This is a genomic window from Methylobacterium sp. A49B, assembly GCF_053346215.1.
In genome coordinates this window covers 1-57,671 of the sequence record NZ_JBKFBO010000024.1, presented here as the reverse complement: position 1 = coordinate 57,671, position 57,671 = coordinate 1, and the positions used below count along the sequence as shown (strand labels likewise).

47 protein-coding genes and 1 pseudogene (1 of these 48 running past the window's edge) are annotated in these 57,671 nt (G+C 69.5%); 19 read left to right on the top strand and 29 right to left on the bottom strand.

The window, feature by feature from the left end; all coding sequences use genetic code 11:
• The 4 genes from ACLBX9_RS02675 to ACLBX9_RS02660 all read right to left on the bottom strand — a co-directional run.
• Positions 1-74: the 5' portion of an HpcH/HpaI aldolase family protein gene (locus ACLBX9_RS02675; RefSeq protein WP_447717801.1), read on the bottom strand. It extends 706 nt beyond the left edge of the window; only the first 74 of its 780 coding nucleotides appear in the window; it begins with the start codon at positions 72-74; its stop codon lies beyond the left edge, outside the window.
• The gene (locus ACLBX9_RS02670) at positions 61-201 is read right to left on the bottom strand and encodes a hypothetical protein (protein WP_158168896.1); all 141 of its coding nucleotides are present in this window, start codon (positions 199-201) and stop codon (positions 61-63) included. Before ACLBX9_RS02670 ends, ACLBX9_RS02675 begins: the two co-directional genes overlap by 14 nt.
• Before the next feature lie 155 nt (positions 202-356).
• A complete protein-coding gene (locus ACLBX9_RS02665; protein ID WP_447717800.1) occupies positions 357-1,295 on the bottom strand; it encodes a pirin family protein in 939 nt (312 codons plus the stop codon).
• Positions 1,296-2,086: 791 nt separating this feature from the next.
• Complete coding sequence (locus tag ACLBX9_RS02660; protein ID WP_447717799.1) at positions 2,087-3,082, bottom strand: helix-turn-helix domain-containing protein; 996 nt, start codon at positions 3,080-3,082, stop codon at positions 2,087-2,089.
• 519 nt (positions 3,083-3,601) lie between these two features.
• On the opposite strand from ACLBX9_RS02660, the gene ACLBX9_RS02655 reads away from it, so the two are divergent.
• Positions 3,602-3,772 carry a hypothetical protein gene (locus ACLBX9_RS02655; protein ID WP_010686686.1) on the top strand — a complete coding sequence of 57 codons (171 nt, stop codon included), beginning with the start codon at positions 3,602-3,604 and terminating at the stop codon, positions 3,770-3,772.
• A gap of 101 nt (positions 3,773-3,873) precedes the next feature.
• Entirely contained in the window at positions 3,874-4,296 is a 423-nt protein-coding gene (locus ACLBX9_RS02650) for a DUF2852 domain-containing protein (protein WP_447717798.1), read from the top strand.
• Between the two features lie 15 nt (positions 4,297-4,311).
• Here ACLBX9_RS02650 and ACLBX9_RS02645 read toward each other — a convergent pair whose 3' ends face one another.
• The 4 genes from ACLBX9_RS02645 to ACLBX9_RS02630 all read right to left on the bottom strand — a co-directional run bounded on the left by ACLBX9_RS02645 (position 4,312) and on the right by ACLBX9_RS02630 (position 11,399).
• Entirely contained in the window at positions 4,312-6,855 is a 2,544-nt protein-coding gene (locus tag ACLBX9_RS02645) for an HWE histidine kinase domain-containing protein (protein WP_447717797.1), read from the bottom strand.
• 184 nt (positions 6,856-7,039) lie between these two features.
• Entirely contained in the window at positions 7,040-7,243 is a 204-nt protein-coding gene (locus ACLBX9_RS02640; protein ID WP_010686683.1) for a CsbD family protein, read from the bottom strand.
• 48 nt (positions 7,244-7,291) lie between these two features.
• Positions 7,292-7,567, bottom strand: a complete 276-nt coding sequence (locus tag ACLBX9_RS02635; protein WP_447717796.1) for a DUF2934 domain-containing protein — start codon at positions 7,565-7,567, stop codon at positions 7,292-7,294.
• A 247-nt stretch (positions 7,568-7,814) separates the two neighbouring features.
• Positions 7,815-11,399, bottom strand: a complete 3,585-nt coding sequence (locus ACLBX9_RS02630; RefSeq protein ID WP_010686681.1) for a PAS domain S-box protein — start codon at positions 11,397-11,399, stop codon at positions 7,815-7,817.
• 796 nt (positions 11,400-12,195) lie between these two features.
• Between ACLBX9_RS02630 and ACLBX9_RS02625 the strand changes: the two genes are divergently transcribed.
• A complete protein-coding gene (locus ACLBX9_RS02625) occupies positions 12,196-13,206 on the top strand; it encodes an ABC transporter substrate-binding protein (protein ID WP_447717795.1) in 1,011 nt (336 codons plus the stop codon).
• Positions 13,207-13,706: 500 nt separating this feature from the next.
• On the top strand, positions 13,707-14,678 hold the full coding sequence (locus ACLBX9_RS02620; protein ID WP_447717794.1) for a bifunctional helix-turn-helix transcriptional regulator/GNAT family N-acetyltransferase: 972 nt from the start codon (positions 13,707-13,709) through the stop codon (positions 14,676-14,678).
• 63 nt (positions 14,679-14,741) lie between these two features.
• On the opposite strand, the gene ACLBX9_RS02615 is transcribed toward ACLBX9_RS02620, so the two are convergent.
• The 5 genes from ACLBX9_RS02615 to ACLBX9_RS02595 form a co-directional block, all read right to left on the bottom strand.
• Entirely contained in the window at positions 14,742-15,392 is a 651-nt protein-coding gene (locus ACLBX9_RS02615) for a 3-oxoacid CoA-transferase subunit B (RefSeq protein WP_447717793.1), read from the bottom strand.
• Positions 15,393-15,407: 15 nt separating this feature from the next.
• A complete protein-coding gene (locus ACLBX9_RS02610; RefSeq protein WP_447717792.1) occupies positions 15,408-16,067 on the bottom strand; it encodes a CoA transferase subunit A in 660 nt (219 codons plus the stop codon).
• A 59-nt stretch (positions 16,068-16,126) separates the two neighbouring features.
• Positions 16,127-16,915: an SDR family oxidoreductase gene (locus ACLBX9_RS02605; protein ID WP_447717791.1), complete on the bottom strand. Its 789-nt coding sequence runs from the start codon at positions 16,913-16,915 to the stop codon at positions 16,127-16,129.
• A 67-nt stretch (positions 16,916-16,982) separates the two neighbouring features.
• Entirely contained in the window at positions 16,983-18,272 is a 1,290-nt protein-coding gene (locus tag ACLBX9_RS02600; protein WP_447717790.1) for an MFS transporter, read from the bottom strand.
• 149 nt (positions 18,273-18,421) lie between these two features.
• Positions 18,422-19,360 carry a 3-keto-5-aminohexanoate cleavage protein gene (locus tag ACLBX9_RS02595; protein WP_447717789.1) on the bottom strand — a complete coding sequence of 313 codons (939 nt, stop codon included), beginning with the start codon at positions 19,358-19,360 and terminating at the stop codon, positions 18,422-18,424.
• A 373-nt stretch (positions 19,361-19,733) separates the two neighbouring features.
• Between ACLBX9_RS02595 and ACLBX9_RS02590 the strand changes: the two genes are divergently transcribed.
• The 9 genes from ACLBX9_RS02590 to ACLBX9_RS02550 all read left to right on the top strand — a co-directional run bounded on the left by ACLBX9_RS02590 (position 19,734) and on the right by ACLBX9_RS02550 (position 30,526).
• Positions 19,734-20,759 (top strand): AraC family transcriptional regulator, encoded by a 1,026-nt coding sequence (locus tag ACLBX9_RS02590; RefSeq protein ID WP_447717788.1) that lies wholly within the window; start codon positions 19,734-19,736, stop codon positions 20,757-20,759.
• 379 nt (positions 20,760-21,138) lie between these two features.
• Positions 21,139-22,140 (top strand): TRAP transporter substrate-binding protein, encoded by a 1,002-nt coding sequence (locus ACLBX9_RS02585; protein ID WP_010686672.1) that lies wholly within the window; start codon positions 21,139-21,141, stop codon positions 22,138-22,140.
• Between the two features lie 4 nt (positions 22,141-22,144).
• On the top strand, positions 22,145-24,073 hold the full coding sequence (locus ACLBX9_RS02580) for a TRAP transporter large permease (protein ID WP_447717787.1): 1,929 nt from the start codon (positions 22,145-22,147) through the stop codon (positions 24,071-24,073).
• 4 nt (positions 24,074-24,077) lie between these two features.
• Positions 24,078-24,941: an amidohydrolase family protein gene (locus tag ACLBX9_RS02575; protein ID WP_447717786.1), complete on the top strand. Its 864-nt coding sequence runs from the start codon at positions 24,078-24,080 to the stop codon at positions 24,939-24,941.
• 506 nt (positions 24,942-25,447) lie between these two features.
• The gene (locus tag ACLBX9_RS02570) at positions 25,448-26,416 is read left to right on the top strand and encodes a zinc-binding dehydrogenase (RefSeq protein ID WP_039894560.1); all 969 of its coding nucleotides are present in this window, start codon (positions 25,448-25,450) and stop codon (positions 26,414-26,416) included.
• 360 nt (positions 26,417-26,776) lie between these two features.
• Positions 26,777-28,279, top strand: a complete 1,503-nt coding sequence (locus ACLBX9_RS02565) for an ATPase domain-containing protein (protein WP_447717785.1) — start codon at positions 26,777-26,779, stop codon at positions 28,277-28,279.
• Positions 28,272-29,312 (top strand): sensor histidine kinase, encoded by a 1,041-nt coding sequence (locus ACLBX9_RS02560; RefSeq protein WP_447717784.1) that lies wholly within the window; start codon positions 28,272-28,274, stop codon positions 29,310-29,312. Before ACLBX9_RS02565 ends, ACLBX9_RS02560 begins: the two co-directional genes overlap by 8 nt.
• Positions 29,313-29,348: 36 nt before the next feature.
• Positions 29,349-30,212 carry a GAF domain-containing protein gene (locus ACLBX9_RS02555; protein ID WP_447717783.1) on the top strand — a complete coding sequence of 288 codons (864 nt, stop codon included), beginning with the start codon at positions 29,349-29,351 and terminating at the stop codon, positions 30,210-30,212.
• Positions 30,176-30,526, top strand: coding sequence for a response regulator (locus ACLBX9_RS02550; protein ID WP_447717782.1), 351 nt, complete (start codon positions 30,176-30,178; stop codon positions 30,524-30,526). The genes ACLBX9_RS02555 and ACLBX9_RS02550 overlap by 37 nt, the downstream gene beginning before the upstream one ends.
• A gap of 9 nt (positions 30,527-30,535) precedes the next feature.
• On the opposite strand, the gene uraH is transcribed toward ACLBX9_RS02550, so the two are convergent.
• The gene (uraH, locus tag ACLBX9_RS02545; RefSeq protein WP_447717781.1) at positions 30,536-30,895 is read right to left on the bottom strand and encodes a hydroxyisourate hydrolase; all 360 of its coding nucleotides are present in this window, start codon (positions 30,893-30,895) and stop codon (positions 30,536-30,538) included.
• Positions 30,896-31,172: 277 nt separating this feature from the next.
• Between uraH and ACLBX9_RS02540 the strand changes: the two genes are divergently transcribed.
• Positions 31,173-32,417: a urate hydroxylase PuuD gene (locus ACLBX9_RS02540; RefSeq protein ID WP_447717780.1), complete on the top strand. Its 1,245-nt coding sequence runs from the start codon at positions 31,173-31,175 to the stop codon at positions 32,415-32,417.
• 82 nt (positions 32,418-32,499) lie between these two features.
• The gene (gene uraD / locus ACLBX9_RS02535) at positions 32,500-33,009 is read left to right on the top strand and encodes a 2-oxo-4-hydroxy-4-carboxy-5-ureidoimidazoline decarboxylase (protein WP_447717779.1); all 510 of its coding nucleotides are present in this window, start codon (positions 32,500-32,502) and stop codon (positions 33,007-33,009) included.
• Between the two features lie 10 nt (positions 33,010-33,019).
• On the opposite strand, the gene ACLBX9_RS02530 is transcribed toward uraD, so the two are convergent.
• From ACLBX9_RS02530 to ACLBX9_RS02505, 6 genes are all read right to left on the bottom strand, one after another.
• Complete coding sequence (locus ACLBX9_RS02530) at positions 33,020-33,949, bottom strand: LysR family transcriptional regulator (RefSeq protein WP_010686661.1); 930 nt, start codon at positions 33,947-33,949, stop codon at positions 33,020-33,022.
• A gap of 100 nt (positions 33,950-34,049) precedes the next feature.
• On the bottom strand, positions 34,050-35,066 hold the full coding sequence (locus tag ACLBX9_RS02525; RefSeq protein WP_447717778.1) for a hypothetical protein: 1,017 nt from the start codon (positions 35,064-35,066) through the stop codon (positions 34,050-34,052).
• A gap of 25 nt (positions 35,067-35,091) precedes the next feature.
• Entirely contained in the window at positions 35,092-36,423 is a 1,332-nt protein-coding gene (locus tag ACLBX9_RS02520; protein ID WP_447717777.1) for a c-type cytochrome, read from the bottom strand.
• Between the two features lie 8 nt (positions 36,424-36,431).
• Positions 36,432-36,977 carry a (2Fe-2S)-binding protein gene (locus ACLBX9_RS02515; RefSeq protein WP_012329913.1) on the bottom strand — a complete coding sequence of 182 codons (546 nt, stop codon included), beginning with the start codon at positions 36,975-36,977 and terminating at the stop codon, positions 36,432-36,434.
• A complete protein-coding gene (locus ACLBX9_RS02510; RefSeq protein ID WP_447717776.1) occupies positions 36,974-39,811 on the bottom strand; it encodes a xanthine dehydrogenase family protein molybdopterin-binding subunit in 2,838 nt (945 codons plus the stop codon). The genes ACLBX9_RS02515 and ACLBX9_RS02510 overlap by 4 nt, the downstream gene beginning before the upstream one ends.
• Positions 39,812-39,822: 11 nt before the next feature.
• Positions 39,823-41,214: a nucleobase:cation symporter-2 family protein gene (locus ACLBX9_RS02505; RefSeq protein ID WP_091978566.1), complete on the bottom strand. Its 1,392-nt coding sequence runs from the start codon at positions 41,212-41,214 to the stop codon at positions 39,823-39,825.
• Positions 41,215-41,653: 439 nt separating this feature from the next.
• Between ACLBX9_RS02505 and ACLBX9_RS02500 the strand changes: the two genes are divergently transcribed.
• Entirely contained in the window at positions 41,654-43,012 is a 1,359-nt protein-coding gene (locus tag ACLBX9_RS02500) for an 8-oxoguanine deaminase (protein ID WP_447717775.1), read from the top strand.
• Positions 43,013-43,301: 289 nt separating this feature from the next.
• Here ACLBX9_RS02500 and bhcD read toward each other — a convergent pair whose 3' ends face one another.
• From bhcD to bhcA, 4 genes are all read right to left on the bottom strand, one after another.
• On the bottom strand, positions 43,302-44,267 hold the full coding sequence (gene bhcD, locus ACLBX9_RS02495; protein WP_447717774.1) for an iminosuccinate reductase BhcD: 966 nt from the start codon (positions 44,265-44,267) through the stop codon (positions 43,302-43,304).
• Between the two features lie 145 nt (positions 44,268-44,412).
• Complete coding sequence (bhcC, locus tag ACLBX9_RS02490; protein ID WP_432419912.1) at positions 44,413-45,570, bottom strand: 3-hydroxy-D-aspartate aldolase BhcC; 1,158 nt, start codon at positions 45,568-45,570, stop codon at positions 44,413-44,415.
• A 19-nt stretch (positions 45,571-45,589) separates the two neighbouring features.
• Positions 45,590-46,537, bottom strand: coding sequence for a beta-hydroxyaspartate dehydratase BhcB (gene bhcB, locus ACLBX9_RS02485; protein ID WP_447717823.1), 948 nt, complete (start codon positions 46,535-46,537; stop codon positions 45,590-45,592).
• Positions 46,538-46,560: 23 nt separating this feature from the next.
• Positions 46,561-47,751, bottom strand: coding sequence for an L-aspartate--glyoxylate aminotransferase BhcA (bhcA, locus tag ACLBX9_RS02480; RefSeq protein ID WP_447717773.1), 1,191 nt, complete (start codon positions 47,749-47,751; stop codon positions 46,561-46,563).
• Between the two features lie 188 nt (positions 47,752-47,939).
• On the opposite strand from bhcA, the gene bhcR reads away from it, so the two are divergent.
• Positions 47,940-48,779, top strand: a complete 840-nt coding sequence (bhcR, locus tag ACLBX9_RS02475) for an HTH-type transcriptional regulator BhcR (RefSeq protein WP_447717772.1) — start codon at positions 47,940-47,942, stop codon at positions 48,777-48,779.
• A gap of 152 nt (positions 48,780-48,931) precedes the next feature.
• Here bhcR and ACLBX9_RS02470 read toward each other — a convergent pair whose 3' ends face one another.
• From ACLBX9_RS02470 to ACLBX9_RS02455, 4 genes are all read right to left on the bottom strand, one after another.
• Positions 48,932-49,177, bottom strand: a complete 246-nt coding sequence (locus ACLBX9_RS02470; protein ID WP_447717771.1) for a hypothetical protein — start codon at positions 49,175-49,177, stop codon at positions 48,932-48,934.
• A 234-nt stretch (positions 49,178-49,411) separates the two neighbouring features.
• Positions 49,412-50,983 carry a PhnE/PtxC family ABC transporter permease gene (locus tag ACLBX9_RS02465; protein WP_447717770.1) on the bottom strand — a complete coding sequence of 524 codons (1,572 nt, stop codon included), beginning with the start codon at positions 50,981-50,983 and terminating at the stop codon, positions 49,412-49,414.
• On the bottom strand, positions 50,980-51,660 hold the full coding sequence (locus ACLBX9_RS02460; protein ID WP_010686647.1) for an ATP-binding cassette domain-containing protein: 681 nt from the start codon (positions 51,658-51,660) through the stop codon (positions 50,980-50,982). The genes ACLBX9_RS02465 and ACLBX9_RS02460 overlap by 4 nt, the downstream gene beginning before the upstream one ends.
• 13 nt (positions 51,661-51,673) lie before the next feature.
• Entirely contained in the window at positions 51,674-52,561 is an 888-nt protein-coding gene (locus ACLBX9_RS02455; protein ID WP_010686646.1) for a putative selenate ABC transporter substrate-binding protein, read from the bottom strand.
• A gap of 391 nt (positions 52,562-52,952) precedes the next feature.
• Between ACLBX9_RS02455 and selD the strand changes: the two genes are divergently transcribed.
• Both selD and ACLBX9_RS02445 read left to right on the top strand, forming a co-directional pair.
• Complete coding sequence (gene selD / locus ACLBX9_RS02450; protein WP_447717769.1) at positions 52,953-54,002, top strand: selenide, water dikinase SelD; 1,050 nt, start codon at positions 52,953-52,955, stop codon at positions 54,000-54,002.
• Positions 54,003-54,698: 696 nt separating this feature from the next.
• Positions 54,699-57,068 carry a caspase family protein gene (locus tag ACLBX9_RS02445; protein WP_447717768.1) on the top strand — a complete coding sequence of 790 codons (2,370 nt, stop codon included), beginning with the start codon at positions 54,699-54,701 and terminating at the stop codon, positions 57,066-57,068.
• Positions 57,069-57,583: 515 nt separating this feature from the next.
• On the opposite strand, the pseudogene ACLBX9_RS02440 reads toward ACLBX9_RS02445, so the two are convergent.
• A pseudogene (locus ACLBX9_RS02440) lies at positions 57,584-57,671 on the bottom strand (porin family protein); the annotation flags it as partial.

Here is a 57,671-nt window from a genome sequence, read left to right as displayed (position 1 = left end):
TTGCCGATCGACAGCCATGCCGAGACCGCGGGTTCTCCGGCCTCCCAGCATTGTCTCACCCTATTGGCGCGCATGTTGACGCTCCTTCAGCACTTCAGAACTAACCACGAGCTTCGGGTCGAGCGTTGCGCCGAGCCCGGGCAACGCGTTTCGCGCCACCATCACGCCCATCGCGACCAGGGGCTCGTCAATCAGCGCCACTCGCGCTCGACAGGTCCAGGGACTCGTACTCGAGCGTGTCAGGCTCTCCGAACGGGACATGTGGCCGCCGGGCAGGTGGCGATACGAGGCAGCCGGGAACGCGCGGAACCTGCGCGCAGGTCCGATCGTGGAACTGTGCCCCTACGGCCGCGCCTTCAGGGATAGCGGACCGGAGGCGGATCTTCGGGCAGCGGGATGAACTCGGCATCGTTCGGCACAGTATCGAACCGGCCCTGGCGCCAATCCTCCTTGGCCTGTGCGATCCGCTCGGGCCGCGAGGAGACGAAATTCCACCAGAGGTGGCGCGGCCCGTCCATCGGCTCGCCGCCGAGCACCATGAACCGGGCGGCCTCCGACGCGCGGATGCTGATGCGGTCGCCGGGGCGGAACACCAGCAATTGCCCAGGCCCGAAGCCGTCGCCGGCGATCTCGATGGCGCCAGAGACCGTGTAGATTGCCCGCTCGTCGTAGGTCGGATCGAGGGGGAGCACAGCGCCCGCCTCCAGCGCCACGTCGGCGTAGACCATCGGGCTTGAGGTCCGCACCGGCGAGCGCGCCCCGAAGGCCTCGCCCGCGATCAGCCGGACAGTCTTGCCCTCGCCGGTCAGGACCGGCAGCGACTGGGCGTCATAGTGCTCGAAGGCCGGCGCCGTCTCCTCGTCCTCGGAGCTCAGGGCAACCCAGCTCTGGATCCCGAATAGTCTCGAGCCGGTCTGCCGGAGGGTCGGCGCGGTGCGCTCGGAGTGGGTGATGCCGCGTCCGGCGGTCATCCAGTTGAGCTCGCCCGGCCGGATCGGCAGTTCGGTGCCGAGGCTGTCGCGGTGCATGATCTCGCCGTCGAACAGGTAGGTGACGGTCGAGAGACCGATATGCGGGTGGGGCCGCACGTCCATCCCGGTGCCAAGGAGGAACTCGGAGGGGCCCATCTGGTCGAAGAAGATGAACGGCCCGACCATGCGACACTCGGTCGAGGGCAGAGCGCGGCGCACCGCGAAGGAGCCGAGGTCCCGCGAGCGCGGGACGATCAGGGTCTGGATCGCGTCGCAGCTGAAATGGTCGCCCGGGACCGGATCATCCGCACTGTGCCAGCTCATCGCTCTTCCTCTTGTTCGACCGAGCCCAGCCGGGTTGAGACGGGGATGCCCGGCTGGCGCGTCACTGAGGGCAACCTGCCCGCTTACCAACCGCTTGAAAACGGAAACTACCGAAACGCAATGTTTCTACTTCCGAACCCAAACAAGCGAATCGAGGGGACCCGTAACCAAACCTCGACACTCTGGTATGTCGGATGCGTCTGGGAATCTGGTCAACGGGCATGATATCACAATTATATTAATATAGCTTATGACTTTATCGAAGAATTCATATGGATAGAGTTTAATTTATTGAAAATTGCGGTTCAATCTTGAAGGATGCGAGAGTGAATCTGTGCAGCGTTCGGATTTTTCGATCCGCTCAGCGGTTTTTGCTCATAATAAAACATTTTATCAAATAATGCTGCCGTCGCTTCGCAATATTTGCAGATCATCATATGCGTTCAGCGCGGAATTGACCGTTATCACTTCGCATCGATTGCCGATGCGGTCAACAATGCGCGGTAGCGGAGCTGAGATTGAACGCAAGGGATGAGGTAATTTCATGCGATGCTTGTTCGTTTCTTCTTCGCGAAGGTAGAGTCAGTCGATGTCCGCAGGATGTCGTCACGGGAGGGCGCTGCGTCGTGCGATGCGATGCGTGAGCCGCTTGGAATCGAACCAGCCATGAAACGCTCCGAGCAGTTGTCGAGGGGCGCCCGTCCACAGGACCGGATCTGGCTGGAAGCAGTTGGTCCGCTTCGGAGTAGGTCGGCCGGAAAAGCGGACGGTCCCCTATCGACCCACTTCGGTCACTCAGCTGAGCGGGATGACAGCCTGTAAGTGGACGCGACCGGCACGTCCCACCCGTTCGCCCGCCGGTACTCACGCGGGCTCGTGCCGTAGCGATCCTTGAAGCGGCGCGCGAAATGCGCTTGGCTCGTAAAGCCGCAGCCATAGGCCAGCATGCCGATCGTCAGGTGGGTGCAGGCCGGGTCGCTCAGGCGCCTGGCTGCCGCCTCCAGCCGGCGTTCCCAGATGTAATCGGAGATGTGCCGACCGCGCTCGTGGAACAGCTCCTGCAGTCGGCGAAGCGACACGCCCATCGCGGCGGCGAGCTGAGGTGGGTCCAAGTTCGGGTCTTCTAGATTGGCCTCGACATAAGCCTTGGCGCGCTGGACTGTGACGTTGCCGTGGATGGAACCCGGCATCTCCTGCGCCATCCGTTCGGCGAGGCTCGCTATGATCAGGTCTGTTCCGATCAACGCCATGCGCGCGGCCGCGTCGGGAGTGAGCTGATCGCCCACGCGCCCCAGCTCTTGGAAGAAGGTGTTTGCCAGGGCCGTGGAGGCGAGGTCCGCTCCGACCGTGAGTGCACAGAACAGCCGGGACGGGCCCAGCATGGCCTCGAAGCGCTCGCGCGGCAGATCGACGACGAGGGAGATACCCGTGTTTGCCTCGCAGACGGCCGGGCGTGCGTCGATGAGGACGAAGTCGCCCGTCCGGATCACAGCCTCCCGATCGCCTTGCTGGAGGGTGTCATGGCCGGAGAGCTTCATGGACGCGTAGAGGCGGTCGGGCTGCCCATGGCGCCGGATCGCGTCGGGGGTCGCCTCAGTCCGCATGGCTGTGTGGGCCATTCTGGAGATCGGCACGGGCCCGATGCTGGTGACGTCCAGCCTGCCTTGGAACGGAACCTCGTGGAGGGGTTGCTGGTCGATCGGGATCAAGCGCTCGCAGATCGTCTCCCGCCATCGCCGGAACGCGTTCTTGGGGTGAATTCCGTCTGTCGAGAAGAACGGTTGCATGCGTAGCCTCGGCACGCAGCTCGCCATCCCAAAGCGCAGACTGCGGATCTGAGGGCCTATTGTATATAATCTATCATTCCAATGTCACGGTGCCGGGTTCTTCGCGGAGGTAATGTCCGCTTCCCAAGCACTGCCGCCCGGACGCGGACCGGCGGAAATCCACCCATTTGAGACGCACATGTGGGCGCTGACCGGTGACTGGGATTGGCCGTTGGCGGCGCCGCTATGGACCATGTTCCGTTCCGTCCGGGGCGCCACGCAGCGGGAACCATGCCCTGCGGCGCATCGATCCTGCGCAGGCCGTCGGGCCCACCCGGATGGTTACGGCCCTGGAAGGGGTCGTGGCTGATCGCTCTGCCTCCAGCTGGTCGATGGTAGCCGTCCGCTCGGCGCAACGAACGGCGGTCTCATCGAGGCGGGACTGGGCACGGCGGAGATCCTCGACGACGGTCTTGCTCATCCCGGTTACGGTATGACCCGTGCGGACGGCCCGCCGGTTCGGGAGGGGGCAGGCGCGGGTTGGGCACACGCCTGATCACGAGCGGGGTCAGCCGTGAGCTCGGCGGAACGGTCAGCCTGGAACTCGCCCCCGGTGGCCTGCGCTGCAGCCTCGACGCGCCCCTCGACGGCCCAGACCCGTTCACCGCGTTCGTTGCCGCCACCCACGTGCGGCCGGTCGGCAGGGCCTGAAGGCTTAATCAGGCCTGAACCGACCGGTTCAGCCTGCAGCAGCGGCACGTCGGCATGCTCCGGTCCTCGTCAACGGCGCCGTCGGGCGCAGGAGCTTTGCCATGCCCATCATGCCCTGGATCCATGATGCCCTCTATGTCGGCGGTTTCGCCGGGCTCGTCCTCGTGGCGCGGCAGGCGCTCGCAGGGCGCGAACTCAAGCTATCCGGCCTGCCGGGCCTCGAACGCCTCCGCCGACCATTCGGACCCGGCGCCGTGTCCCGCGAACGGCCGTGGTTCCCATCGGCCCGGACCAGCGGCAACACCGCTTTCGACGCGTGGCGCGACGGCGAGATCAGCCGCATCGAGGCTGAGCGCCGCGCCCTCGAGACCCGTCTCCGGGAATTCCTGGGCTTCGTCGACAAGCTGAAGCGCGCCAGGGATCGCGAGACCTTCGAACGCTTCGTGGCCGAACATCCCCATGGAGCAGGGTCGGCCGTCGACATCGTCCCGACCGACGGTCGGGCCGATCACCGACCCGGTTAGCACCGGATACCGGGCTCAAGCCGGGAAGGCGCGCAGGAGGTCGTCGGCCTCGTACGGCTTCTTCACCAGCGGCACGTCGGCGAGGTCTTCCGGGATGCGGAAGCCGTCGCCGTAGCCGGTGGCGAAAGCATAGGGGATGCCGAGCTCGAACAGCTTGCGCGCGACCGCGATGCTGGTCTCGGAACCGAGGTTGACGTCGAGCAAGGCACGGGCCGGCGGCGCCGCGTCGATCAGGCGGAGCGCCTCTCGCGTCGACGAGGCCATGTCGACCGTCGTGGCGCCGAGCGACGTGAGCAGCTCCTCGGCTTCCAGGGCGATGATCATGTTGTCCTCGACGACGAGCACCGACCCCGTGAGCCTGCGCGAAGGCTCGGCGCTGGCCGCCGGGACTGCCTTCGGCGCGGCGGGCGGTGCGTCCCGGACGAACGCCGGGGGGATGGTGAAGCGCGCTTCGACGCCGGCCAACTCGTAGCGCACCTCCGCCTCGCCCTTGAGCTCGTAGGGTATCGACCGCTCGATGATGGTCGTGCCGAAACCCCTCCGGGTGGGCGCCCGCACCGCCGGTCCGCCGGTCTCGCGCCAGCGGATCACGAGATGGTCGAGGGCGTCGCGCTCCCAGCGGACGTCGACCCGGCCCAGGCTGTCGCAGAGTGCGCCGTACTTGGCCGAGTTCGTCATCATCTCGTGCACGACCAGGGCGACGGTCGAGAACGCTTGCGGCTCCAGCAGGACGTCGGCGCCGTCGAGGACAACCCGGCCGGCCTTAGTGCCGAGGTAGGCCCCGGCCTCCAGCGTGACGAGGTCCCGCAGCGACCCGGGCCCCCATTTGGTCAAGGTGATCTGGTCGTGGGCCCGGGCCAACGCCTGGATGCGGTCGCCGACCGTCGTCGCGAAGGCGCTGTCCGCACCGTCCGCAGGCCGGCTCTGCGTCACCACCCCGCGGATCAGGTTCAGGATATTGCGGACCCGGTGGTTGAGCTCGGCGATGAGGAGTTCCTGGCGCTCCTGGGCGACCTTGCGCTCCTTCTCGGCGGAATCGGTGAGGCGCAGGATCACCTCCAGCAAGGTGATGCGCAGGGCCTCGGCGGTCCGCATCTCGACGTCCGACCACGGCAGGGAGCGACCGTGCACGGTCTCGCGCCACGCCTCGAAACTCTTCCGCGGCGACAGGCGGATGCCGTTCCGCCCAAGGGTCGCGGGCTTCACCGGGTTGCCGGCCCAGGTCACGGACCGCGAAACTTCGCGCCGGAAGTAGACCAGGAAGTCACGGGGCGTGCGCGACACCGGGATGGCGAGCATGCCCGCCGCCCGCTCGGTGAAGTCCCGGCCGGGCTCGTGGACTCGCCCGATCTCGTCGGTCGCGTAGGCCTTGCTCGCGGCCGTGCGGTTGAGGAAACGCACCAAGCCGGCGAATTCCTCCGCGGTCGGGGTCGAGCCCTGCAGGGTGATCTCGCCGTTCACCCACAGTCCGATGCCGTCGCAGGGCAGGATGCCCGAGAGGTCGTCCAGAAAGTCGGATAGGCTTTCCAGGTTGGTGCCGCCGGAGGCCAGGGCGCCGAGCAGCCGGTTGTGCAGCTCGCGGGAGCGGACCTCGCGCTCCGCGCCGGCCTCGCGCTCCCGGGCCTCCAGCAGCCAGGAGAACATCTGCCCGAAGAGCTCGGCGCCGGTCCGGCGTTCGAGGGAGATATGGCGCGGCTCGGTGTGGTGGCAGGCGAACAGGCCCCACAGGCGGCCGTTGCGCAGGATGGACACGGACAGCGAGGCTGCCACTCCCATGTTGCGCAGGTATTCGAGGTGGATCGGCGAGACCGTCCGGAGGGTCGAAAGCGACAGGTCGAGGGGCCGGCCATCCGGATCCCGCGACGGCACCACGGCGGCTCCTGGGTCGTCGACGTCGGCGATGATGCGCAGCCAGTTGCGCTCGTAAAGCGCGCGGGCCTGCCTGGGAATGTCGGAGGCCGGGTAGTGCAGCCCGAGGTACGGGTCGAGGCCGGACCGAACCGCTTCGGCGACAACCTCGCCAGAATGGTCCTCGGCGAACCGGTAGACCATCACCCGGTCGAACCCGGTCAGCGCCCGCATCTGGCGCGCGGCCTCGCGGCATAGCGGGTCGAAACCCACGGTCTGCTGGAGGCGGGTGACCATGCTGCGCACGAGGTTGCCGGCGCTGAGGTGCTCGGTGGCGCTCGGCTCGGCTTCGATGACGATGGTGTCGCCGGATCGGTGGAGGGCCACGTCGAACGGTTCGCCGCCCGGCACCAGTCGGAGGCCGAAAACACGGTCGACCGCGTCCGGGCCGCGCAGGGTCTGAAGATGCCCGCGCAGGGTGTGAATGGCTTCGCGGTCGAGGACGGCGTCGAGCGGTAGGCCGAGAAGCGCATCGGCGCCCTGGCCCAGCCAGGCCGCCACGTTGTCCGAGGCGCGGGTGACGATCCAGTCCGGGGAGACGCCGAGGAGGAAGCCGAAGCCTTGAACCGCGCCCAGGATGTGGATGGGCTCGCGGTCACACGACGTGAGGTCGATCTCGGGCGTCGGTTGTGACGCGCTCAACTGGTCCATGGGCCCGCGATGCTGCTCGCAGTCAAGGGTCCGGCTGCGGTTCGGATGTTGTCGTCGCAGGTTAACTCGTCACGGCGCGCAGGCGTTGCAGGACCGGCTTGAGCCTGGGCCCACGATGCTTTCCTTCGACGTGCCACCGTATCCCCTGGATGCCCGGGGCGCGGAAATGCCCCGGGCGGCCGGATCAAACCTTGCCGGTGACCTTGTCGGCGACGTGCTTGGCGCCGTCCTTGACGTCGCCGGTGGTCTTCTGGGCGTCGCCCTTGAGTTCCTGGGTCTTGCCCTCGGCCTTGAGCTTGTCGTTGCCGGTCGCGTTGCCGATGCCCTGCTTCACGTTGCCGACGGCCTCGTTGGCGAGGCCCTTGATCTTGTCGGTGGTGCTGCTCATGGCGGTTCTCCTTCGCGACCAGGGCGGCCGCGGGGATCAGGAACGGCCCTATCCCGGGCCTCGTTCCGTATGTCCGGTCACGCTCTCGGGAGAGCCGTCCGTGATGATGCCTGCCTCTGGCCCGCACGCCGGGCTGGTCTCGGCTTGCTGCGCCGCCGCGCGCCCGGCCAGCAACTCGCGCCTGGCCAGGAGCCAGGATCTCAACCCGAAGCCCTCGGGACGATGATGCCTCTCCCAGATGTCGTAGGCCCGCTCGCGGATCTCCGCATCGGAGGCCGCGGGGGCGTCCGCACGATGGGAAGACGAGGTTTCCCGGTTCGTCATTCTTGTTCGCCGCGGTGTGGACGGGGTGCAGGTATGACCGGAGCCCGATCCCGCCCGTTCACCCCCGGACAGCCACGCTCTGACCCCGCCGCGAACAAGCTCGGCTTCCCTGACTTGGCCCTGGCCCGGACGCGCCGAGAGGTCGAGGCAGCGTGCTTGACGGGGGATCCTCGACCGTGACGGCACCGCCCATGGCCGCTCGCCGACCGGTCGCGTCCAAGGGTGCGCAGCCTACCGGCGGCGGAGTTCAAGCCTCGGCGATGAGGTCCTTGATGCGCGTGGCCAGCGTCTCCAGCACGAACGGTTTCGTCAGGACCTGCATGCCGGGGCGCAGATAGCCGTTCCCGAGCACCGCGTTCTCGGCATAGCCGGTGATGAACAATACCTTGAGGTCGGGGCGCCGCTCGCGGCCGGCATCGGCCATCTGGCGCCCGTTCATGCCCCCCGGCAGGCCGACGTCGGTGACCAGCAGGTCGATGCGCACGTCCGACTGCAGCACTTTCAGGCCGGCGACGCTGTCGGCGGCCTCGATGGCCGTGTAGCCGAGGTCTTCCAGCACCTCGGTGACCAGCATCCGCACCGAGGGCTCGTCGTCGACGATCAGGACCGTCTCGCCCTGGCCCGCCTGCTCGACCTCGGCGAGCTTTCGCGCGACTTCGTCCTCGTCGGCGTCGCCGTAGTGGCGCGGCAGGTAGAGGCAGACCATCGTGCCCTCGCCGACCTCGGAATAGATCCGCACCTGACCGCCGGATTGCCTGGCGAAGCCGTAGACCATGGACAGCCCGAGGCCGGTGCCCTCTCCGGTCGGCTTCGTCGTGAAGAAGGGCTCGAACACCTTCTCGATCAGGTCCGGGGCCATGCCGGTGCCGGTGTCGGACACGCAGACGCTGAGGTACTGGCCGGGGGCGAGATCATGCCGGCGGGCGCCGGCCTCATCGATCCACCTGTTGGCGGTCTCGATGGTGATGCGGCCGCCGTCCGGCATTGCGTCGCGGGCGTTGATGCACAGGTTGAGCAGCGCGTTCTCAAGCTGTCCCGGGTCGATCAGCGCCGGCCACAGGCCCGCGAGGCCGACGACCTCCAGCTGGACGGCGGGACCGACGGTGCGCCGGACCAACTCCTCCATGTCGTGCACGAGCCTGTTCACGTTGGTGGGCTTGGGGTCGAGGGTCTGGCGGCGGGAGAAGGCGAGCAGGCGGTGGGTCAGTGCGGCGGCACGCTTGGCCGCGCCCTGAGCGACCGTCATGTAGCGGTCGAGGTCGCCCATCCGCCCTTGGCTCATCCGGGTCTGCATCAGCTCCAGCGAGCCCGAGATGCCAGCGAGCAGGTTGTTGAAATCATGCGCGAGGCCGCCGGTGAGTTGCCCCACCGCCTCCATCTTCTGCGACTGCCGCAGGGCCTCCTCGGTCTTCGCGAGGGCCTCGGCCTGCTGCTTCGTCTCGGTCACGTCGCGCACGGACGAGTAGATCAGCCCGTCGCGCGGCACGGCGTTCCAGGACAGCCAGACGTAGCTGCCGTCCTTGCGGCGGTAGCGGTTCTCAAACGTGAGCTGGGCCTCCCCGCGCGACAGCCCACCCGCCGCCGCCATGGTCGACGTGACGTCGTCGGGGTGGACGAAATCGAGGAACGGCCGCGCCTTCATCTCGGCGTCGGTCCACCCGAGGGTTTGCGACCAGGCCGGGTTAAGACCGACGAAGTAGCCGTCGAGGTTGGCCACGCAGAGCAGGTCGGACGAGGCCTGCCAGATCTGGTCGCGCTCGGCGGTGCGGGCGGCGACTTGGCGGGCGAGGTCGGCCTCCGTCTGCACCCGGACGGTCACGTCCTGCACGAAGACGTGGAAGCCGTCGACCGCGCCGCCGTCGTCCCAGCGGGGCAGGTAGCGGATCTCGGCGACGCGGTGGCGCCCGTCGCGGTGCGGCCAGTCCGTCTCGAAGGTGACGGGCTCGCCTCCGAGCGCCCGGTCGATGAAGGGCCGCCGCACGGCATAGGCGGCCGGACCCAGGAGCTCGCGGACATCGCGTCCGACGACCTCGTCGGGTGGGGCGGAGAACCAGTCCCGGTAGGCATCGTTGGCGAAGCGGTAGACGTGGCCGGCGTCGATGAACGCGATCAGCACCGGCAGCGCGTCGGTGATGAGCCGGAGCTCGCGCGCGTTGGCCTCCGCCAGCAACTCGGCGTTCCTGCGTGCGGTGATGTCGCTGAAGAAGACCGCGACGCGGTGGTCGCGCGGGTCCCCGACCCGGTGCGCACGCACGTCGAACCAGCGCGCGAACACGGCGGCGTAGTTCTCGAAGTGGGCGGGTTCCCCCGTCAGGGCGACGTGGCCGTAGCTGTCGAACCAGTGTCGTTCGAGGTCGGGCGCGAACGTGCTGACCCACCGGCCGGCGACATCGGCGCCGGTCTGCTTGGCGAAGGCCGGATTGGCCTCCTCGATCAGGTAGTCGACGGCCCGCCCGTCCGCGTCGAACCGCATCCTGATGATGCAGAACCCGACCTCGACGGTCTCGAACAGCGTCCGGTAGCGGGTCTCGCTCTCCTGCAGCGCTTCCTCAACCAGCCGGCGGTCGTGGATGTCCTCGACGACCCCATACCAGGCGACGATGCCGCCATCCGCGTCGCGGCGGGGACGCGCCCTGGCCCGCATCCAGCGGTACGCGCCGGTCGCAGCGATGTTGATGCGGTAGTCCACGTCCACGGGATCGCCCGAGGCCAGGCACCGGGAGAATAGCGCGACTGTGTGCGGGACGTCGTCCGGATGCAGCGCCTTCATCCAACCCGCGCCATCGGGTTCGCCCGGTGCTTGGCCCGTCAGTTCCAGCCAGCGGTTGGAATACGAGGTGATGTTGCCGGCCGGGTCGCAGGTCCACGGCACCTGGGGGTTGAGTTCGACCGTATGCCGGAGATGGTCCTCGCTCTCGCGGAGCTGCGCCTCGTTCTCCCTCAGCGCTCTTCCGGCCTCGTGCTCGGCCGTGCGGTCGCGGACGATCCTGGTGAACCCGAAGTGCTCCCCGACCTCGTCGAACAGCGGCATCAGCTTGCCCGAAGCCCAGAACCGGTCGCCGTCCTTGCGGACGTGCCAGCGCTCGTCCGAGGCGCCCTCCGCGTCCCGTGCGAGCCGCATCTCGGCCTGCGGCCGTCCTTTCGCGCGGTCTTCCGGCGTAAAGAGCCGGTCGGCGGGTTGCCCGCGCATCTCCTCTGCCGTCCAGCCGAAGATCCGCTCGGCGCCGGAGTTCCAGTCGGTGACCAGGCCGTCGCAATCGGTGACGACGATGGCGAAGTCCACGGCGCTGTCGAAGACGGCCCGCTGGCGCCGTTCGTTCGCGGCGAGCCGCCGACGGGCGTCCCGGTATCCGGTGACGTCGACTTGGCTGCCGAAATGGAAGAGGACCCGCCCGTCCCGGTCCATGATCGGGCTGATGAACAGCTCGTTGAGGAAGGGCGTGCCGTCCCGCCTGTAGTTCAGGATGTCGACGGCGATGTCGCGCTTGGCCGCAATGGCGTCGCGGATGGCCTGGACGGAGGCCGGGTCGGTGTCCGGTCCCTGCAGGAAGCGGCAATTGCGGCCGACAAGTTGGTCAGCGCCGTAGCCCGACAATTCCTGAAAGGCCCGGTTGGCGAAGACGATGGGGTCGTCAGACAGGTTCGGGTCGGTCAGGATCATCGGCAGGCGGGTCTTCTCGACCGCGGCGAACAGCCCGTCCCAACCCGTGGGCGTCGAGCGCGCCTTTCGGCCGAACGCCTCGCCTTCCGCCTCCGGTAGCCGCGATCGCAGGCGTAAGACTTCCGCCTCAAGTTCCTCCCGCGACAACGCCTTGACGTCGAACTCGACCAAAACCCACTTCTCTCGCTTGAACGAGGACTCGCCTCGACCTCGTCTATCCCGGGGGCAAGCCACCGGGGGTCGGCCGGTTCCGCCCGTGCGCACTCACGTTCGCGCACTTCCAGGGCCGCGGTGACAGCGCATCGTGCCGCTATGCGATGGACTGGAACTCGGAAAGGCGATCCACCGGCACCGCGCAGAGCAGCTGGGCGATTCTCATTGATAATGATCGTTGGGTTCACGGCAAGGCCTGCGTCGTCACAGTCGGGAAGACGAGGTTGCTGAAGGTGTACAGTTCGGTCCTGAGCAAACGCTCAAGGCTACGGTACAAAAGGCCCAGACGATGTTTTCGGGGACCTGCTTCATCCGTAGGGAACGGCCGCTCTCTGCAGATTGAGGGCCGAAGTAGATTGACCGCTTCCGGCCCCCATCAGTCGCTGCGAAGAAGCTGAGTGGACGTCTCAGGTGAGTGGTTTGCGGTCGGTCCGCTTCTGGGATGGTGAAGCGAAAAAGCAGACGTCGCAACCGCTCTCGTTCAACTCAAATGAGCCTTGCTCGACTGCAGTGAAATGACGGCGCGAAAGCGATCATTAATCAAGCTGCTTCGCTTCTCCACCGTATGCGCATCTCAATGCAGACATCGCGCTCCCGTAGCACTTATGGATCATCTTTCGTGTCACGAATTATGCGATCTTGTCACTTCGTGCTTTAATCCGCCGTTGGGAAACCATGATCGCCGATCACGTTCATTCGGTCTGACCGGCGAAAACAGAATGGATTGTCAATCTGTGAGCAAGGAATGCTTGACATGCGACGGCGTGACCTCACCTGTTTGATAATCATCGAGGCCCTCTGCACGCTGCGGTCACATCGAGCAATGTCGGCTGGCAAGTTGCCCCGGATCGTGTTCGTCACACCAATTGGTCGGTCTGGCGGCGCCACCGACGGTGATAGCTGGAATGGCCTTGTCACGGCCTTTTTACAGGGACTTCGAGATTTCGGATACATAGATGGCACTACAATGAAATTCGAATTTTACTCCGCGGAGGGAAAGCCTAGTCAAGTTGATGAAATAGCCGCTCGCATTCTTGAAGATCCGCCGGACGTGGTTGTGGCGGGTGGAGGGGGCGCCAATGAGGTTGCTCATGCTTTTAAACGACTGACGCGGACAGTTCCGATTGTTATGGCCAATAGTTCCGACCCTGTAATGCAAGGTCTCGTGTTGAGTTTGGCACGCCCAGGTGGCAATATTACTGGATTTTCGGGGAATACCGGACCAGATTTTGAAGTAAAAAGGCTTGAATTATTGAGGGAAATTGCGCCGTATGTGAGCAAAATTGCCTACTTAGGATTGAAAATTGACTGGGAAAGTCCAGCTGGAATTGCTGTCCGGAGCGCTGCGGAGCGGTTCGATGCAATGGTTATACATGCTGAGCATGCGTCTTTGGACTACAGTAGAGCATTCGATTTCATTTTAAAGGAGAAGGTGCAAGGCTTGTTTGTGGGGCGCAATCCATGGAACTATTCCAATCGTCACGCAATTGCTGCTTTTGCTGCAGATCGACGAATTGCCGCAGTGTATCCTACTCGCGAGTACATTGAGGTTGCCGGTCTGATCTCTTACGGACCGAGCCTTTCGGTCCTGTACCGGCGTGCTGCCCGCTATGTCGATAAGATCTTGAAGGGTGACAAGCCTGCTGATCTGCCTGTAGATCAGCCGAGCAAATTTGAACTTGTGATAAATACGAAGGCTGCACTGGCCATCGGCATCACCCCGCCCGCGACACTTTTTGCCCGTGCCGACGAGATCATTGATTAGGTGGGCGCTTCGCGGTTCGCAGAACTTCCTTCCTTTCCTGAGGCAAAATTGCTGGATGGCTGACGAACGGCCGCTTCGAAGGAGCGCCGACAGCGCTTCTGGCGACTGCGTTGGGTCGGAAGCCGAATGACAGCTTGGGGTGGAAAACTGCCAGGCCGCTTTCGGATGCAGAAATCAAAAACCGGACCTCCGGGGTTCGGCAGAAGTTGGTCGTAGGCAGCATCATCGCTTCCGAGAAGGCCGGCCGGAATACGGGACCGTCTCCTTACGCCTCAACGCAGTCGTGCGGGCGACCATTGACGATCATTGGAACCGAACTCCACGGCGCGCCAGAACAGGCGACCAGAGGCGGCGAAGGTCCTCACTTCCGCTTCCGGTGGAGCTCAGCAAAGCCTCAGCGAAGCGCGGGTCGCGGGAAGGGAGCAGACCCGAGCACTTGCACCCGCGCAACCTTACGCTAAAACATAACGTGTTATGTAAACGCCTTCGTGAGAACCGACATGGCTGCGGACATCCTTCAAGACCTGGGACCGCTGTTCCTCGGCAGCCGCCTCAAGCGCCTCGCAGATCGCTTCCAGGCGGACGCCGCCAAGATCCTGCGCGATGAGGGACTCGGCATCCAGCCGGCGCAGTTCCCGCTTCTCGCCGCCATCGACCGCTATGGGCCATTGTCCATCAACGATGCCGCCGCCGCTCTCGGCGTTAGCCAGCCGGCGGTTACGCGGACGGCGGCCGGCCTCGTTGGGCTCGGCCTTCTCGATGAAGCCCGGTCGGATGCCGACTTGCGCCAGAAGGCGCTGTCGCTCAGCACCGCGGGCAAGGCTCTGATGACACGTGCCAAGACGGAGCTCTGGCCTCGGGTGAATAAGGCCGTATCGAGCTTGTGCGCGGATCTGTCGGGATCGCTGCTCGACCAAGTCGCGGCACTGGAGCGCAGGCTTGATGACGCGCCGCTCACCGCGCGCATCCGGCATGGCGGCGAGACCGACGATGCGAAGGCAGGCCTCATGATCCGCGAGTACACGGACGAGTTGGCGGGTCGCTTCCACGACATCAACGCCGAGTGGATCGAGGCGATGTTCTCGCTGGAGGAGAACGACCGCCGGATCCTCTCGGACCCGCGTGGACAGATCCTGGAACGTGGCGGCCTCATCCTCTTCGTGGAAGTGGAAGGGCTCGGGACGGTCGGCACCTGCGCGCTGATGAAGATGGACGACGGCTGCTTCGAACTGACGAAGATGGCGGTGTCCGAGCGGGCACGGGGGCGGAAGGCCGGCGAGCACCTCCTGCGGGCGGTGCTGGACCGTGCCGCCACGATGGGGATCGAGACCCTCTACCTATTGACCAACACCCAATGCGCAGCCGCCGTGCACTTGTACGAGAAGGCTGGCTTCGAGCACGACGGCGAGATCATGGAGCGGTTCGGCCGTCGCTACGCCCGCTGTAACGTGGCCATGCGCTATCCGCTTTGAGGCATCTGCTGGCCGAGAGCGGCATATCTGCTTTTGCGAACCTCACTGAGGTCGTGGACCGGGTCATATCTCCATCTCAGGAACGTCTCCGGTAATTCGCAATTCCGCAGCGGTCGCTCGAAGAATGGCGTCGATGGAGATACCGGGCGCCCGTTCCCGGAGAACCAATCCCTCCGGACTGGGCGCGATCACCGCCATCTCTGTCACGATCAGGTTCGCGGGTCGGAGCGACGTGGCGGGAAGCGTCAGCTCCGAAACGATCTTCGGCACCGTCTTCTGGGTATGGCTCATGGCCACGATGACGCGGCGGGCTCCACCGACGAGGTCCATCGCACCGCCCATCCCGGGAACGAGCTGGCCCGGGATCATCCAATTCGCGAGACGGCCGGACTGGTCGACCTGCAATCCGCCCAGGACGGTGGTATCGAGATGACCGCCGCGGATGAGCGCGAAGGACATCGCCGAGTCAAACGCCACCGCCCCCGGCAGCGCCGACACGAAGGCGCCGCCCGCATCGGTGAGATGGACGTCCTCCATTCCCTCGGGCGGCCGGGCGCCGAAGCCGATGATGCCGTTCTCAGACTGGAAGTAGACGCGCAGGCCCGCGGGCACGAAGCGCGCGACGAGGGTCGGAAGGCCGATGCCGAGGTTGACCAGGGTGTTGTCGTGCAACTCTCGGGCGACGCGACGTGCGATCAGTTCACGGAAATCCATGATGTCCCCCGATCCTCACAGCGGCAACGGTCGTTCGACCAAGTGATCGACCAGCACGCCGGGTGTATGAATGACGTCCGGTGCCAGGACGCCGACCGGAACGATCTCGTTCGGCTCGGCGATGACGGTCTCGGCGGCCATGGCCATCAGCGGATTGAAGTTTCGGGCCGTCAGCGAGTAGACGAGGTTGCCCGCGTAATCGGCGCTTCGGGCCGCCACCAGGGCGACGGCCGCTCTCAACGCCTCCTCGACCAGAAACTCACGACCGCCAACCCGCACGACAATCTTGCCCTCGGCGACCACGGTGCCCAGGCCAGTTGTGGTCAGCACGCCGCCCAACCCGGAGCCACCGGCGCGGACGCGCTCCGCCAATGTTCCCTGGGGTACGAGGTCGACGGCGATCTCGCCCGCCAGCATGGCGCGCTGCGTCTCCGGGTTAGTGCCGATATGCGAGACGATCGCCCGTGACACGGCGCCGGCGCCGATCAACTTGCCGATGCCGACGCCCGGCCGCGCGGTGTCGTTCGCGATGACCGTGAGGTTGCGAGCCCCGCGCGCCACGAGGGCGTCGATCACGCGGTTCGGCGTTCCCACGCCCATGAAGCCGCCGATCATGATCGTGGCACCGTCGGGGACGAGCGCAGCGGCCGCGTGTGGTGTCAGGCTGGTTCTCATAGGGACCCATCGGCTGGCATGGGCGAAGGAGGGGGACCGGTTCGAAAGGGCGCGGCGGGCTACAGGTGCTCGACGTTTCCATCGACACTGATGGACTGGCCGGTGATGTTGCTCGCGGCCGGGGAGCACAGGAACAGGGCCATCGCCGCGATGTCGCTCTCGGTGACCATCCGGCCGAGGGAGATCTTCGAGAGGTACTCGGCCTTCATCTCATCGAAGCCGAGCCCGAGGGTTTGAGCCCGGGCCGCGATGACACGGTCGATCCGCGGCCCGGCGACAAGGCCCGGAAGGACCGCGTTGACACGCACTCCATCCTTTCCGAGCTCGATCGCCAGGGATTTCACGAGGCCCGCGATCGCCCACTTCGTCGAGGCATAGGGTGTCCGGAACGGATAGCCGAGCCGTCCTGCCACGGAGGACATCGCGACGATGCTGGCCGCCGGGGAGGCCTTCAGCAGCGGGACCGCGCGCCGCAGCACGTAGAACTGGCTGTTGAGATTCGTCGAGATCGTCCGGTCCCATTCGTCGGGCTCGAGATCCTCGATCGGCCCGGTAGGGCCCGCGATGCCGGCGTTGTTGACGAGGACGTCCAGGCCACCCAGCGCCGCCGCGGCATCGTCGACGAACCGGTCGACGCTCGTCCGCTCGGCCACGTTGGCGACGCCTGTGCCGATCGACGGGTGGGCCGACTTCACGGCCGCCACCGCGGCGGGATCGACGTCGCAGACGTAGACGCGCGCTCCGACCTCATCGAACGCCTTGGCGATGCCCAGGCCGATCCCGGCCGCCCCGCCCGTCACCATCACCCGCAGGCCGGGCACGGGCTTCAACAGATCGAAAATGGCCATGATGTCCCCTCTCAGATGACGGTGTGTCGGCGGCGCTCCGAACGCGTGGGTTCGGAGCGCAGTCCGCCTACGGGTGGCTCGCGCGGAGGAGCCCGGTGTCGTGGATGCCCGCTTCGCTGCGGAGCGCCCGGGCCAGGATCGGGATCAGGATGAGGCCGAGCAGAGCCGTGACGGCGATGACGATGAAGCCCGAGGCGCTGCGGCCCGTCTCCCGCTCGACGAGACCGAAGACGGAGGGGCCGACGAATCCGCCGATCAGGCCGATGGTGTTGATGAAGGCGAGGCCCGCGGCAGCCTGGATCCCCTGCAGACGCTTCATCGCCACCGACCAGAAGATCGGCAGGATGCCGCCCGCGAAGAAGGCCGTAGTCGTGAAGATCACGAGCTGGATCACCGGCAGCGAGGTCGCCAGGAACACGGTCGCGCTGGCCAATAGCCCGGCCGTGACGACGCCCAGGAATACCATGTCGCTCTCGAAGAACCGCTTGATGCGCGGCAGGATCAGGACGCCGAGCAGGAACCCGATACCGACCGAGCTGGACAGCAGACCCACCATGAACGGCGAGCTCGCCTGCATCTGCTGCACCATCGAGGGGATGAAGAAGTACAGCCCGACGAAGCCGATCTGGTTGAAGAAGTAGATCAGCGCGATCAGGATCGTGCTCGGGCGCTTGAGCACGGAGATCCATTCCTTCGACGGCGCGTGGGCTGAGGCATGAGACCCGCCCTGTCCGGCCGCATTGGCCGCGATGGCATCGGCCTCGGCGGCCGTGAGCCACTTGGCGTCCTGCGGGCGGTCGGGGAAGACGAACCACAGGACGATGCCGAAGAGGACGGTCGGCACGCCCTCCAGCAGGAACATCCACTGCCATCCATGCAGGCCGCCGAGGCCGTCGAGCTGCATCAACGCGCCGCCGAGCGGATTGCCGATGGTCAGACCCAGCGCCGGAGCGGTGTAGATCCAGCCGACCGCGACGGCCCGGTCGCGCTGCGCGAACCACAGGGTGGTGACGTACATCAGCGCCGGGAACAGGCCCGCCTCGGCGATCCCGAGGAGCAGGCGGAAGCCGTAAAACGACCACTCGCCCCGCACGAACATCATCAGCGCGGAGATCGCACCCCAGGTCACGGCGATCCGCGCGATCCAGCGGCGCGGCCCGATGCGATGGGCCAGGAGATTGCTCGGCACTTCGAGGAGCGCGTAGCCCCAGAAGAAGATCCCGGCGCCGAACCCGTACATCGCGGCGGTGATGCCGAGATCGGCCTGGAACGCCCCCTTCGCGAGGGCGACGTTCGTGCGGTCGATGAACGACAGGAAGTAGATGAACACCATCATCGGCAGAAGGTGTCGTTTCACTTTCCACGTCGCGGTAACGAGCGTCGCATCCCTGGCTGCGGGTGTCTGGACTTGGCTCATGGTCTGTCTTCCTCCCTGATCTTGTCGCGCCGTGGCTCCCCGCCTCATCGATCGGGCCGGTCCGGCTTCGTCGTGTCGTGCGGGAAACGTCAGAATTCGACGGTCTGCGGACCCTTCAGCTTAAGCAGCGCGCGGGCTTCCGCCGGGGTCGCCACCTCGAGCGACAGTTCCTCGAGGATGCGGCGGATCTTCCTCACCTGCTCGGCGCTCGACGTCGCCGGGACGCCTTTGGCGATGTAGATGCTGTCCTCGAGCCCGACGCGGACGTTCCCGCCCATGAGCGCGCCGAGGGTCACGAAGGGCATCTGGTGGCGCCCGGCGCCGAGGACGGAGAACTGATAGTTCTCGCGGCCGAAGAGCCGGTCCGCCGTCATGCGCATGAGCATGAGGTTCTCCGGGTCCGGTCCGAGACCGCCCAGGACGCCGAAGATCGACTGGATGAAGAAGGGCGCCTTCACCAAGCCCTGCTCGGCGAAGTAGGCAAGGTTGTAGAGGTGGCCGACGTCGTAGCACTCGAACTCGAACCGGGTGCCCTTGGCGCCGAGCTCTTCCAGGATGTGACGGATATCCTTGAAGGTGTTGCGGAAGACCTGATCCTCCATGCCTTCAAGGTAGGGCTTCTCCCAATCGTAGCGCCAGTCCGTGATCTTGCTGGCGACGCCATGGATCGAGAAGTTCATGGAGCCCATGTTCAGCGAGCACATTTCCGGCCCTGCCTGGAGCGGGTAGGCGAGGCGCTCGGCCAGGGTCATCCGAGTGCTGCCGCCCGTCGTGATGTTGACGACGGCGTCGGTGGCGGCGGCGATGACGGGGACGAACTGCCGGTAGACCGCCGGATCGGGTGTCGGCCGGCCATCCTCCGGGTTCCTGGCGTGCAGGTGGATGATCGCAGCCCCGGCCTCCGCAGCCTCGATCGAGTGGCGAGCGATCTGCTCGGGCGTCAGCGGCAGATATTCCGACATCGACGGCGTATGGGTCGATCCGGTGATCGCGCAGGAGATGATGACTTTGCGGCTCGATTGCTTCATCGTTGCTTCCTCCGTGCTTCGTGTTGTTTTGCGCGATGTGGCTCCGCCGGGCCGGGCCGCGCGCACAGGTTCGCCCCACGGAGCCCGCTCCCGCAGGCTCCGGCTTCCGTCCCGGAACGGACATTCTTCTGTTCAGGTGGAGGAGGCTCAGTGCCCCCCGGTCTGATGCAGCGGCGCGACAGGGCGCTCCGCGCGTGTCCGGCGAGCACGAGACGTTCTCGCCTCGCTCGTCCGTACGCCCGGCCACGGAGCGATGGCGGCGAGCATGGGTCTGTCCTCCCTCAGTTTTCAGGGAGGCTAAATGCGAGCCGGGTAGCCGCCAAGGTCCTTATCGGACATAGTAAGGTCTTTAGAGGACACGCGGGAGGCGCCCGTGTTGAAGAAAGTCCCGCTGCCGAGCGAGCGGATCTACGCTCCCTACAAGATCGCCGCCCTCGTCGAAGTGCTGGGCGAGCAGGGCATTCTGCCCGAAGCCTGCCTTCGCGACACCGGCGTCGACGCCGACAAGATCCACGACGCCTCGGCCCTCACCTCCGTCCGGCAATACGTGGCCGTCTGCCGGAATGCGCTCCGCCTCACGCAGGATCCGAGCACGCCGTTCCAGGTCGGCGCGCGGCTTCACCTGTCGGCCTACGGAATGTACGGCTACGCCCTGATGTCGTGCCTGTCGCTGAGAGACTATTTCAACCTCGGCGTCAAATACCATCTCCTGGCGACCCCGACCCTGACGATCGCGTGGCAGGAATCTCCGGATGCCGCCGTGTGGACCTTTCCGGACGAGTTCGTGTTCGCGCCATCGGGAGACGTGCGCCAGTTCCTGATCGAGCAGCAATTCACCCAGCAGGTCACCCACCTCCAAGACGTCGCCGGGCGGCCCTGTCCGCCGACGCTGGCGCGGTTCTCCTATCCGAAACCCGATCATGCCTCGATCTACGAGGAGTACCTTCACTGTCCTTGCCTGTTCGACCAGGAAAACTGCGAATTGCGCTACGACAGCGACATTCTCGATCAGAAGCCTCAACTCGCGCACCGGCTGACTTCATTCATGTTCCAGGACGCGTGCGACAATCTCATCGGAAAAGCGAAGGCCTCGGCAGGTGTGGCCGGTGAAGTCTACCAGATCCTGATGCGGTCTCCGGGTGTCTTCCCAGATATGGAAGACGTGGCGCGTGCGATGCATATGACGTCCCGGACGCTTCGGCGTCGTCTGAACGATGAAGCCGTCTCCTTCACGGCGATCGTCGATGATTTCCATCGCGCAGTCGCCATGGAGTACGTTGCCAAGACAAAGCTGAGCTACGACGATATTGCCGTGCTCGTCGGCTTTTCAGATGTCGCCAACTTCAGAAGAGCCTTCAAGAGATGGACCGGCAAGAACCCTGGCGAACTCCGCGCGTAACTTTTTACGATGGCGCGAAATCTGCTCGTCGTTGCTCGCGGACAGTCAAACTAGCGGCCCGTCGCGGCTTCGCCGCCACACCGACCGGTGGCTTCTCGACGGCAAATTCGAACTCGCGATGAGGGCCGCTACGGCAGACGGTCTGCCGGACATCGCATCAGAGGCGTCCACGTGCCCACCGCCTTCATCGCCAACCCGGTCTTGAGCAGACGGCCGCAGCGTGCCCGTTCCACGGCGCGCACGCACTGCCGCCTGACGCAGCATTGACGGGCGCCGTCGCCGGGGACATCCTCGGGATCAATCCGCGGCCTAGAACAAACAGACCGCCGAATAAGTGTTTGGCCAGCCAATAGGCTGCCGGGGGAACGAGGAAACGCCTTTGATCAGTCGCCGCACGTTCGCCGGTGCCGTCCTCGGCGCGCCGGTCGCCCTGCCGTTCCTCGCGCGATCGGGCTTCGCCGCCACACCGACGCACACGCTGAAGCTCACCTTCGCCGATACGCAGGCGCATCCGCTCTACGCCGTGCTGAAGCGTTTCGCAGAGAACGTGAACAAGCGGACCGACGGCGCCGTTGACATCCAGGTGTTCAGCATCGGCCAGCTCGGCAGCGGCACCAACATCATCACCGGCATGCAGACCGGCATCATCGATCTGTGCGCGCACACCTCCGGCTTCATCGGCCCGCTCTTCCCGCGGTTTCAAGTGGTGGATCTGCCCTTCCTCTTCCCCGATGCCAAGACCGCCGAACGGGTTTTGGACGGGCCGGTCGGCGGTCAACTCCTCGACCTCATGCCCGCCAAGGGCATCTACGGCCTTTCGTACGGTCACTGGGGTTGGCGCGTCGTATCGACCGTCGAGCGAAAGGTGCCGGAGCCGGCCGACATCAAGGGGCTCAAGATCCGCGTCCAGCCCGGTGCGATCTTCGCGGCGATGTTCCGCACGCTCAGCGCGAACCCGATCGCGATCGACCTGACCGAAGTCTATCTCGCGCTGTCCCAGCGCACGATCGAAGCCATCGAGACGCCGATGATCTCGGTCGCGGCCGGCAAGCACGACGAGGTCGTGCGAACGATCAATACGACCAATCACGTCTACAACGTCGGCGTCCTCATGGCGAGCAAAGCCAAGTTCGACGCCCTGCCCGAGCAGGCGCGGAGCGCGATCAGAGCGGCGGCGCAGGATATGACGGGCGACTGGCGCACCACGATCGCGGCCGCAACCGACGAGACCGCCGCGCGCTTCAAGGCGAAGGGCCTGGCGATCCTGCCGGTGGACCAGGACGCGTACCGCAGGCAGGTCGAGCCCGTGTACAAGCAGTTCCGCGACATCATCGGGCCGGATCTGGTCGATGCCGTGATGAAGGAGGTCGGGAAGGGTTAGCCCCGTGTCCGCCGGAGAGCCCACGCTCGCGCACGGTGCGATCGAGCGGACATCGACAACGCTCGCCCTGTCACCCTACGCCGCGCTCCGCCTGTACGGCCGAGGGCTCGATCTCGTCGAATGGCTCTGCCGCGCCCTCCTCGTCGCGGCGCTCGTCGGCGAACTCGGCATCATCCTCTGGGACATCACCGCCCGCTCGACGGTCGATCTGTCGCTGTTGTGGGCGGACGAGGCCGCCAAGCTCTGCCTCACGACGCTCGCCTTCATCGGGGGCGCCCTCGCCTACCGCGCCAAGCATCACACCACCGTCGAATTCGTGCGCCAGCTGCTGCCGGTCGGCTGGCGGGAACCCGTCGCGATCGCGATCGACGGTCTCGTCCTCGTGACCGCGGCCACGGTCGGCTACGTCTCCCTCGACCTCCTGGCGATCGCCGGGCTGTCCACGACGCCGATCCTGCAGATCAGCGCCGCTTGGTTCGTCGTCCCGCTCAGCGTCGGGATGGGACTCGTCGTCCTGTTCGCGATCGAGCGGTTCGCGACCGATTACCGCCCTGCCCTCGCCTGGCGCACGCTGGCCGGCCTCGCCGTCACAGTTTCGGTCGTGCTCGCCGTCACCGCGCTGCCGGCCATCCCGCGCCCCGGCCCACAGGCCGCGCTCAGCCTGATGCTGGTCCTGTTCTTCGCGGCCGTGCTGCTCGGTCTGCCGGTCAGCTTCGCGATGCTGCTCGGATCGCTGTTCTACCTGCTGCTGACCGGCACGGCGCCGCTGATCGCGGCAGCGCAGAACACCGTCGACGGGACGGGCAACTTCATCCTGTTGACCCTGCCGTTCTTCATCTGGACGGGCCTCATCATGGAGCGCGGCGGCATCAGCCTCCGGCTGGTCCGCTTCGCGATGGCGCTCGTCGGCCATCTGCGCGGCGGCCTGCTCCAAGTCGTCGTGCTGACGATCTACCTCGTGTCCGGCATCTCCGGATCGAAGGTCGCCGACGTCGTCGCGGTCGGGTCGGTGCTGCGGGGCGAGCTGAAGAAGCAGGGCTACGGACCCGAGCGGAGCGCGGCTGTCCTGGCGGCCTCTGCGGCGATGTCGGAGACGATCCCGCCGAGTCTGGCGATGCTGGTGCTCGGCTCCGTCGCGCCGATCTCCATCGGGACGCTGTTCATCGCCGGCCTCCTGCCGGCGGCCGTGATCGCCGTCCTCCTGATGTTCCTGAACTGGGTCCTGGCCGTGCGCGAGGGAGCACCGCGCATGCCGCGCGCGACCGGACCCGAACTTGCCCTGGCGGCCGGGGCGGCCACGCTGCCGCTCGTCATGCCGGTCCTCATGGTCGTCGGCATCCGCTTCGGTTTCGCCACCCCGACGGAAGTTTCGGCCGTCGCCGTGCTCTACGGCCTCATCCTGGCCTGCGGCGTGTACCGCGCCTTCGGGCTGCGCGATCTCGTCCGGATCGTGGTCGATTGCGGGGTGCTGTCCGGGATGGTGCTGTTCATCATCGCCGCGGCCGGCTCGTTCGCCTGGACGCTGACCGCGGCGAACCTGCCGGTCGCCCTGATCGCGCTCCTGCACGCGCTGGGCGACAGCCGGGCGGCGTTCCTGATCGGCTCGCTCGCGCTGCTCGTCGTGGTCGGATCGCTGCTCGAAGGGCTGCCGGCGCTGATCATCCTCGGGCCGCTGCTGATCCCCATCGCGGGCCAGTACGGGATCGACAGCATCCACTACGCGATGGTCATCATCCTCGCGATGGGGATCGGCATCTTCATCCCCCCGATCGGCATCGGCTTCTACATCGCGTGCGCCGTCGCCGAGAGCCGCATCGAGGCGGCCAGCCGGGCGATGATCCCCTACCTCATCGTGCTCGTCCTCGGCGTCCTCGCCGTGGCGTTCATACCCTGGTTCACGCACGCCCTGCCCAATCTCGTCGGATCGCGCTAGCCCCATGACGGACGATACCTGCCTCGCACCCGATCCGGACGTGCGCCCCCCGACCTTCCGGATGCCGGCCGGCGCGACCGACACGCATTTCCACGTCTTCGGCACGAGCCGCCTCGAGCGGCTCGTGCCGCAGCGCGACTACACGCCGCCGGAGGCCGCCGCCGCGAGCGCGCGCCGGCTGTTCGACGCACTCGGCATCGAGCGGATCGTCGTCATCCAGGCGAGCATCTTCGGCTTCGACAACCGTGATCAGCTCGAGGAAGGCGCCGCAATCGGGCTACCGATGCGCGCGATCGTGGTGGTCGGTCCGGACGCCACCGAGCCGGAGATGCGCACCCTGCACGACCAAGGCGCGCGCGGCATCCGCTTCATCATGGCCCATCCGGGCGGCCTCGATCCGTCCGGGATCGAGCGGGCCGCGGCCCGGGCCTCCGAGATGGGCTGGCACCTCCAGTTCCTCTTGAAGCCCGCGCACCTCGTGGAGCTGGAGCCGCGCCTGCGGCGGCTTCCCTGCCCGGTGGTCATCGACCACATGGGGTTCCTCGCGCCCGAGCAGGGGCTCGAGCAGCCGGGGTTTCAGGCCCTGCGTCGCCTCGTCGAAGCCGGGACGGGGTGGGTGAAGCTGTCGGGCGCCTATCGCCTGTCCCGGGGCGCCCCGCACTATCCGGAGCTTCGCCCGTTCGCGGAGGCTCTCCTCGCGCTGCGACCCGATCGTATCCTGTGGGGGAGCGACTGGCCGCATGTCGGGCTGAGAAGCGGGATGCCCAACACGGGCGATCTCTTGGAGCTGTTCGGCGCCTGGGTTCCCGACGACGCGGACCGTCGGCGCATTCTCGTCGAGAATCCGGATGCTCTTTTCGGCTTTTGAGCATGCAGACGAGGGCATCGATCGAGAGGTTCTGTGCTGGCGCTGAATGGGCTGCGAAGACGGGGACCGATCACCTGGTCGGGGTGCGCGCCGCAGTTGAGCACGACGGCCGACTTGCCCGCTGCCACGAACGGCCGGAGGCGGCGGCGGGTGCCGCGGGGCGTGCCCAGGACGGCCCCACGATCGATTGATCGCCAGCGGACGAGGCGCGCGCGCTCGCTTCGATCGGGCGAGTGGGCGCGATGGGTCTGTGACCGCTGGCGCCTATATACTCGCCGGTCGCGACCCGCGTGCGGCGAGCGCCGCCCGGCTCCCGACGCGCCCAAACCGGATCCCACGCGCGCGGATCGTCACCGCCGGAGGTCGCGACAGCGATCCGAGGCGGCGGTCAGGAGAGAGCCATGGATATCGATCGACGCGTCCTCTTGGCCGGCGCGGCCGCGCAATTCCTGCCTGCCCGCGCCGCCAGGGCCGAGGATCGCCCTATTGCACCGGCCGAAACGCGGATGAGGGCCATCGTGGTCGGACCGGACGGGGCGAGCCTCGCCGAGGTCGACACTCCAACGCCGAAGTCCATGGAGGTGCTCGTCAGGGTCCGGGCCGCCGCCCTCAATCGCGCTGATCTCGCCGTCGCCGCGGGGCAGCCGCACGGCCCGACCGGCGGGCCCGGCGCGATCCCCGGCCTGGAATGGGCCGGGGAGGTCGTGGCGGTCGGCTCGGGCGTGACAGACCTTCATCCCGGAGACCGCGTCATGTGCTCCGGCGCCGGTGGCTACGCCGCGTATGCCGTCGCGGATTATGGGCGCACCGTCCCGCTCCCCGCGGACCTGCCGTTCGAGGTTGCCGCGACGCTACCAGTCGCCCTGCAGACGATGCACGACGCCCTGATCACGCAGGCGCACCTGAAGCCGGGCGAGACCGTGCTGATCCAGGGGGCGAGTTCCGGCGTCGGGCTGATGGGACTTCAGATCGCCCGGTGGCGCAAGGCCTCGGTGGTGATCGGCACGTCGCGAAGCCCCGAGCACCGCGCGCGCCTGCCCGAGTTCGGCGCAACCCTGGCGATCGACACCAGAGATCCGACTTGGCCCGAGCAGGTTCGGGCGGCGACCGGCGGCCGGGGCGTCGACGTGATCATCGACCAGGTCTCCGGGCCGGTGGCCAACGGTAACCTGCAGGCCGCGGCGGTCCTGGGACGCATCGTCAACGTCGGCCGGCTCGGGGGAAGCCGCGGCGAGTTCGACTTCGACCTGCACGCCACGAAGCGGATCAGCTATATCGGCGTGACCAATCGGACCCGGTCGATCGAGGAGCAGCGGGCGATCACCGCGCGCGTCCGGGCCGACTTGTGGCCGGCTATCGCGGCCGGGGGCTTCAGCCTGCCGATCGACAGCCGCTATACGCTGGCCGAGGCGCCCGCCGCGCTCGCCCGCATGAAGTCGAATGAGCATTTCGGGAAGATCGTCCTGAGCGTCTGACGCCCCACTCGCAGTGGCGACGCTGCACAGGTCGATCCTGCGGGGCATGGGCGGTCCGCGGCACGAGCGTCGCCTTGCCTCTCTGAGAGCGGGCGAGGCCGGGGCCCGCGGGCGCTCGACCATCCGGTCGTCCTGGAAGGCTGACGCGCAATCGGTCACGCTGTCGGCTTCGAGGACTAACCCAGGCTCGAAACGGTCCCGATTACCCGCCATCGACGATCGCGGCGGCACGCGCTCCGGTGCGCGGCGACCGCGCGGGCACCGTACTCGTCGCGCCGGCATGTCGTGTACGCGGCGACACCGCTGCGCTAAGGCAATCCAGGAGAGCGATTTCGCGCCGACGGTGGCAAGGAGTGCCTGATGGCCTCGATCGATCAGGACGCCGCCCCGGTCTCGACCGGCGTCACAGGGCTCGACCACATCCTCGACGGGGGTTACGCCTCGCAGCGCTCGCACCTCATCGAGGGCCGGCCCGGCTCCGGAAAGACGACGCTGGCGATGCAGTTCCTGCTCGACGGCGTGAAGCGCGGCGAGCGCTGCCTCTACATCACGCTGTCCGAGAGCAAGCGCGAACTCCTCAACGTCGCGGAGCGCCACGGCTGGGTGCTCGACGGCATCGAGATCTTCGAACTCGTCCCGCCCGAACTAAGCCTCGACCCGAAGCAGCAGCAGAGCCTCGTCCACGCCTCCGACCTCGAACTCGGCGAGACCGTCCGCCTGGCGATCGCCGAGATCGAACGGACCAAGCCCCAGCGGGTCGTGTTCGACAGCCTGTCCGAGATCCGGCTCCTGTCGGAGGGGTCGCTGCGCTACCGGCGGCAGGTGCACGCGCTCCGCAGCTTCCTCCTGATCCAGAACACGACCGCGCTGTTCCTCGACGACCTGACCGCCGAGGCGGACGACCTCAACCTGCACAGCCTCAGTCATGCCGTGGTCCGGCTCGAGCAGCTCGCGCCGCTCTACGGGGGCGAGCGGCGGCGGCTGCGCGTCATCAAGATGCGCGGCACGGCGTTCCGGGGCGGCTTCCACGACTACGTCATCCGGCGCGGCGGCCTGACGGTGTTCCCCCGGCTGGTCGCGGCGGATCACGGCGGCACGTCGGACGACGCGCAATGCGGGACCGGGAATGCCGGACTCGATCGCCTGCTCGGGGGCGGTTTCGACCGGGGGACCAGCACGATGCTCATCGGGCCGTCCGGGGTCGGCAAGTCCACGGTCGCGTTGACGGGCGTGACCGCCTCGGTGGCGCGGGGCGAGCGGGTGCTCATCCTGAGCTTCGACGAGACCGCGAACGTCCTGCTCCGCCGGGCCCGCGGCCTCGGCATGCCGTTGGACGATGCGATCGCGTCCGGTCATCTTCGGGTCGAGCAGATCGACCCGGCGGAGGTCTCGCCCGGCGAACTCGCCGACATCGTGCAGAACGCCGTCGAGCACGCGGGCGTGAAGACCGTCGTGATCGACAGCCTGACCGGCTATCACAACGCCATGCCGGAGGAGAATTACCTGCTCCTGCAGATGCACGAGCTTCTGACCTACTTGAACCAGCAGGGCGTCATCAGCCTCCTGATCCTGGCCCAGCACGGCGTGATCGGGCCGATGGGCTCGACCGTCGATCTGACCTATCTCAGCGACACCGTCCTCCTGTTCCGCGCCTTCGAGGCGAATGGCCGTTTGCGTCGGGCCATCTCGGTGGTGAAGAAGCGGACCGGCGGCCATGAGGACACGATCCGGGAATTGCGGATCGAATCCTCCGGGATCCACGTTGGCGAGCCGCTTCGCGAGTTCCGAGGGGTCATGACCGGCGTCCCGACCTTCGAAGGGCAGCCCTCGTCGCTGCTGCCTGCCAGCAAGCCCGATGCCTGAGGCTGCACGGCCGACGCTGGTCTTCGCCCCCCTCGGCCGCGACGCCGCGATCGCCACGACCATCCTGGCCGAGGAGGGGATCGAGGCGCAGACCTGCGCGTCCCTTCGGGAACTGGTGTCCCGGCTCGACACGGCGGGCTGCGCGATCCTGACCGAGGAGGCGCTGCTGGCCTCGAACCGTCAGGGCCTCGCGGACTGGATCGCCGATCAGCCGCCCTGGTCCGATTTCCCGTTCATCCTGCTGACGCAGCGGCGTTCGGAGGCGCCCGCCCATGTCACCGGGATGCTGGGCAATGTCAGCGTGCTGGAGCGGCCGTTCCATCCGGCGACGCTGGTCACCGCGGCGCGGTCGGCCCTCCGGGCGATGCGGCGGCAGCATCAGGCGCGGCTCTTCCTCGAAGAGCGCGAGCGCACGGCCGAGCGCCAGACGCTCCTGATCCGCGAACTGCATCACCGGGTGAAGAACACGCTCGCGACCGTGCAGGCCCTGCTCGGGGCCTCCGCCCGATCGGCGACCTCCGTCGACGCCTTCTACACCGCGTTCTCCGCACGGGTGATCTCGCTCGCGAAGACGCACAACCTGCTCACCGAGGATTACTGGCAGCAGGCGCCGTTGCGCGACATGCTGGAGGCCGAACTCGGGCCCTACAACGACAGCGAGGGGGCCCGCATCGTTCTGGACGGACCGCGGGTCGACCTCGTCGGCGACCTCGCGGTCCCGACCGGGATGGCGATCCACGAACTCACGACGAACGCGGCGAAGCACGGGGCCCTGTCGGTGCCCGGAGGGCGCATCCGGATCAGCTGGAGGGTCGAGCAGGAGGCCGACCGCCCGGTGCTGTGCCTCGACTGGACGGAACGGGGCGGTCCGCTGACGGAGAAGCCGACCCGGAAAGGTTTCGGATCGACCCTGCTCCAGCGCGTCCTGAAGCTCCAATGCGAGGCGGACATCGCGTTCGACTACCAGCCCCAAGGACTGCACTTCACGATGCGGGCGCCCCTGCCCGATCAGCGGATCGTGCCCGCCTACTAGAGCGCTCTCCACCGCATCGGCGACCGGTCCAGGTCGTTGCTCGGGGCCGACCCGCATCGCACCGCCTGGGCCGTCATCGACTGGGCGAAGCACGAAGACGTCACCGAGCGCGTGTTCCTGGCGAACGGCACCTTCGCCGACCCCTCGCGATGGCCGCTGGACACCCAGCAGCCGTTCACCGCCGAGCACCTCGCCGGTCGTCCCGGCGTCGACGCGGATATCGACGGCGACCCGCGCCTTCCGCACCCGGTGAAGGCCGCGATGGCCGAGCGCGGGATCAGGGCCGGCATCGCGGCGCCGGTCCTCGTCGACGGCGCGCGGCGCGCCGTCCTGAACACGGGCCAGGGCGCCGCGCCGCGGCACTGGCTGCCCGACGAGGTCGCCTCCGTCGAGGCCTTCGCGGAACGGGCCTGGGCCGAGATCGACCGGGCCCGGGCCAAGACGGCCCTGCGCGAGAGCGAGGCCTGGCTCGGCGGGCAGGAGGCGTTCCAGGCCGCCATGGACGGTGCACCGCTGGACGCCTCGCTGGGCATCCTCATCCGCACCGCAGTCACGCAGGCCGAGAGCGAGCGGCGCTGCGCCTTCACCGCCGCCAATCCCGGCGGCGGGACGCTCCGGCACGTGGTCGGGATGCCGGACGATTACGCGCGGCAGGTCGACGGCTTCGTCATCTCGGGCGAATCGCTGGCCTGCGGTCTGCCGGATCGCGATGCCGGTCTCCTGACCGCTCACATAGGTCAACGCGCGCGGTCGCGGCGCGGCTACCATGGCCCGGCCCCTTCGGATCTGGAGGACGGATGGCTCGCGAAGATAGTCCCCTGGCCAGTTCCCTGGCTTGTCCCCTGGCAGGCCGCCGCATCCTGGTGGTCGAGGACGAGTACATCATCGCCGTCGAGGTGAAGCGCTGGCTCCTGGCGGCGGGATGCGAAGTTCTGGGCCCGGTGCCGAGCGTCGATCAGGCGCTCGACCTCGTCGAGGATCGGCGTCCGGACGCGGCGGTGCTCGACGTCAATCTGGGCGACGGCTGCACGGCTTACCCGATCGCCGACAAGCTGAGCGAGCTGGGAGTTCCGTACCTGCTGGCCACGGGCGACGTGCGCGTGACCGACGCGTCGGTCTACCGCCACCAGCCGCGGCTGGAGAAGCCCTACCTGCAGAGCGAGCTGGTCCGCGCCCTGACGCGCCTCGTCGCACCCAAGACGCCCGCGTCCTGACCGGCCGGCTCAGCTTCCGCGATAGGTCGCGTAGCTCCACGGGGTGATCAGCAAGGGGACGTGATACTTGGCTTCCGGGTCCGAGACGCCGAACCGCACCGGCACGCGGTCGAGGAACGGCTGCCCGGCATCCGCGCCCGCGCCCGTCCCGGCGAAATAGGCGCCGACGGCGAAGACCAGTTCGTAGGTCCCGGGCGTCAGCGCCTCGCCCGTGAGCAGAGGCGCGTCCGTTCGCCCGTCCGCGTTGGTCGTGGCCGACGCGAGCGTTTCCCCGGTGCCGTCCCCGGCGAGCCGCCGGAGTTCAACGGTAACCCCGGCCGCCGGCCTGCCCGCGGCGGTGTCGAGGACATGTGTCGAAAGATGGCCCATCGGCGTCCTCCCGGACGGAGAGGCCCGCGCCTGCCGCCCGGTGCGGGCGAAGGTCGATCGGGCTGAAGGAGACGGGCGAGACGAGCATGGACAGCCGGGCTCGGACAACCCGAAAAGCGTCCGGCATTTTCCGAATGATTTTGAAGGTCCTTGGCGCCGGGGCGGGTCGCTGCCGGCCTCGGTTCGGGGCACACCCGGCTCCGCGGCTCGGACCGAACCATGAGCCGACGGCGAGGCCGAACCCGGCCCCGGCGACAGCGCGCGGAGGATCCGTCCCATGTATCCGATCCTGCACGAGTGGGGCGGGTTCCTCATTCGATGGACCCACGTCGTCGCCGCGATCGCCTGGATCGGCGCGTCGTTCTACTTCATGCATCTCGACGCCAGCTTGCGCGCCATTCCGGCAATCCCGACCGGCAAGGGTGGCGAGGCCTGGGAGGTGCACGGCGGCGGCTTCTACCAGGTGCGCAAGTATCTCGTCGCACCCGACCGGATGCCGGAGCACCTGATCTGGCACAAATGGCAGTCGTACTCGACCTGGCTGTCGGGCTTCTCGCTGCTGTGCTGGGTCTATTACGGCCAGGCCGACCTCTACCTGATCGATCCGGCGGTCCGCGTGATCACGCCGATGACCGGGGCGGCCATCGGACTCGGCGCCCTCGCCCTCGGCTGGCTGATCTACGACGGGCTCAACCGCTCGCCCCTGGCCAACCGCCCGCCGCTGCTCGCGGCCGCCGTGTTCCTCACCGTGGTCGCCTTCGCGTACGGCTTCCAGCAGGTCTTCTCCGGCCGGGCCGCGATGCTGCACACCGGCGCGGTGATCGCCACCTGGATGACCGGCAACGTCTTCTTCGTCATCATGCCCAACCAGCACAAGGCGATCGCCGAGTTGGTCGCCGGCCGGGTCCCGAACCCCGCCTGGGGCAAGCAGGCGAAGAACCGGTCGTCCCACAACAACTACCTGACGCTGCCGGTGCTGTTCTTCATGCTGTCGGGCCACTATCCGATGGCGTGGTCCTCGCCCTACAGCTGGAGCATCGTCGGCCTGGTGGTGATCGCGGGCGGCGTGGTCCGGCACTATTTCAACGTGCGCAACGCCGGCGGAGGCGACCGCTGGTGGACCTGGGGCGTGGCCACGGCCTGCGTGGCGGCGGCGATGGCCATCAGCGTCGCCTCCTCCCCGGGGGTCCGCGAGCGGGTCGGCCTGTCGGCCGCCGCGGAGCTGGCCCCGGCCCCGGCCCCGGCGATCAGCCTCGCGGCCGCCAAAGTCCCGCCCGTCGACGACGCCGTGATGGCCGTGGTCGGGACGCGTTGCGCCATGTGCCACGCCGCCGAGCCCCTGTGGCCGGACCTCACCAGCCCGCCCAAGGGCGTGCTCCTCGACAGCCCCGAGCACGTCGCGCGGTTCGCGCCGGCCATCCGCCTGCAGGCCGTGCTGACCCACGCGATGCCGCCGAACAACATCACGGACATGCAGCCCGAGGAGCGGGAGACGCTCGCCCGCTGGCTGGCCGCGCGGTGATGTTCGACCTCGCCCCGCACCGGGCGGCCCACCCTCCCCCCGGCGCCGCGGCAGCGGGCCCGACCGCGGAAAGGACGATCCCGTGATCCCGCTGCCCACGCTCAACGACCTCTCGCGCGACGCCTTCGTGACGCTCCTCGCCGAGGTCTACGAGCATTCCCCCTGGGTCCCCGAGGCGGCCTTCGACCGCGGCCACTTCGCGGCGCGCGCGGACCTGCACGCCGCGATGGAGGCGGTGGTGGCCGGCGCCGACCGGCCCCGCCAGCTCGCCCTCCTGCGGGCCCATCCCGAACTGGCCGGGCGGGCCGCCCAGCAGGGCGAACTCACCGCGCACTCGACCCGCGAGCAGGCCGGAAGCGGCCTGCTGAGCGGCCCATCCCCGGAGGTGGCGCGGCTGCAGGCGCTCAACCGAGCCTATGCCGAGCGGTTCGGCTTTCCGTTCATCATCGCCGTCCGGGGCCTCGACCGCGACGCGATTCTCGCCCGCCTGGAGCAGCGGCTCGGCAACCCGCCGGAGACCGAACGGGACGAGGCCCTGCTGCAGGTCGGACGGATCGCCGGCCTGCGCCTGGAGGCCCTCGTCGCGGACTGATGCGCGCCCGTCAGACCGCCCGGCCGCCGACCAGGGCGAGCTGCTCGCTCACGTGCTGGCGCAGGGCCTCGTGCGTCATGTCGACGAAGGTCTTGGTCCGGGCCGACAGCATCTTGCGGGACGGGTAGAGCAGGCCGAGCGTCACGCTGGTCGGCGGGGTGTGCTCCAGGACCGGGACGAGCCGGCCCTCGGCGAGGTGCGCCGCGACCTCGAACAGCGGCTTCAGGACGATGCCCTCGCCGGCCAGCGCCCAGGCGGTGAGCGTGTCGCCGTCGTCGGCGTCGATGTGCCCCGAGACCGGCAGGGTCACGGTCTCCTGGCCGTCGACCAGCGTCCAGCGGAACTGCTCGGCGCCGGGATAGCGCAGCAGCAGGCAATCGTGCTGCAGCAGGTCCGCCGGCTCGGCGGGCGCGGGGTGCTCGGCCAGGTAGGCCGGCGCCGCGCACAGGACCCGCTCGATCTCCGCGACCTTGCGCAGGGTGAAGGTGGAATCGCGCATCTGCGACAGGCGGATCGCGACGTCGACCGCCTCCTGCACGAGGTCGAGGAGGTGCTCCGACAGGCGCAGGCGGACATCGGTCTCGCCGTGGCGGTCGCGGAAGCGCGGCACGAGCGGCGCGACGACCCGGCGGCCGAGGCCGAGCGGCGCCGTCACCTTCAGCACCCCGCGGGGCACCGCGCCCGCGGTCTCGACGCTCTTCTCCGCCTGCTCCACCGCCGCGGTGATGTCGAGGCAGCGGTCGTAGAAGATCCGGCCGGCCTCCGTGAGGCTCATGCGCCGCGTCGTCCGGGTCAGCAGGAGGCAGCCGAGATGCTCCTCCAGGGTCTGGATCCGGTAGCTCACCACCGACGGTGACAGCCGCAGCGAGCGGCCGGCGGCCGAGAAGCTCCCCGTCTCCGCCGAGCGCAGGAAGATGCGGATGCTCTCGAGCGAGATCATGCGCCGCGATCTTCAGACCCATTCGGAAGCTGTCAACGGAATTTCCCGCGCGCGATCGAACACGGCGCCGGCATCGCCCCGCTGCGGGCGCCGCCGGCCCTCAGAAGACGTGGAACGCGACGCCGGCGAGGAAGCTCTTCTCCTCGGTGCCCTTGAAGGTCGCGGTCTCGACGTTCCCGAACTTGTTGTGCCAGTACTGGAACCCGACGAAGACATCGACCCGGTTGGGCTGATCGTAGACGAGCTTGCCGAGATCGAGCACGAGGTTGGTGCGCGACAGGAATTCGAGCCCGCGGGGCGGGTTGAAGGCGTAGGCGGCCGGGTTGCTCACGCCCCGCCCCTTCGGCAGCACGATGTTGTTGAAGCCGACGAGGCTGAGCGGCAGCCCCGTGAAGGTCAGGGGAAAGTTGTAGACCAGCTCGAATTCCGGAACCGTGTCGAAGCTCTGGTCGCGGTCCGGCTGGAGATTGAACCCGTTCCGGTTCCACTCCTTGTAGGCTTGCACGGAGAGGTTGAGAAAGCCCGCCGGCACGTCGAAGGCGAAGTTCAGGCCGCCGACGATGTCGCGCTTCTTCGAGCCGAAGGCGTCGTTCTGGGCGTTGGCGTCGAAGCCGAAGGCGAGCGACACCTCCTTGACGAGGCCGGGAACGGTGAAGGCCTTCGTGCCCGTGAGCGCGTTGAGGCTCAGCGTGCCGCGATACAGCCCGTAGGCTTCGGTGTTGCCGTAATCGGCGAAGAACGGGGCGGCGACGGAGCCCGGCGCGTTGGTGGTGCCGGCCGGGAACTGGGAGCCGGACTTGAGGATGTCGAGGGAGAAGAAGTTCGTCCCGTAGGCCCAGGCATCGGCGTGGGAGATGTTCAGGATGTGCTTGGGCGCCGCGCGGGAGACGAAGCTGCCGTCGGGGCGCTGGATCTGGATTCCGGGCGAGACGGTGGGGAACTGGTAGCGGTAGCTGATCTGGGTGTCGGCGAAGAGGAAGAACGGGCCGTCCTCCACCACCGTCGTGGCCTCGGGCGCCACCGGCGCCGAGGAGGCCGTCCCGAGGTCCTGCGCCCCCGCCGCGCACGTCATCCCGAGCGGCAGCAGCGCGGCCGCGATCCGACAAGCCATGGTCATGTCCGCCCCCTCCTCCCGGCCGCCTTCAGTGCGAAGCGTCGGCCCGCAAACCCGCGCGCTGGCGCGCGACCTCGTCCGGCGTGACCGCCTGACCCTGCCCGCCCCATTCGGCCCGCATCCAGGTCGCGAGGTCGGCGAGCGCCGCGTCGTCGATCAGGGCGGCGAAGGGCGGCATGGCCTCCATCCGCTCGTTGCCCGGGAAGCGCTGCGCCGGGAGCCCGACGAGGATCGCCCGCAGGAGACCGCCCGCGCCCGCGACCCGCATCGCGGTGTTCGTCCGCAGCGGCACGGAGACGTGGGGGATCCCCTCCCCCGCCCCGCCGTGGCAGCCGGCGCAGAGGCCGGCGTAGCTGGCCCGACCCCGGGCCGCGACCGCCGCGGGGATCGCCGCGGGGGGGACGGCGACCGGCGTCTCGGGCTCAGCCGGCAGGGCGTCGCGGTCGAACAGGTAGGCGGAGAGCGCCGCGAGGTCGGCCTCGTCCATGTGCTGCGTCGAGAAATGCACGACGTCGAACATCTGGTGCGTCGCGCCGCCCTGGGCCGAGAGGCCCGTGCGCATGAACCCGACGAGCCCGTGCGGGGTGAAGCCCATCCGCGCGAGGCCCGCGGGCGTGATGTCGGGCGCCTCGACGCCCTCGATCGTGGCGCCGCGATAGACGGCGTCCGGGCGCATGGCCTGGATCACGGTGCGCGGCGTGTGGCACTCGCCGCAATGGCCGAGGGCGTCGGCGACGTAGCGGCCCCGGTTCCACAGGGGGGAGCGGCCCGGATCGGGCGCGGCGACGGTCGCCGGCAGGCTCAGGAGGTTCCAGGCCGCCAGGGTCCAGCGCTGGTCGAACGGGAAGGCGAGGGTATTGGCCCTGTTCTCCACCGCGACCGGCGCGCGGGTCATCAGGTAGGCGTAGAGGGCGTCGACATCCTCCGGCGTCAGGCCGCGATACGACGTGTAGGGCATCGCCGGGTAGAGGTGGCGGCCGCCCGGCGCGATCCCGTCGCGCAGGGCCCGGTGGAAGTCGGCGCGGCTCCAGCCGCCGATGCCCTGCGGGCTCGGCGAGATGTTGGTGGCGTGGATCGTGCCGAAGGGCGTCTCCAGGGGCAGTCCCCCCGCCCAGGGGGCGCCGCCCCGGGCGGTGTGGCAGGCGAAGCAGTCGGCCGCGGCGGCGACCTTGGCGCCGCGGGGGGCGAGGCCGCGCACGGCCTCCGCGCTCAGCGGGGTCTCGACGTCGCGCGCGACGACGCTGCGCTCCAGGGCGCCGGAGGCGACGAGGCCGGCCGCCGAGACGGCCACCGCGAGGGCCGCGGCCGCGAGCCCGGCGCCGACGCGCCGCGCGGGGGTGGTGAGGGACGGGATCCGCACGGCGCGCCTCACGCGGTCACCAGACCGGGGGTCGCCAGCACGAGGTCGCGCACCGCCTGATGGTAGCGGACGTAGCCGGTGCAGCGGCAGATGTGGCGGTCGAGCGCCTCGGTGACGACCCGCTCGACCTCGTCGCGGCGGATCGGCTCGCGGCGCAGGCGCTCGATGAGCACGCTCGCCCCGGTGACGAAGCCCGGGGTGCAGTAGCCGCACTGGAAGGCGAAATTCTCGATGAAGGCCTGCTGGACCGGCGAGAGCACGACGGTGCCGTCCGGCGCGGTGCGGGCATGGCCCTCGACGGTGCGGATGCTCCGCCCCTCGAACCAGTGGGCGCCGGTGATGCAGGCGCGCATCTCCCGCGGGCCGGCCGCCTCCTCCAGCATCACCGTGCAGGCGTGGCAGATGCCCTGCCCGCAGCCCATGCGGCTGCCGGTGAGGCCCAGCCACTCGTGCAGGACGTCGAGCAGGCTCGTGCCGACGGGGACGGGGATCGGACCGACCGCCGCGCCGTTCACGCGGAGCGAGAGGTCCTTGATCTCGATGGCGGCGCTCATGCCAGTGCCTCGCGGATGCGCTCGGGCCGGATGGGGAGTTCGTGGAAGCGGTGGCCGATCGCGTGCGCGACGGCGTTGGCCAGCGCCGGGACGACGGCGATCATCACGACCTCGGCAATGCCCTTGGGCGGGTCGGTCTCGGAGAGCGGCGGCAGGATCTCCACCGTCTGGTTCCACGGGGCCACGTCGCGGGCGCGGGGAAGCTCGTAGCGGTTCCAGTTCCACGTGCCGTCGCCGGGGCCGTCCTCGTAGAGGGGCAGCACCTCCTTGAGGGCGTGACCGATCCCCATGGCGAGGCCGCCCTGCACCTGGCCGGAGACCAGCTCGGGCACGATCTGGCGGCCGCACTCGAGAATCGAGTGGTGGGACAGGATCGTCACGTCGCCGCTGGCGGTGCCGACCGCGACCTCCGCCAGGGTGGCCATCGGCGCGTAGTAGGTCGTGCCGACATTGTTGCGCTGGGTCGGCGGGTAGAAGACCGCCGCCCGGGGCACGAAGTGCCAGCCCGCATCCGCCATCAGGGCGCGGCGCTCGGGCGGGGCCCCGGCGCCGTAGCGCACCGCCAGGGCGTCGATCGGCAGGCGCGTCCGGCCCGTTGCGGGCAGGTCGAACTCGGCCTCGGCCCATTGCCAGCGGTTGAAGGTGTGGAGGGTCACGCCCACCGGCAGCCCGAGCCGGTGCGCCTCGGCGGCCACCGCCTCCAGGGACAGCGGCGGCAGACCGCCGCCCAGCACCCGGCCGTCCACCAGCCGCAGGTCGTCGCGGGCGACCACGTGGTAGGAGGCCAGCGCCCCGCCGCCGCCGCCCCGCGCCCAGAGCGCGCGGGCGGCGGGCCAGACGGCGTGGTCGACGAGGAACCGCGCGGCCGTCCGGGTGGCGTGGCCGAGGTAGTAGGCGGAGTTGGTCGCGCTCATCGGCGAGGTGAAGCGCGGCGTCCAGCGGGGGTTCTGCGCCCGGCGGTCCTCCTCTTCCTGGGACGTCGTGTAGGGCTGGTCGGAGGTCTCCAGCGGCATCTCGGGCCAGCGCACCACGCCGAACGCGGTCTCGGCGGGGACCCGGCCGAGGATCTCGGCCACCATGACCGCCTGCGAGGTGGTGACGCCCGGGCCCATCTCGTGGGCGACGTGGCGCAGGCTCAGGCGGCCCCGCGGGTCGAGCTCCAGCGAGGCGACCGCCGCCTCGGCGCCCGTGCCGTAATCCTTGTGCACCTGCGCGAAGCCGACGCCGTAGCGGCGGCCGGGATGGGCGGCCTCGTAGGCGGCCTTGCGCGCCGCCCGGTCCCGCCAGAGCGGGTGCGCGGCGGCCTTCGTCAGGATCTCCGCGTTGCGCAGCGCCCCGGCCGGGACCGCGCCCTGGCTGTTGCGCTGGCCCGAGCGGAGCACGTTGCGCAGGCGCAGGTCGATCGCGTCGATGTCCAGGAGCGCCGCCGCCTCGTCGACCATCATCTCGGTGGCCGACATGGTCTGGAGCGTGCCAAAGCCCCGGGTCGATCCGGCCTCCACGGCCCGCGAGGCCAGGGCGATCGCCTGGAAGTCGCTCTTCGGCAGGTAGTAGATCGACTGCGCCGCGGTGGCGCCGACGAAGGAGACCGCGACCGAGTAGTTGGGGCGCCCGCCGCCGTCGCAGGCGAAGCGCCCGGTCATGGCCCGGAACCGGCCGCTGGCCCGGTCCACCAGCAGGATGGTGTCCATGCGGAAGGCGTGGCGCTTCAGCCCGTTCTGGAACTGCTCGAACCGGTCGTTGGCGAGGCGCACCGGCCGGCCGCCCGCGTAGAGCGCGGCCACGACGCAGAGGAACGGGAAGATGTGGTGGTCCTTCGTCCCGTACCCGACCGTGTAGCCGACCTTGAGATCGACCTCCCTGAGCGGGAACCGGGATTTCGAGACCAGCGCGGCGGCGGCCTCGGCCACGTCGTAGGGCGACTGCGTCGCCATCATCAGGCGCAGCGTGCCGGTGGCCGGATCGTACCAGACGTTGCCGTTGTCGGCCTCCATGGCCGAGGCGTCCGTCGACTGCGACCGGTAGGTCCGCCGCATCACCAGGGCGTCCGCGCCGGCGCCGTCGATCTCGGCGGCGATGGCGGCCGCCGCCGCCATGCCCCGGGCGAAGGGGCCGTCGTCGCCGGCCTTCGGCCAGGCGGGCTCGTCGCCGGAGAAGCCGGCGAAGATCGGGGACTGCGCGAACGGCGAGAACCGGTCGGGCGCGTCCGGCGCGTCGCCCTCGATCCGCACCCAGCGCGAGGCGCCGTAATGGGCCGGCGGCCTGGGACCGGTCTCGGCGCCGTACTGCACGACGTCGTCGGCGAAGCGCAGGGCGCGCTTGGCCGCGGCGAAGCGCGGGAAGTCGGCGTAGATCAGGATCGCCACCGGCTGCCCGAGCAGGCGCGGCGTCTCGCCCTGCGGCACGAGGAACCAGTCGCCGAAGAAGTCGGCGTGCGGGACCGAGACCCCGTCCGCCACCAGGTCCTCGTGCCGGACGATCCGGTCCGGCCGCAGGGCGGCCGGGAGCCGCGACAGGTCGAGGCCGGTGAAGCGGCGGTCGGCGTGGGTCGCCGCGACGAGGAAGGCGTGGGCTTGGCCATCGGGCCAGCCGGCGAGGTCGCGGGCCCGGTAGTCGCGGGAGAAGGTCTTGGCGCCCGTGACCTTGGCGACGGCGTCGAGGCGGTAGCGGGGCCGGCCCGGCGCGGCCCACGGGGAGCCGGCGGACAGGCCGCTCTCGGCGAGCTGCGCCCGGGCCGGGGGCGCCAGGAAGGAGACCTTCACGGCGACGCCCGCCGCCGCGCCGGCCTTCAGGAAGTGGCGCCGCGAGAGCGCCTTGGTCGCTTCGGCCGACATGGCTTCTCCCCTCAGGCCCGGTCCAGGACGGCCGCGTGCGGGAAGGCGGGCTCCGCGTCGGCGACGCGGTGCTCGGCCCCGGCACCGAGACGGTCCGAGTTCAGCAGCAGGTTGAGGACGATCGCCCCGATGGCGCCGAGGGTGATCCCGCTGTGCAGGATCGGCCCGGCCCAGTCCGGCGCCGTGGCGGCGAAGAGCTTCGGCGCCGCCATCGGGATCAGGCTCAGGCCGATGCTGACCGCGACGACGATCTGGTTCCGGCGATCCCCGAGATCGGCGCCGCCCACGATCTTGAGGCCCGCCGCCGCGACCATGCCGAAGATCACGATGCCGGCGCCGCCGAGCACGGCCGGCGGGATCGACGCCACCGCGAAGGCGACCTTGGGCAGGAGGCTGACGCCCAGGATGATGAAGCCCGCCGCGACCGTGACGTAGCGGCTGCGCACCCGCGTCATGTTCACGAGGCCGACGTTCTGGGAGAACGAGGTGTGCGGGAAGGTGTTGAGGCAGCCCGCGATCAGCGTCGAGAGCGAGTCCGCCATCAGGCCGCGGGTCAGGGTCCGCTTGTCCACCGGGCGCCCGACGATGTCGCCCACCGCCAGGAACATGCCGGTCGACTCGACCAGCGTGACCATCATGACGATGCACATCGCCGCCACGGCCGTCAGGTGGAAGGTCGGCCAGCCGAAGTGGAACGGCGTGACGAGGGCGATGAGCGGGCGCTCGGCCAGCCCGTCGAGGCGGAACAGGCCGAGCGGCCAGGCGAGGCACAGGCCCGCGACGAGGCCGATCAGCACGGCGACGTTGGCGACGAAGCCGGTGGCGAAGCGGCTGACCACCAGGATCACCGCCAGGACGAAGGCGGCGACGCCGAGATGGACCGGGGCGCCGAAATCGGCGGCCCCGAAGCCGCCGCCCGCCCAGTTGATCCCGACCGGCAGCAGCGTGACGCCGATGATCAGGATGACCGTGCCGGTGACCAGCGGCGGGAAGAAGCTCGCGAGCCTGGAGAAGAACGGCCGGAGCAGCAGGCCGAACACACCCGCCCCGATGGTCGCGCCGAAGATGCCCGGCAGGCCGATCGTCGGGTCCTGCGCCATCGCCACCATCGGGCCGACCGCCGCGAAGCTGACGCCCATGATGACCGGCAGGCGGATGCCGAAGATCCCCAGGCCGAGGGACTGGATCAGGATCGCGATGCCCGTCACCAGCAGGTCGCAGTTGATCAGGTAGGCGACCGTCTCGGTCGGCAGGTTCATCGCCGCGCCGAGGATGAGCGGCGGCGCGACAGCCCCCGCGCTCATCACGAGCACGTGCTGCATGCCGTAGGCGAGGAGCTTGGGAAGGGGCGGGATCGCGTCGACCGCGTCCACCTCGCGCGTTGTCCTGTCGTGAGACGTCATGGGCGTGTCCTCCGCCAGCCGGGACCTGTCGAGGCGTCGTCCCGTGATGGTGTCGTCGGGGACCCGGCAGCGGTGGCCGGACCTCTTCCGGGTCCGGGCCGCCAGGAGCGGGTGTGGGGCCAGTCGCAGGGCGGGCCGTGCGGCCCTCCCGGGTGCGAAGGAGCGGGCTCTCGGCGGCCGCTCCGGTGTCATGCGCTGCCGACTTGGCTGGCTCTCAAACCTTGCATGGCTGGCCACGAATGCCATGCCAGGATTTCGGAAGCAGTTTGCGAAAAATCGCCAAGGTGGCCGGTGGCGGCTGCCGTATGCTGCGGCCCGCTGACGGCCCCGAGACGGTGCGCCCGGCACGGCGTTCCTGCCGCCAGAGGGCGGCATCTGGCCGTGGGGAGGCGTCGCGGCCCGTCCGGCGCGGCCTCCAGGGCGCACCCGGAGAGACGCGATGACCTCCCTGCTGCTGACGAACGCCGACATCCTGGTGACGATGGACGCGCAGCGCCGGGAGATCCCCGGCGGCGCGGTCTACGTGGAGGACAACCACATCGTCGCCGTCGGCCCCGCCGCCGAGGTGCCGCAGCGGGCCGATACCGTCCTCGACATGCGCGGCCACGCGGTGATGCCGGGCCTCGTGAACACCCACCACCACATGTACCAGACGCTCACCCGCGCGGTGCCGGCCGCGCAGGACGCCGAGCTGTTCGGCTGGCTGAAGGCGCTCTACCCGATCTGGGCCCGGCTCACGCCCGAGATGGTCCGCGTCTCGACGCAGACCGCGATGGCGGAGCTGATCCTCTCGGGCTGCACCACGTCGAGCGACCACCTCTACATCTACCCGAACGGCTGCCGGCTCGACGATTCCATCGAGGGTGCCGAGGAGATCGGCATGCGCTTCCACGCCGCCCGCGGCGCGATGAGCGTCGGGGAGAGCGCGGGCGGACTCCCGCCGGATTCGGTCGTCGAGGACGAGACGGCGATCCTCGACGACACGCGCCGTCTGATCGAGCGCTGGCACGATCCGGAGCGCTTCGCCATGCGCCGGATCGTGGTGGCGCCCTGCTCACCGTTCTCGGTGAGCCGCGGCCTGATGCGCGATGCCGCCGACCTGGCCCGGCACTACGGTGTCTCGCTCCACACCCACCTCGCGGAGAACGACGACGACGTCCGCTACAGCCTGGAAAAATTCGGGATGACGCCGGCGGAGTACGCCGCCGACCTGGGCTGGACGGGGCCCGACGTGTGGCACGCCCACTGCGTCAAGCTCGACGATGCCGGCATCGCGCTGTTCGGCCGGACGGGGACCGGGGTGGCCCACTGTCCCTGCTCCAACATGCGCCTCGCCTCGGGCATCGCGCCCGTCCGGCAGATGCGGTGCGCGGGCGTGCCGGTCGGGCTCGGCGTCGACGGTTCGGCCTCCAACGACGGGTCGCACATGCTGGGCGAGGCGCGGCAGGCCCTGCTGCTCGCCCGCGTCGGCTCCGGGCCGGCGGCCCTGAATGCGCGCGAGGCGCTGGAGATCGCGACGCTCGGCGGCGCGAAGGTGCTGAACCGGGACGATATCGGCGCGCTGGCCCCCGGCATGGCGGCCGACATCGTCGCCTTCGACCTGCGGGGCCTCGGCATGGCGGGGGCGCTGCACGACCCCGTGGCCGCCCTCACCTTCTGCGCGCCGCAGACGGTGGCCTGGAGCGTCATCAACGGGAAGATCGTGGTCCGCGAGGGCCGCCTGACGACCCTCGACACCGGGGCGCTGGCCCGCTGCCACAACGCCCTGGCGGCGGCCCTGGTGCGGGGCGAGGCATAGGCCGGACGCCCTCCGCTGCGGAAGCTGCCAGATTCGCACGTCGTGGTCTGACACCGACGTCGAGAAAAGTACGCGCTTTCCCCTCCCCCTTGTGGGGAGGGGCAGGGGTGGGGGTGGGGGTGGTGCCGGATCGAGCGTTCCGGTGCCTCCTGCACCACCCCCACCTCCAGCTCCTCCCCACAAGGGGGAGGAGAGCGCGTCTCGGCCACAGACGTGTGAGCATCATCGCCCGCTGATCGGGAAGGGAGAGCAGTGCCCTCTCACCTTCGGGCAGCGCCCGTCGCGCCCGTCAGAAATCCACCTCCGTGGCCAGCCCCTTGGCCACCGCGCGGTCGACCGCCACCGCGGCGACCGCGAGGTCCTGCAGCCCGACCCCGGTGCCGTCGAAGACGGTGATCTTGGACTCCGAGATGCGGCCGGGGTGATCGCCGTTGATCACCGCGCCGATCTCCACGATGGAATCCGCCGCGAGGAGCCCCCGCGCGACGGCGTGCTGCGCCTCGCCGATGCTGACCGACTGCGCGACCTCGTCGGTGAAGACCGTCGCGGCGGCGAGCAGTTCGGCCTCCACCTCCTGCTTGCCGCGCGTGTCCGTCCCCATGCAGGCGACGTGCGTGCCCGGCCGGACCTGCGCGGCCTTCAGGATCGCCGCGAAGGAGGACGTGATCGTCACGATGACGTCGGCCTCGGCGCCGAGGCGGTCGAGCTCCACCGCCTCGAACGGCACGCCGTGCTCCCGCGCCACCGCCTCCATCCGGCCGAACATGCCGGGATGCAGGTTCCACGCGAGGACCCGGTCGAACGGCCGCTGCGCCAGCGCCGCCCGCAGCTGGAACGCCGACTGATGGCCCGCCCCGATCATGCCGAGCACGCGCGCGTCCTCGCGGGCGAGGTGCCGGACCGAGATGGCGCAGGCCGCGGCGGTGCGGAGCGCGGTGAGGAGGTTGCCCCCGACGACCGCCTTGCAGCGGCCGGTGTCGGCGTCGAACAGGAACACCGTCGACTGGTGGTTGGTCAGGCCCTTCGCGGCGTTGCCGGGCCAGAAGCCGCCGGCCTTGAGGCCGAGCGCGAGGCTGTCCCGGTCGAAGCCCGACTTGAAGCCGTAGAGCGCGTCGGCGTGGCCGATGGCTTCCCGGACGACCGGGAAGTTGCCGGCCCGCCGCCGTGCCATGGAGGCGAAGACCTGCTCGACGGCGCCGAAGCACTCCGCCTCGGTCAACAGCCCGTCGATCGCGTGCTCGGGAACGATGATCATCGCGGATGTGTCCTCAATTCGTGAGCCGGCATGTCGCCCCCGTCATCGCGGGCGTCGCGAAGCGACCCAGGGCAGCGGGCCCCGTCGAGGCGCGTCCCCGGATAACTGCGCCGCGCGCGCGATGACGGACGGCGTGCAGGGTGCGTCAGTAGGCCTTTCCGCGGGCCGAGACCGGCCAGAGCGTCTCGACCCGGCCGTTGCGGACGCCGACATACCAGTCGTGGACGTTGCAGGTCGGATCGCAGTGGCCGGGGACGAGGCGCAGACGGTCGTTGACCTTCAGCTTGCCCTCGGGATCGTCGATCACCCCGTGCTCGTCCGAGCACTTGATGTATTTCACGTCGTCGCGGCCGAAGACGAAGGGCAGGCCGGAATCGACCGACTGCACCTTCAGGCCCGCGTCGCAGATCGCCTTGTCGGCCTTGGCGTGGCTCATCACGCTGGTGAGGATGAACAGGGCGTTCTGCCACTCGCCCGCGTCGATGCGGTTGCCGTCCCGGTCGCGGATGCGCCCGTAATCGGCGTCCATGAACGCGTAGCTGCCGCATTGCAGCTCGTTGTAGACGCCGGATCCCGCCTCGAAATAGTAGCTGCCGGTGCCGCCGCCGCTGACGAGTTCCGGCTCCAGGCCCTCCCGGTTCAGCGCCGCGACGGCCTCGCGCACTTGGGCGATGGCCGCGTCGAGCTTGGCCCGCCGCTCCTCGTAGCCGTCGATGTGCTGCATGGCGCCCTGGTAGGCCTGGAGCCCCGCGAAGCGCAGGTTCGGCGCGGCCGCGACGGCCTGGGCGATCGCCACCACCTCGGGCGCGGTCTTCACGCCGCAGCGGCCGGCGCCGCAATCGATCTCGACGAAGCAGTCGAGCTGCGTGCCGTGCCGCTGCGCCGCCGCCGAGAGGTCGGCGACGTTCGCCACGTCGTCGAGGCAGACGATGATGCGGGCGCCGTGCAGCGGCAGCCGCGCCAGCCGGTCGATCTTGCCCGGGTCGCGCACCTGGTTCGAGACCAGGATGTCGGTGATGCCCGCGCGGGCGAAAACTTCCGCCTCCGAGACCTTCTGGCAGCAGACGCCGCAGGCGCCGCCGAGGCTCTGCTGGAGCTTCAGGATGTCGACGGACTTGTGCATCTTGCCGTGGGCGCGGTGGCGCATCCCGTGCGCCTTGGCGTAGTCGCCCATCTTGCGGATGTTGCCTTCCAGCGCGTCGAGATCGACGATCAGGCAGGGCGTCTGGATCTCGTCCTCGCGCATGCCGGGCAGCGCGGGGACGTCGAAGCCGACTTCGAGATCGGCGGAGCGGGCGTTCATGTGCATCGTGAGCCTCCCGTTATTGCCAGGGCAGCGCGTCGAGATCGACGTTCCCGCCCGTGATGATCACGCCCACCCGCTTGTTCGCGAAGACGGGGCGGTTCTTGAGCACCGCCGCCAGGGCGACGGCGCTGGACGGCTCCATGACGATCTTCAGCCGCTTCCAGATCAGCTGCATCGCCGCGACGATCTCGGCCTCGGAGACCGTGAGGATGTCGGCGACGTGGTGGCGGACGAAGTGCCAGGTGAGGTCCTTCAGCGGCACCTTCAGGCCGTCCGCGACTGTCACCGGCGCGTCGTCGGCGATGATCCGCCCGGCCTTCAGGCTGCGATAGGCGTCGTCCGCCTGCTCGGGCTCCGCCGCGTAGACGGCGATATGCGGGGCGAGCCCGGCCAGCGTCAGGCAGGTGCCCGACACCATGCCGCCGCCGCCGATCGGGGCGATCACCGCGTCGAGATCCGGGACCTGCGCGATCAGCTCGCGGGCGCAGGTCGCCTGCCCGGCGATGACCCGGGGATCGTTGTAGGGGTGCACGAACTCCGCGCCGGTCTCGGCGACGACCTCCGCGAAGATCGCCTCCCGGGAGGAGGTGGACGGCTCGCATTCCACCACCCGGCCGCCGTAGCCGCGCACGGCGTCCTTCTTGGCCTGGGGCGCGGTGCGCGGCATCACCACCGTGCAGGGGATGCCGCGCCGGCCCGCCGCGTAGGACAGGCAGGTGCCGTGGTTGCCCGACGAGTGGGTCGCCACGCCCCGGGCGGCCTGCGCGTCGGTGAGGCTGAAGACGGCGTTCGAGGCGCCCCGCGCCTTGAAGGCGCCGGCCTTCTGCAGGTTCTCGCACTTGAAGAACAGCCGCGCGCCGGCCGCTTCGTCGAGGATCCGCGAGGTCAGGACCGGCGTCACGTGGATGTAGGGCCGGATGCGCTCGTGCGCGGCCAGGACGTCGTCGAGGGTGGGCGTGATCATGGCGTTGTCCATGGCGCTCCCCCTCAGGCGGCCGCGCGCAGGGCGGCGGCCGGGGCGCGGCGGTACACCGCCTGCGCGGCCGCGACCCCCGATCCGAGCTCGATGCGCAGGCCGAGATCGGCCATCGCCATCTCGGCCGCGGCGATCCCCGACAGCGCCATCACGTCCGTCAGGCTGCCGAGATGGCCGATGCGGAAGACCTTTCCGGCCACCTCGCCGAGCCCCACCCCGAAGGCGACGTCATAGTGGCGCGCCGCGTGGGTGACGATCCGCGTGGCGTCGAAGCCCTCCGGCGTCCGGATCGCGCTCACCGTGTCCGAGTAGAGGTCCGGACGCGCGGCGCAGAGCTCCAGGCCCCAGGCGGCCACGGCGGCGCGGATCCCGTCCGCGATGCGGCGGTGCCGGGCGAAGACGGTCTCCAGCCCCTCGGCGAGGAGCAGTTCCGTCGACAGCTTCAGGCCGTTCAGGAGGCCGACCGCCGGCGTGTAGGGATAGGCGCCGTTGGGGTAGCCCTTCGCCATGTCGCGGATGTCGAAATAGGTCCGCGGCAGGGTGGCCGTCGCGGTGGCGGCCATGGCCTTCGGCGAGAAGGCCACGATGGCGAGGCCCGCCGGCAGCATGAAGCCCTTCTGCGAGCCGGTGACGGCGACATCGACGCCCCACGCATCCATGCGGAAATCCATGGAGGCGATCGAGCTGACGCCGTCGACCAGCAGCAAGGCGGGGTGGTTGCTGGCATCGAGGGCGCGGCGCACCGCGGCCACGTCCGAGCGGACCCCGGTCGCCGTCTCGTTGTGGGTGACGAGGACGGCCCGGATGCGGTGCGCCGTGTCGGCCGCGAGGGCCTCGGCGAAGCGGTCCGCCGGAACACCCTCCCCCCACGGGGCCTCGATCATCCGGACGTCGAGGCCGTGGCGGCGGGTCATGTCGATCCAGCGGTGGCTGAACATGCCGTGGCGCGCGGCCAGCACCGTGTCGCCGGCGCTGAGCGTGTTGGAGAGCGCCGTCTCCCACCCGCCCGTCGCCGTCGACGGGAAGATGAAGACCTCGGCATCCTCGCTCTTCAGCACCGTCTTCACGCCGGCGAGCGCCGGGTGAAGGATCTGCGCGAAGAGCGGCGACCGGTGATCCAGCGTCGGCATGTCGGCCGCACGGCGAAGCACTTCCGGCATATTGGTCGGGCCGGGAATGAAGACGGGATTCTGTGCGAACATCGGCGGCGCTCTCCTCCAATACGGGAACGATAGCACCGTCACATCGGTATTGATATTTTTTTGAAAAACTTTTTCATCTGCGTCGCGCGCAGAAAAACGGGCGTGGCAGCAACGGGTTATCTTTTTCCGTTGAACGAAAAATTTTTCCATCCTACGTGAGGCCGGTGGATGGCAGAGGCGGGGATGCCATGGATTCGGGAAGCCGGCGTCGCGGTCGTCCGAAGGGGTTCGGGGGCGCCAAGCCCACGGCGACGATCCAGGCGCTCGACCGCGCCCTCGACGTGCTCGACGTTCTGGCGGACGGCGACGGGCTGACGCTCTCGGAACTCGCCGGGACGCTCGGGCAGTCCGTGGCGACGATGCACCGGGTCCTGGCGACGCTGGAGCGCCGCGGCCTCGTCGAGATCAGTGCCGACAAGCAGGAATGGCATGTGGGTGCGGATGCCTACCGGCTCGGCTCGGCCTTCCTGCGCCGTCACAACGTCGTCGAGCGCAGCCGGTCCATGATGTGGACGCTGATGCAGGAGACGGGCGAAACCTCCAATCTCGGCGTCGAGAAGGACGGCAACGTCCTGTTCGTCAGCCAGGTGGAGACCCACGAGACGATCCGCGCCTTCTTCCCGCCGGGCTCCCTGTCGCCCCTGCACGCGTCGGGCATCGGGAAGGCGCTGCTGAGCACCTACGCGCCGGCCCGGACCGAGCGCCTGTTCCGGGGCAAGACGTTCGCGCGCTTCACCGACAAGACCATCGCCTCGCTGGACCAGCTGCGCGACGACGTCGAGGCGACCCGCCGCCGGGGCTACGCGATCGACGACGAGGAGCGGACCATCGGGATGCGCTGCGTCGCCGCCCCGATCCTCAACTTCCACGGGGAGGCCATCGCGGGGATCTCGGTGTCGGGGCCGACGCACCGGCTGTCCGACGCGCAGCTGCAGGCGATCGGCGAGCGCGTGCGAAAGGGGGCGGCGGCCGTATCACGCGCCCTCGGCGCCCCCGCCGAGGCACCGGACGCGGGCGATCGGGATTGATGCGGCGGAGCCCGGTCACGGCGTGCGCCCCGTGTCATCGCCTCTCCGATGGAGATGCGTGGATAGCGTAGCCCGCACGCGAGGGTGCATGCCGCAGCTGTCTCGACCGAAGCCCCCCGACGTCCAGACCGTTGCAACACGATCGGGAACGGCTAGCGCGCGTGACGCGGATGCGGCGGATGGACGATCCGGCCCCTCGGTTGGGGCCTGCCATCGGCGTCGATGACGGCGACGCGCCCCTCCGGTGTCGGCCGCTGAACTGGCACCGTCAGGCGGCCCTGAATGCCCCCGGGGGCCGTGACGGCCGGAATGCCGGCGGGCGCGGTCAAGCTCTGCGCCAGGGCGGCCGACGACAGGCCGATCCCGACCAGGGTACTGACCAGAAGGCGCGTGATCATGGCGGACATCCAGATTAGCCCGTGTCGCCCGGGTCATCCCGGCCGCATCGAACCTTAATCTGGGAGCGGTCGCCCCGCGCTCCAGCGCGCCGCCCGAGGTCCTGTGCGTCCGCGCACGACCTGAACGCCATCGGGATAGCCGCGCCCGCCTGCGGGACGAGGCCCGGCGACGCGAAGCCCGCGATGCCGTCCCGCGGCCGGAACCCAGCGGGACCCCGTCGCTCCGCTCCCCGATCAGGAACGGGCGATCCGCGGCGGCGGGTCTGCCGCAGGCTCGGGCAGGCGGGTGGAGAGCCGGGTCGGAAGATCGGTCAGGCGCAGGGACCGCCGGAGGGTCCGGGACAGGGCGTCGATCAGCACGGTCAGGAGCGCCGTGGCGACGATCAGCAGCATGGCGACGTCCAGGCGCAGCTCCGAGATCGCGGCGTCGACGTAGAAGCCGAGGGTGGCCACGCCCAGGATGCCGAAGATCGCGCTCTCGCGCAGGATCAGCTCCCAGCGATAGAGCAGGTAGGCCAGGAACTGGCCGTAGAGCCGGGGCACGGTCTCGTAGCTGTAGAGGTTCAGGCCGGTCGGGGCGTCGGCGCGGTAGGCGAGGCCGTCGGCGTGCCGGCCCATGAGATAGCCGACGATGCCGGCATTGTGGATGGTCAGGGCGAGGATCGCCGGCAGCATCGAGGGGCCGAGCAGCTGCAGCAGCACGTAGGCGAGCATGTATTCCGGCGTCGAGCGCACGACCACGAGGAGGATGCGCCCCAAGGGCTGCCCGATCGGGCCGGCGAAGCGGCGCGAGGTCAGGGGGAACAGGACGAGCGTGCCGAGGCCGGTCGCCACCAGCGCGATCTGCGCGAGCACGAGGGTCTGGAGGGTGCCGGGCAGGATCTGGTCCGCGAGGATCGGCCGGATCCAGTGACCGAACTGCGCCCAGGTCGCCGGGTCGAGGAAAGCCCCGGACCGAAGCGGGCTCGGCACGATGTCGTGGCCCAGGAACCGGCCGAGGCTCGCGAGCCAGTCGGTCGTCCCGATGGTCCTGGGCAGGGCGAGGACGCTGCCCACAAGCAGGACCGGCAGGGTCGAGAGGCGCATCCAGAGCCGGCGGGTGCCGATCAGGACGTAGAAGACGAGGAGCAGGGCCCCGGCCTCGGCGTAGCGGCCCTGTCGGAAGGCGGATTCGAGATGGAAGCCCATGGTCGGCAGGCCGATGAAGCCGAGCACCAGGGTGGAGCGCATGGCGCATTCGAACCGGTAGAGCGTGTAGTGCCGGAAGGCCGCGGCGACGTCGGGCAGGCGGGCATACGCGAAGGCCGAGAGCGCACCGGTCCCGTCCGGGAGGACCCGGAGGGCCGCGAGGTCTGCCTCCTCGATGATCTCGGAATAGACCTTGGCGCAGATGCCCGCGTAGGGCAGCGCGATGGCCAGGATCCCGGTTGTCGCCGACAGGCCGAACACCTGCATCAGCAGCAGGGCCCAGAACAGCTCGTGGACCGAGCGCAGGGCGGCGCAGGCCAGCCGCACGCTCCGAGCCCTGGCGAAGGGGATGGCGAGCAGGAAGCCGGCCCCGGCTCCGAGCGACACCCCGAGGACCGCGAAGGCGACGGTGTAGACGACGCTCCAGATCTCCACCGCCGGAAAGTCCGGGTGGATCAGGCCGCCGAGCAGGCGCTGGAGGTCGGCCCAGGGATGGAGGCTGGTGATCGCGAGGTCGGCGACGAGGAGCGCCGCCGCCGCGCCGCCGACGAACCAGCGGGTCACCGCGGCGTAGCCCCGGCCGGCCACCCGGTCGGCCAACAGGCGGGCGGCGCTCACGCGGCCTGCCCGTAGAACGGGGCGAGGGCCGCCTCGTCGAGGTCGCGGGCGGGGGCGTCGAGGACGATGCGGCCCGCATCGAGGACGACGATGCGGTCCGTATGCGCCAATGCGAGCGCGATGTCGTGGAGCGCCAGCACCAGTGTCCGGTGCCGCGCGGCCAGACGTTCGAGGATCAGCCCCCCCTGCCTGCGGTCGAGGGCCGAGACCGGCTCGTCACCGATCAGGATCGGGCGACCGTTGTAGAGGGCGCGCGCCACGGAGACGCGCTGCTGCTGGCCGCCCGACAACGCCCCGGCCTTGGCCCGGAGCGCGTCGGCGAGCCCGACCTCCCCGAGGATCCCGCCCACCTCCGCGAGGTCGGCACGGGCCGGGAACGCCAGGGTGCGCAGGTTGTGCAGCGTCGAGCGGCGATCGAGGCGGCCCATGTAGACATTGTGGAAGACCGAGAGCGTCCGCACCAGGGTGGCCGCCTGCGGGATCAGTGCCACGTGCGGGCGGGCCTGGGCGTAGATCAGCCCGAGCAGAGTAGACTTTCCCGCACCCGACCGGCCCATCAAGGCGACGCGCTCTCCGGCCCGGACGGTGAGGTCCACGCCGAACAGGACGGGCTTGCCGTCATAGGCCGCCGTCGCGTCCGACAGGACGATCTCGGCTTCGGCTCGGGGCGGGCTCACGGCGGCGCGCGGTTCAATCCAGCAGGCCCGTGGATTTCGCCACGCGCTCCACCGGCTCGTAGGCAGCGTTGGTCACCGGGATGAACTTCGAGCGGGCGAAGGGCGCGAGGATCGCCGGATCGGTGATGCCGATCAGCGCCGCCTTCAACCGCTCCGTGAACCCGGCACCGTAGATCGCGTCGACATCGCCGCGCACGGTCCACTGATAATCGGGGAAGGGCGGGCTCTCCCAGATGATGCCGACCTCCTTCTGGTCGACCTTGCCGGCCTTGCTGTCGAGATCCCAGACCGAGTAATCCACCGCCCCGACCTCGAAGGCTCCGGACTGGACGAGCTGGATCGTGCGGCTGTGGTCCCCGGAGAAACCGACGCGGGCGAATACTGCGTCGGGTGTCTTCCCCGGGAAGGCCTCGCGGATGAAGTATTCCGGCATCAGCCGGCCCGAGGTCGAGGCCCGGGAGCCGAACGTGAAAGTCTTGCCGGCGATCGCCTTCGGGAAGTCGGCCGTGCGCGTCAGGCCCGTCTTGGTGTTGGCGATGAGGTAGGTCTTGAAGGCCGCATCCTCGGCACCCTGCGCGATTGCCTGGGACCCGGGCGAGGCCTTGCGGGCCTGTACGCCGGTGAAGCCGCCGAACCACGCGAGCTGGACCTGCCCGTTGGTGAAAGCGGTGACCGCCGCCGGGTAGTTCTTCACCGGGATGTACGTCACCGGCACGCCGAGCTTGCCCTCAAGGTAGGTGGCGACCTTGCCGAAGCGCTCGACGAGGCGGCTCTCGTCCTGGTCGGGGATGCCGGTGAAGACGAAGGCGGGCTTCGCGCCGCCCTGCGCGCCGGCGGCCTGCGGCAGCGCGAGGCAAGCCAGGCCGGCAAGCAGCGATTGGCCCAAAGTCCGTCTCAGCATCGCGCGCCTCCTCGATTTCCGATCGTGAACGACGCCCTGCCGGCATCGATGACCCATCACCTGACAGATATTCCATGCCTTGGCACGGGCCTTCGAGAACCCCGTTGATGGTCCACGCCCCCGGCGTCCGATCGTGTCCGGCGAGGTCCACCTGCTGACGAGCATCTCGACGGCCACACTGCCGTCGGCCCGCCAGCGGCCGAAGCGCGCGAGCGCCGATGCGACGGTCATTGAAGGCGCGGCTCGCCGGTGCCCGACGGATCCGCCGCGATCGCAGCGCTGAGCCACCTGCGGCGGCCGACGCGGCCAGCCGTGCCGAAGACCCGCACTTGTCGGATGACCGGCCGCCCGGCACGGTCCATCCACGATCACGACGCCAGAGGTTCTGCCCATGGATACGCCCCCGGTCCGTCTCACCAGTCTCGCCCATGGCGGCGGATGCGGCTGCAAGCTCGATCCCGCAATCCTGCGAACGCTGCTCGCCGACCAGCCGGTCGCGGGCCCGTTCGAGCGTCTCCTGGTCGGCAACGAGACCGCCGACGACGCGGCGGTCTGGGCCCTGGACGACGGCACCTGCCTGATCGCCACCACGGACTTCTTCACGCCGATGGTGGACGACCCCCACGATTTCGGCCGGATCGCCGCCACCAACGCGATCTCCGACGTCTACGCCATGGGCGGCAGGCCGATGCTGGCGCTGGCCATCCTGGGCATGCCGGTCGGCAAGATCGCCTCCGCGATCGTCGCCGAGATCCTGAAGGGCGGCGCGGCCACCTGCGCGGAGGCGGGCATCCCCATCGCGGGCGGCCACTCGATCGACACGCCGGAGCCGATCTACGGCCTGGCGGTGATCGGATCGTGCGACCGGGCCCATGTCCGGCGCAACGCCGACGCGCGCGCCGGCGACGTCGCCATCCTGACCAAGCCCCTCGGGGTTGGGATCTACTCCGCCGCCATCAAGCGGGAGGCTCTCGATTCCGCGGGCTACGCGGATTTCATCGCCACCACGACGCGCCTCAACAGGGTCGGGGCCGATCTGGCGCGCGACCCGGAGGTTCACGCCATCACCGACACCACCGGTTTCGGCCTGCTGGGCCACGGCCTCGAACTCGCGCGCGGCGCCGGCCTGACTTTCGTCGTCGCGGGCGACGCGGTCCCGCTGCTGCCCCGGGCCGCGGCCCTCGCGCAGGAGGGCTTCGTCACCGGCGCGTCGCACCGCAACTGGGCGAGCTTCGGAAGCCACGTGACGCTGCCCGCGGGCCTGCCGGACTGGCGCCGGCATATCCTCACCGATCCCCAGACCTCCGGAGGCCTGCTCGTCACCTGCACGCCCGGGCGGGCCGAGGCGATCCTCGCCCAGTGCCACGCCGCCGGCTTCGCGCAGGCCGCCGTCGTCGGGCGGTTCGAGGCCGGCCCGGCCGCCATCCGGGTCGAGGCCTGACGCCGCTCCGATCCTGCGCGAGGCGTGCGGGGCGGCCATGCGGGCTCGACGCCGGGCAGATCTTCGCCTTCAGCGGCGCAGGACGACGCGGGAGATGTGCGCCAGCCCTCCGGTGCGGTGCGGACAGCGCGCATCGGCCATCCCAGTCCCGTCGGTCGCGGCGCGCCGCTGCGCCCGATCGGCGATCGTTCCTCGGGGGCTGCCGCTTCGCCGGCCGCTCCAGACCGGCCGGAATGGCGACGTCGATGAACGCGGCCTGACGCGACAGTTCAGGAAGCGCGCCTGGAACGGCGCGTACCGTCTTCCGCGAACCGCCGATCCGGCGCGTTCGGAACAGGAGATGGACCATGGTCCCTCGCGCATCGCCGTCGGAGCGGCCCGCACCGGCCCGGCGGCCGGACCATCGTGGGCGGCCCTATCCCGTCTGGCGCGTGCCCCGGCCCGTGGTGGTCGCATGCCCGTAGCCGGTCTACCGCGCGGCCGTGCCGGCGGGCTCCGGCCCGGGCTGCGACGTGACCCGGCGTCGTCATCGCCCCGTGGGGCTGGCACAGGATCGTGACCACCAAGACCTGCCTCATGCCCTGACGGGGCCGTCCGGCCGCCGCATTCTGGATGGCTGATACGGTTCCACCACGACTGGTCTGCCGGGCGGCGTCCCACGCCCGACAGCCTCTGCTCTTCCCGAGGGATCCCGCGATGCGCCTGCACAAAGCTGTCAGCCTCCTCCTCGCCGCGCTCATCCTCGTCGCGGCCTTGCCCGCCTCCCCGGCCTGGGCGGCGGAGAAGCGCATCGCGCTCGTGGTCGGCAACGCCGCCTATCAGGCCGGTCCGCTCGCCACCGCGGCCAATGATGCCGGGCTCATCGCCCAGACCCTGCAGGGGGCCGGCTTCGACGTGATCGGCGCCCGGGATCTCGACGAGGACGCGCTGCGGAAATCGCTGCGGGACTTCGTCGACAAGGCCGCGGCCGCCGGGCCGGACGCGGTGGCGTTCATCTACCTCGCCGGCTACGGCCTGCAGCTCGAAGGCGAGAACTACTTCGCCCCGATCGACCTGCGCGTGACCAGTGCCGCCGACGTCGCCCTGAGGGCGCTGCGGGTCTCGGACTACACGAGGAGCCTCGCGGCCCTGCCGCTGAAGGCGCGGTTCTTCGTCCTGGACGGGGCGCGGCGCGCGCCCTTCACCGTGCCCGGCAAGCCGCTGGCGGGCGGCCTCGCCCTCACCGAGGCCGAGCCGGGCAGCCTGATCGCCTTCAACGCCGCGCCGGGGACCGTGGGACCGGACGAGAAAGGCCCCTACGGCGCCTACGCCCAGGCGCTGGTCGAGATGATCCGCGAGGGCGGCCTCCCGCCGGGGCCGCTGTTCGACCGCGTGCGCCTGCGCGTCGATGCCGCCACGAAGGGGGCCGAGGTGCCGTGGGACGCCGACCGCACCGCGTCCGCCTTCGTGTTCTTCGACCGGGCCGCCGACGCCCCTGCCCTCGGCCGGGAGCGGGCCGCCACGCTCCGCGACCGGCCGCTGCGCGACCTCGGCGTGCAGGACGCCTACGCCGTCTGTCTGGAACGCGACGACCTCGCCCACTACCAGGAATTCGTGACCGATTATCCCGGCGACGCTCTGGCGCGGCGGGTCCGGGCGCTCATCGCCGCCCGGCGCGAGGCCCTGGTCTGGCGCCGCACCTGGATCGTCGGCACGCCGGACGCCTACTGGTCGTACCTCGCCCGGTACCCGCGCGGTCCGCACACCTGGGATGCCCGCCGCCGCCTCGCCACGCTCGCGGCCGCGCTGGAGCCGCCGCCCCGCTTCGCGATGATCGCCTACGACGTGCTGCCGGCTCCGCCGGACGAGATCGTGTATGTCGACCGGCCGGTGCTGTTCCTCGACGATCCGGTCTTCGCGCTGCCCCCGCCGCCGCCGCCGGCCCTCGTCTTCCTCCCGCCGCCGCCGGCCTACCTCGTGGCGCTGGCCCCCCCGCCGCCGGTCTACGGGCTCTACGCCCTGCCGACGCCGCCGGTCGTGCCGGTGCCGGCCTACGTGTCCGCGCCGGCCTACGTGGCGCCGCCGCCGAACGACGTGCTGTTCCAGAACATCCACAACACGACCGTCATCGAGCAGATCAACCGGCAGAACACGGGCGTGCAGGCGCCCGCCGCCGCGGCTGCTCCCGCGGCCGCGATCGGTGGCGCGGGCGCGCTTGCCGGGGCTGCCCTCGGCGCGGCGGCCACCCGGGTCGCTCTGCCCGCCGCCCTGCAGCAGCGCGCCGTCGCGGCGCCTCCGCCGGGAACCAACCCGGCCGCAATCGGCGGGCCGGCGGGACCGCGACCGGGCGGGCCACAGGCGGGGCCTCCCCCCTCCGCGCCGCAGGCGGCGCTTCCCGCCGTCTCCGCACAGCCGGGAGCCGCGCATGCCCTGCCCGGCGCGAACGGCCAGCCTCTTCCGGCACCCGGGGCCCGGCTGGCTCCGCCGGCTGCGTCGGCCCCGGCCGCCGCGCCCCGGCAGGCCTTCCGCCCGGCCGACATTCAGGCGCGGACGTCGGCTGGACCGGTTCGCCCTCAGGAACTCCGCGACGGCTCGGGCGCTCCGGGCCAGCCGCCGCGCGGACCTGCCGCGGATCGAGCCGTCGCGGCGCGGCCCTCCGTCGATCCCCGCGCCGCGCTGATGGCGCAACAGCGCCAGGAGGCCCTGTCCCGGCGTGCCCAGGCCCAGGCCCAGGCGGCGCAGCGCCAGCAGCAGGTCCAGGCCGCTCGCCAGCAGCAGTCTGCGCAGCGTCAACAGCAGGCCGCGCAGCGTCAACAGCAGGCCGCTGTTCGCCAGCAGCAGGCGCAACAGGCCGCCCAGCGGCATCAGGCCATGCAGGCGCAGTTCGCGCAGCAGGCGGCCCAGCGGCAGCAACAGGCCGCCGCCCGTCAGCAGCAGGCGGCGCAGCGCCAGCAGATGATGGTGCAGCGTCAGCAGATGATGGCGCGTCCGGCTCCGCCGCACCCGGGGCCGGCTCCGCATGCCGGACCGCCGCCCTCCCACGGCAATCCGCGGCCGGCCTGTCCCCCCGGACACCCCTGCCGATAAGGAGACCGCGCAGCCGGCGGGCCCGCTTTGCCCGACCCGGACACGTCCGGCGCCCGTCCGCGACGGGCGTGGGACGATGCCCGATCGGGCGCCTCGGTCGACGATCCCGGCGCCGGCGTCACCAGCGACGCGACCTGATCCGGGACCGCGCGACCAGGATGACGGTGGCGCCGACTGGGTGGCTTCGCTCCGCGCGCCGGGAAGGCGATGCCGAGGGCATCGGCCGGAAGCCGTACGAGGGGGCGCGGGGTCGATGGGCCGCCGTGGCGACAGGAGCGCCTGGCCCGCGCGCCGAAGCGGCCCGACCGGTCGAGCGTGCCGCACCGCCAATCGCACGCGTTCGGTGCCCAAAACGAAGGACATCCCGGGAGCGGGCGCTCCCGGGATGTCGCCGACCTCGCGGCCAGTCTGATCGGGCTGGGGGTGCGAAGGTCAACCTTACGGCTGCGCGCCCGCGACGGGCTCGGCCCGCCGCCACGCCCCCCGGTGCGGAACCGGGAGGCGCCCGATCGTTCTCAGTACGAGCCGAACTTGTAGTTCAGGCCGGCGCGGACGACGGCGAACTCGTCGGCGCGTCGTCCGATCGGGCTGTAGACGGCCGGG

Excerpts from the sequence above, each read along its gene's own strand:
- bhcB (WP_447717823.1), bottom strand. The coding sequence starts at position 46,537 with ATGATCACGCCCACCCTCGACGACGTCCTGGCCGCGCACGAGCGCATC.
- ACLBX9_RS02575 (WP_447717786.1), top strand. The coding sequence starts at position 24,078 with ATGACGGACGATACCTGCCTCGCACCCGATCCGGACGTGCGCCCCCCG.
- uraH (WP_447717781.1), bottom strand. The coding sequence starts at position 30,895 with ATGGGCCATCTTTCGACACATGTCCTCGACACCGCCGCGGGCAGGCCG.
- ACLBX9_RS02470 (WP_447717771.1), bottom strand. The coding sequence starts at position 49,177 with ATGATCACGCGCCTTCTGGTCAGTACCCTGGTCGGGATCGGCCTGTCG.
- ACLBX9_RS02620 (WP_447717794.1), top strand. The coding sequence starts at position 13,707 with ATGGCTGCGGACATCCTTCAAGACCTGGGACCGCTGTTCCTCGGCAGC.
- bhcC (WP_432419912.1), bottom strand. The coding sequence starts at position 45,570 with ATGAACGCCCGCTCCGCCGATCTCGAAGTCGGCTTCGACGTCCCCGCG.
- ACLBX9_RS02625 (WP_447717795.1), top strand. The coding sequence starts at position 12,196 with ATGCGACGGCGTGACCTCACCTGTTTGATAATCATCGAGGCCCTCTGC.
- ACLBX9_RS02455 (WP_010686646.1), bottom strand. The coding sequence starts at position 52,561 with ATGCTGAGACGGACTTTGGGCCAATCGCTGCTTGCCGGCCTGGCTTGC.
- ACLBX9_RS02635 (WP_447717796.1), bottom strand. The coding sequence starts at position 7,567 with ATGACGAACCGGGAAACCTCGTCTTCCCATCGTGCGGACGCCCCCGCG.
- ACLBX9_RS02515 (WP_012329913.1), bottom strand. The coding sequence starts at position 36,977 with ATGAGCGCCGCCATCGAGATCAAGGACCTCTCGCTCCGCGTGAACGGC.
- ACLBX9_RS02640 (WP_010686683.1), bottom strand. The coding sequence starts at position 7,243 with ATGAGCAGCACCACCGACAAGATCAAGGGCCTCGCCAACGAGGCCGTC.
- ACLBX9_RS02505 (WP_091978566.1), bottom strand. The coding sequence starts at position 41,214 with ATGACGTCTCACGACAGGACAACGCGCGAGGTGGACGCGGTCGACGCG.
- ACLBX9_RS02645 (WP_447717797.1), bottom strand. The coding sequence starts at position 6,855 with ATGGACCAGTTGAGCGCGTCACAACCGACGCCCGAGATCGACCTCACG.
- ACLBX9_RS02595 (WP_447717789.1), bottom strand. The coding sequence starts at position 19,360 with ATGAAGCAATCGAGCCGCAAAGTCATCATCTCCTGCGCGATCACCGGA.
- ACLBX9_RS02530 (WP_010686661.1), bottom strand. The coding sequence starts at position 33,949 with ATGATCTCGCTCGAGAGCATCCGCATCTTCCTGCGCTCGGCGGAGACG.
- ACLBX9_RS02510 (WP_447717776.1), bottom strand. The coding sequence starts at position 39,811 with ATGTCGGCCGAAGCGACCAAGGCGCTCTCGCGGCGCCACTTCCTGAAG.
- selD (WP_447717769.1), top strand. The coding sequence starts at position 52,953 with ATGGATACGCCCCCGGTCCGTCTCACCAGTCTCGCCCATGGCGGCGGA.
- ACLBX9_RS02525 (WP_447717778.1), bottom strand. The coding sequence starts at position 35,066 with ATGACCATGGCTTGTCGGATCGCGGCCGCGCTGCTGCCGCTCGGGATG.
- bhcR (WP_447717772.1), top strand. The coding sequence starts at position 47,940 with ATGGATTCGGGAAGCCGGCGTCGCGGTCGTCCGAAGGGGTTCGGGGGC.
- bhcA (WP_447717773.1), bottom strand. The coding sequence starts at position 47,751 with ATGTTCGCACAGAATCCCGTCTTCATTCCCGGCCCGACCAATATGCCG.
- ACLBX9_RS02445 (WP_447717768.1), top strand. The coding sequence starts at position 54,699 with ATGCGCCTGCACAAAGCTGTCAGCCTCCTCCTCGCCGCGCTCATCCTC.
- bhcD (WP_447717774.1), bottom strand. The coding sequence starts at position 44,267 with ATGATCATCGTTCCCGAGCACGCGATCGACGGGCTGTTGACCGAGGCG.
- ACLBX9_RS02540 (WP_447717780.1), top strand. The coding sequence starts at position 31,173 with ATGTATCCGATCCTGCACGAGTGGGGCGGGTTCCTCATTCGATGGACC.
- ACLBX9_RS02650 (WP_447717798.1), top strand. The coding sequence starts at position 3,874 with ATGCCCATCATGCCCTGGATCCATGATGCCCTCTATGTCGGCGGTTTC.
- ACLBX9_RS02500 (WP_447717775.1), top strand. The coding sequence starts at position 41,654 with ATGACCTCCCTGCTGCTGACGAACGCCGACATCCTGGTGACGATGGAC.
- ACLBX9_RS02560 (WP_447717784.1), top strand. The coding sequence starts at position 28,272 with ATGCCTGAGGCTGCACGGCCGACGCTGGTCTTCGCCCCCCTCGGCCGC.
- ACLBX9_RS02570 (WP_039894560.1), top strand. The coding sequence starts at position 25,448 with ATGAGGGCCATCGTGGTCGGACCGGACGGGGCGAGCCTCGCCGAGGTC.
- ACLBX9_RS02605 (WP_447717791.1), bottom strand. The coding sequence starts at position 16,915 with ATGGCCATTTTCGATCTGTTGAAGCCCGTGCCCGGCCTGCGGGTGATG.
- ACLBX9_RS02615 (WP_447717793.1), bottom strand. The coding sequence starts at position 15,392 with ATGGATTTCCGTGAACTGATCGCACGTCGCGTCGCCCGAGAGTTGCAC.
- ACLBX9_RS02610 (WP_447717792.1), bottom strand. The coding sequence starts at position 16,067 with ATGAGAACCAGCCTGACACCACACGCGGCCGCTGCGCTCGTCCCCGAC.
- ACLBX9_RS02565 (WP_447717785.1), top strand. The coding sequence starts at position 26,777 with ATGGCCTCGATCGATCAGGACGCCGCCCCGGTCTCGACCGGCGTCACA.
- ACLBX9_RS02665 (WP_447717800.1), bottom strand. The coding sequence starts at position 1,295 with ATGAGCTGGCACAGTGCGGATGATCCGGTCCCGGGCGACCATTTCAGC.
- ACLBX9_RS02660 (WP_447717799.1), bottom strand. The coding sequence starts at position 3,082 with ATGCAACCGTTCTTCTCGACAGACGGAATTCACCCCAAGAACGCGTTC.